Origin of the sequence: Vasconcelosia minhoensis LEGE 07310 (genome assembly GCF_015207255.1) — a bacterium.
Lineage (GTDB): Bacteria > Cyanobacteriota > Cyanobacteriia > Phormidesmidales > Phormidesmidaceae > Vasconcelosia > Vasconcelosia minhoensis.
Window position 1 is genome coordinate 1 of the sequence record NZ_JADEXG010000025.1, and the last position, 55,228, is coordinate 55,228.

The 55,228-nt window shown below is 57.0% G+C and carries 57 protein-coding genes and 2 tRNA genes (1 of these 59 cut by a window edge); 30 read left to right on the top strand and 29 right to left on the bottom strand.

Annotated features, from left to right (window positions below):
* Positions 1-384, bottom strand: a 384-nt coding sequence (locus IQ241_RS11960) for an arginase family protein (protein WP_193907389.1), incomplete at its 3' end; no start/stop codon positions are given.
* A 179-nt stretch (positions 385-563) separates the two neighbouring features.
* Between IQ241_RS11960 and IQ241_RS11965 the strand changes: the two genes are divergently transcribed.
* Complete coding sequence (locus IQ241_RS11965; protein WP_193907390.1) at positions 564-1,631, top strand: glucokinase; 1,068 nt, start codon at positions 564-566, stop codon at positions 1,629-1,631.
* 138 nt (positions 1,632-1,769) lie between these two features.
* On the opposite strand, the gene IQ241_RS11970 is transcribed toward IQ241_RS11965, so the two are convergent.
* The 5 genes from IQ241_RS11970 to IQ241_RS11990 form a co-directional block, all read right to left on the bottom strand.
* Positions 1,770-2,303 carry a carboxymuconolactone decarboxylase family protein gene (locus tag IQ241_RS11970; RefSeq protein ID WP_193907391.1) on the bottom strand — a complete coding sequence of 178 codons (534 nt, stop codon included), beginning with the start codon at positions 2,301-2,303 and terminating at the stop codon, positions 1,770-1,772.
* 39 nt (positions 2,304-2,342) lie between these two features.
* Positions 2,343-3,692 carry an NAD(P)/FAD-dependent oxidoreductase gene (locus tag IQ241_RS11975; protein WP_193907392.1) on the bottom strand — a complete coding sequence of 450 codons (1,350 nt, stop codon included), beginning with the start codon at positions 3,690-3,692 and terminating at the stop codon, positions 2,343-2,345.
* A gap of 27 nt (positions 3,693-3,719) precedes the next feature.
* Positions 3,720-4,232, bottom strand: a complete 513-nt coding sequence (locus tag IQ241_RS11980; protein WP_193907393.1) for a hypothetical protein — start codon at positions 4,230-4,232, stop codon at positions 3,720-3,722.
* A gap of 477 nt (positions 4,233-4,709) precedes the next feature.
* Positions 4,710-5,681 (bottom strand): glycosyltransferase, encoded by a 972-nt coding sequence (locus tag IQ241_RS11985; RefSeq protein WP_193907395.1) that lies wholly within the window; start codon positions 5,679-5,681, stop codon positions 4,710-4,712.
* 64 nt (positions 5,682-5,745) lie between these two features.
* The gene (locus IQ241_RS11990) at positions 5,746-6,648 is read right to left on the bottom strand and encodes a LysR family transcriptional regulator (RefSeq protein WP_228021626.1); all 903 of its coding nucleotides are present in this window, start codon (positions 6,646-6,648) and stop codon (positions 5,746-5,748) included.
* A gap of 193 nt (positions 6,649-6,841) precedes the next feature.
* On the opposite strand from IQ241_RS11990, the gene IQ241_RS11995 reads away from it, so the two are divergent.
* Both IQ241_RS11995 and tatA read left to right on the top strand, forming a co-directional pair.
* Positions 6,842-7,144 carry a hypothetical protein gene (locus tag IQ241_RS11995; RefSeq protein ID WP_193907399.1) on the top strand — a complete coding sequence of 101 codons (303 nt, stop codon included), beginning with the start codon at positions 6,842-6,844 and terminating at the stop codon, positions 7,142-7,144.
* A gap of 132 nt (positions 7,145-7,276) precedes the next feature.
* Entirely contained in the window at positions 7,277-7,459 is a 183-nt protein-coding gene (tatA, locus tag IQ241_RS12000) for a twin-arginine translocase TatA/TatE family subunit (protein ID WP_193907401.1), read from the top strand.
* Positions 7,460-7,567: 108 nt separating this feature from the next.
* Here the strand turns inward: tatA and IQ241_RS12005 are convergent, their stop codons facing one another.
* On the bottom strand, positions 7,568-7,825 hold the full coding sequence (locus IQ241_RS12005) for a Rossmann-fold NAD(P)-binding domain-containing protein (RefSeq protein ID WP_193907403.1): 258 nt from the start codon (positions 7,823-7,825) through the stop codon (positions 7,568-7,570).
* A gap of 286 nt (positions 7,826-8,111) precedes the next feature.
* Between IQ241_RS12005 and IQ241_RS12010 the strand changes: the two genes are divergently transcribed.
* Complete coding sequence (locus tag IQ241_RS12010) at positions 8,112-10,025, top strand: alpha-amylase family glycosyl hydrolase (RefSeq protein WP_193907405.1); 1,914 nt, start codon at positions 8,112-8,114, stop codon at positions 10,023-10,025.
* Between the two features lie 34 nt (positions 10,026-10,059).
* Here the strand turns inward: IQ241_RS12010 and IQ241_RS12015 are convergent, their stop codons facing one another.
* The gene (locus tag IQ241_RS12015) at positions 10,060-11,553 is read right to left on the bottom strand and encodes an MBOAT family O-acyltransferase (protein ID WP_193907407.1); all 1,494 of its coding nucleotides are present in this window, start codon (positions 11,551-11,553) and stop codon (positions 10,060-10,062) included.
* Between the two features lie 93 nt (positions 11,554-11,646).
* Positions 11,647-14,700, bottom strand: a complete 3,054-nt coding sequence (locus IQ241_RS12020) for an SGNH/GDSL hydrolase family protein (protein ID WP_193907409.1) — start codon at positions 14,698-14,700, stop codon at positions 11,647-11,649.
* A gap of 342 nt (positions 14,701-15,042) precedes the next feature.
* Here IQ241_RS12020 and IQ241_RS12025 point away from each other — a divergent pair, with 342 nt between their 5' ends.
* From IQ241_RS12025 to IQ241_RS12045, 5 genes are all read left to right on the top strand, one after another.
* Positions 15,043-15,291, top strand: a complete 249-nt coding sequence (locus IQ241_RS12025; RefSeq protein ID WP_228021627.1) for a hypothetical protein — start codon at positions 15,043-15,045, stop codon at positions 15,289-15,291.
* A gap of 126 nt (positions 15,292-15,417) precedes the next feature.
* On the top strand, positions 15,418-18,525 hold the full coding sequence (gene ppc / locus IQ241_RS12030; protein WP_193907410.1) for a phosphoenolpyruvate carboxylase: 3,108 nt from the start codon (positions 15,418-15,420) through the stop codon (positions 18,523-18,525).
* A 93-nt stretch (positions 18,526-18,618) separates the two neighbouring features.
* Positions 18,619-19,134: an outer membrane beta-barrel protein gene (locus IQ241_RS12035; protein ID WP_193907412.1), complete on the top strand. Its 516-nt coding sequence runs from the start codon at positions 18,619-18,621 to the stop codon at positions 19,132-19,134.
* Positions 19,135-19,246: 112 nt separating this feature from the next.
* Complete coding sequence (locus IQ241_RS12040) at positions 19,247-20,971, top strand: helicase HerA domain-containing protein (protein ID WP_193907414.1); 1,725 nt, start codon at positions 19,247-19,249, stop codon at positions 20,969-20,971.
* A 37-nt stretch (positions 20,972-21,008) separates the two neighbouring features.
* The gene (locus IQ241_RS12045) at positions 21,009-22,238 is read left to right on the top strand and encodes a tetratricopeptide repeat protein (protein ID WP_193907416.1); all 1,230 of its coding nucleotides are present in this window, start codon (positions 21,009-21,011) and stop codon (positions 22,236-22,238) included.
* 127 nt (positions 22,239-22,365) lie between these two features.
* Here the strand turns inward: IQ241_RS12045 and IQ241_RS12050 are convergent, their stop codons facing one another.
* The 7 genes from IQ241_RS12050 to IQ241_RS12080 all read right to left on the bottom strand — a co-directional run bounded on the left by IQ241_RS12050 (position 22,366) and on the right by IQ241_RS12080 (position 26,549).
* Positions 22,366-22,623, bottom strand: a complete 258-nt coding sequence (locus tag IQ241_RS12050) for a M20/M25/M40 family metallo-hydrolase (protein ID WP_193907418.1) — start codon at positions 22,621-22,623, stop codon at positions 22,366-22,368.
* 84 nt (positions 22,624-22,707) lie between these two features.
* Entirely contained in the window at positions 22,708-23,271 is a 564-nt protein-coding gene (locus IQ241_RS12055) for an OsmC family protein (RefSeq protein ID WP_193907420.1), read from the bottom strand.
* 50 nt (positions 23,272-23,321) lie between these two features.
* Positions 23,322-23,537, bottom strand: a complete 216-nt coding sequence (locus IQ241_RS12060; protein WP_193907422.1) for a hypothetical protein — start codon at positions 23,535-23,537, stop codon at positions 23,322-23,324.
* 67 nt (positions 23,538-23,604) lie between these two features.
* Positions 23,605-23,952 (bottom strand): hypothetical protein, encoded by a 348-nt coding sequence (locus IQ241_RS12065; RefSeq protein ID WP_193907424.1) that lies wholly within the window; start codon positions 23,950-23,952, stop codon positions 23,605-23,607.
* Positions 23,953-24,271: 319 nt separating this feature from the next.
* Positions 24,272-25,033 (bottom strand): DUF4058 family protein, encoded by a 762-nt coding sequence (locus tag IQ241_RS12070; protein WP_193907426.1) that lies wholly within the window; start codon positions 25,031-25,033, stop codon positions 24,272-24,274.
* A gap of 195 nt (positions 25,034-25,228) precedes the next feature.
* Positions 25,229-26,131 carry a M56 family metallopeptidase gene (locus IQ241_RS12075; protein ID WP_193907428.1) on the bottom strand — a complete coding sequence of 301 codons (903 nt, stop codon included), beginning with the start codon at positions 26,129-26,131 and terminating at the stop codon, positions 25,229-25,231.
* Position 26,132: 1 nt separating this feature from the next.
* Positions 26,133-26,549: a BlaI/MecI/CopY family transcriptional regulator gene (locus tag IQ241_RS12080; protein WP_193907430.1), complete on the bottom strand. Its 417-nt coding sequence runs from the start codon at positions 26,547-26,549 to the stop codon at positions 26,133-26,135.
* Positions 26,550-26,763: 214 nt separating this feature from the next.
* Between IQ241_RS12080 and hpsE the strand changes: the two genes are divergently transcribed.
* The 6 genes from hpsE (at position 26,764) to IQ241_RS12110 (ending at position 33,035) form a co-directional block, all read left to right on the top strand.
* Positions 26,764-27,801: a hormogonium polysaccharide biosynthesis glycosyltransferase HpsE gene (hpsE, locus tag IQ241_RS12085; protein ID WP_193907432.1), complete on the top strand. Its 1,038-nt coding sequence runs from the start codon at positions 26,764-26,766 to the stop codon at positions 27,799-27,801.
* 4 nt (positions 27,802-27,805) lie between these two features.
* Positions 27,806-28,861, top strand: coding sequence for a glycosyltransferase (locus IQ241_RS12090; RefSeq protein WP_193907434.1), 1,056 nt, complete (start codon positions 27,806-27,808; stop codon positions 28,859-28,861).
* A gap of 7 nt (positions 28,862-28,868) precedes the next feature.
* Complete coding sequence (locus IQ241_RS12095) at positions 28,869-29,786, top strand: polysaccharide pyruvyl transferase family protein (protein WP_193907436.1); 918 nt, start codon at positions 28,869-28,871, stop codon at positions 29,784-29,786.
* Positions 29,787-30,028: 242 nt separating this feature from the next.
* Positions 30,029-30,298, top strand: coding sequence for a hypothetical protein (locus IQ241_RS12100; protein ID WP_193907438.1), 270 nt, complete (start codon positions 30,029-30,031; stop codon positions 30,296-30,298).
* Between the two features lie 172 nt (positions 30,299-30,470).
* A complete protein-coding gene (locus IQ241_RS12105; protein WP_193907440.1) occupies positions 30,471-32,084 on the top strand; it encodes a B12-binding domain-containing radical SAM protein in 1,614 nt (537 codons plus the stop codon).
* Positions 32,085-32,552: 468 nt separating this feature from the next.
* Positions 32,553-33,035 (top strand): GNAT family N-acetyltransferase, encoded by a 483-nt coding sequence (locus IQ241_RS12110; RefSeq protein ID WP_193907442.1) that lies wholly within the window; start codon positions 32,553-32,555, stop codon positions 33,033-33,035.
* Positions 33,036-33,043: 8 nt separating this feature from the next.
* On the opposite strand, the gene IQ241_RS12115 is transcribed toward IQ241_RS12110, so the two are convergent.
* On the bottom strand, positions 33,044-34,444 hold the full coding sequence (locus IQ241_RS12115; protein WP_193907444.1) for a TldD/PmbA family protein: 1,401 nt from the start codon (positions 34,442-34,444) through the stop codon (positions 33,044-33,046).
* A gap of 95 nt (positions 34,445-34,539) precedes the next feature.
* Between IQ241_RS12115 and IQ241_RS12120 the strand changes: the two genes are divergently transcribed.
* Positions 34,540-35,124, top strand: a complete 585-nt coding sequence (locus IQ241_RS12120; RefSeq protein ID WP_193907446.1) for a DUF3611 family protein — start codon at positions 34,540-34,542, stop codon at positions 35,122-35,124.
* An 8-nt stretch (positions 35,125-35,132) separates the two neighbouring features.
* Here IQ241_RS12120 and IQ241_RS12125 read toward each other — a convergent pair whose 3' ends face one another.
* Entirely contained in the window at positions 35,133-35,711 is a 579-nt protein-coding gene (locus tag IQ241_RS12125; RefSeq protein ID WP_193907448.1) for a DUF924 family protein, read from the bottom strand.
* 92 nt (positions 35,712-35,803) lie between these two features.
* Between IQ241_RS12125 and IQ241_RS12130 the strand changes: the two genes are divergently transcribed.
* The 4 genes from IQ241_RS12130 to IQ241_RS12145 all read left to right on the top strand — a co-directional run bounded on the left by IQ241_RS12130 (position 35,804) and on the right by IQ241_RS12145 (position 39,298).
* Positions 35,804-36,094 (top strand): hypothetical protein, encoded by a 291-nt coding sequence (locus tag IQ241_RS12130; protein WP_193907450.1) that lies wholly within the window; start codon positions 35,804-35,806, stop codon positions 36,092-36,094.
* A gap of 295 nt (positions 36,095-36,389) precedes the next feature.
* On the top strand, positions 36,390-37,466 hold the full coding sequence (gmd, locus tag IQ241_RS12135; RefSeq protein ID WP_193907452.1) for a GDP-mannose 4,6-dehydratase: 1,077 nt from the start codon (positions 36,390-36,392) through the stop codon (positions 37,464-37,466).
* A gap of 182 nt (positions 37,467-37,648) precedes the next feature.
* Entirely contained in the window at positions 37,649-38,602 is a 954-nt protein-coding gene (locus IQ241_RS12140) for a GDP-L-fucose synthase family protein (RefSeq protein ID WP_193907454.1), read from the top strand.
* Positions 38,603-38,665: 63 nt separating this feature from the next.
* Positions 38,666-39,298, top strand: a complete 633-nt coding sequence (locus tag IQ241_RS12145; protein WP_228021628.1) for a DUF2996 domain-containing protein — start codon at positions 38,666-38,668, stop codon at positions 39,296-39,298.
* A 17-nt stretch (positions 39,299-39,315) separates the two neighbouring features.
* Here the strand turns inward: IQ241_RS12145 and purH are convergent, their stop codons facing one another.
* Positions 39,316-40,875 (bottom strand): bifunctional phosphoribosylaminoimidazolecarboxamide formyltransferase/IMP cyclohydrolase, encoded by a 1,560-nt coding sequence (gene purH / locus IQ241_RS12150; RefSeq protein ID WP_193907456.1) that lies wholly within the window; start codon positions 40,873-40,875, stop codon positions 39,316-39,318.
* Positions 40,876-40,973: 98 nt separating this feature from the next.
* On the opposite strand from purH, the gene IQ241_RS12155 reads away from it, so the two are divergent.
* The 3 genes from IQ241_RS12155 to coaBC all read left to right on the top strand — a co-directional run bounded on the left by IQ241_RS12155 (position 40,974) and on the right by coaBC (position 43,185).
* On the top strand, positions 40,974-41,609 hold the full coding sequence (locus IQ241_RS12155) for an alpha/beta hydrolase (protein WP_193907459.1): 636 nt from the start codon (positions 40,974-40,976) through the stop codon (positions 41,607-41,609).
* Between the two features lie 117 nt (positions 41,610-41,726).
* Positions 41,727-41,939 carry a protein IsiD gene (isiD, locus tag IQ241_RS12160; RefSeq protein WP_193907461.1) on the top strand — a complete coding sequence of 71 codons (213 nt, stop codon included), beginning with the start codon at positions 41,727-41,729 and terminating at the stop codon, positions 41,937-41,939.
* 37 nt (positions 41,940-41,976) lie between these two features.
* Positions 41,977-43,185 (top strand): bifunctional phosphopantothenoylcysteine decarboxylase/phosphopantothenate--cysteine ligase CoaBC, encoded by a 1,209-nt coding sequence (coaBC, locus tag IQ241_RS12165; RefSeq protein ID WP_193907463.1) that lies wholly within the window; start codon positions 41,977-41,979, stop codon positions 43,183-43,185.
* Positions 43,186-43,212: 27 nt separating this feature from the next.
* On the opposite strand, the gene IQ241_RS12170 is transcribed toward coaBC, so the two are convergent.
* The 3 genes from IQ241_RS12170 to IQ241_RS12180 form a co-directional block, all read right to left on the bottom strand.
* Entirely contained in the window at positions 43,213-43,977 is a 765-nt protein-coding gene (locus IQ241_RS12170; protein ID WP_193907465.1) for a Tic22 family protein, read from the bottom strand.
* A gap of 159 nt (positions 43,978-44,136) precedes the next feature.
* Positions 44,137-44,210 (bottom strand) — tRNA-Pro (locus IQ241_RS12175).
* A 105-nt stretch (positions 44,211-44,315) separates the two neighbouring features.
* Entirely contained in the window at positions 44,316-44,837 is a 522-nt protein-coding gene (locus IQ241_RS12180) for a GNAT family N-acetyltransferase (RefSeq protein WP_193907467.1), read from the bottom strand.
* Between the two features lie 248 nt (positions 44,838-45,085).
* Here IQ241_RS12180 and IQ241_RS12185 point away from each other — a divergent pair, with 248 nt between their 5' ends.
* Complete coding sequence (locus tag IQ241_RS12185) at positions 45,086-45,805, top strand: hypothetical protein (protein WP_193907469.1); 720 nt, start codon at positions 45,086-45,088, stop codon at positions 45,803-45,805.
* 94 nt (positions 45,806-45,899) lie between these two features.
* A complete protein-coding gene (locus IQ241_RS12190) occupies positions 45,900-46,823 on the top strand; it encodes an alpha/beta fold hydrolase (RefSeq protein WP_193907471.1) in 924 nt (307 codons plus the stop codon).
* Here the strand turns inward: IQ241_RS12190 and tsaD are convergent.
* A complete protein-coding gene (tsaD, locus tag IQ241_RS12195; protein ID WP_193907473.1) occupies positions 46,777-47,844 on the bottom strand; it encodes a tRNA (adenosine(37)-N6)-threonylcarbamoyltransferase complex transferase subunit TsaD in 1,068 nt (355 codons plus the stop codon). The genes IQ241_RS12190 and tsaD overlap by 47 nt on opposite strands.
* A gap of 193 nt (positions 47,845-48,037) precedes the next feature.
* Between tsaD and IQ241_RS12200 the strand changes: the two genes are divergently transcribed.
* The 3 genes from IQ241_RS12200 to IQ241_RS12210 all read left to right on the top strand — a co-directional run bounded on the left by IQ241_RS12200 (position 48,038) and on the right by IQ241_RS12210 (position 49,386).
* Positions 48,038-48,538: a Photosystem I reaction center subunit III gene (locus IQ241_RS12200; protein ID WP_193907475.1), complete on the top strand. Its 501-nt coding sequence runs from the start codon at positions 48,038-48,040 to the stop codon at positions 48,536-48,538.
* A gap of 87 nt (positions 48,539-48,625) precedes the next feature.
* Positions 48,626-48,751, top strand: coding sequence for a photosystem I reaction center subunit IX (psaJ, locus tag IQ241_RS12205; protein WP_193907477.1), 126 nt, complete (start codon positions 48,626-48,628; stop codon positions 48,749-48,751).
* Between the two features lie 140 nt (positions 48,752-48,891).
* Positions 48,892-49,386: a photosystem I reaction center subunit XI gene (locus IQ241_RS12210; protein WP_193907479.1), complete on the top strand. Its 495-nt coding sequence runs from the start codon at positions 48,892-48,894 to the stop codon at positions 49,384-49,386.
* 100 nt (positions 49,387-49,486) lie between these two features.
* Here IQ241_RS12210 and IQ241_RS12215 read toward each other — a convergent pair whose 3' ends face one another.
* The 4 genes from IQ241_RS12215 to IQ241_RS12230 form a co-directional block, all read right to left on the bottom strand.
* Positions 49,487-49,738, bottom strand: a complete 252-nt coding sequence (locus tag IQ241_RS12215) for a DUF5340 family protein (protein WP_193907481.1) — start codon at positions 49,736-49,738, stop codon at positions 49,487-49,489.
* An 81-nt stretch (positions 49,739-49,819) separates the two neighbouring features.
* Positions 49,820-50,701, bottom strand: coding sequence for an indole-3-glycerol phosphate synthase TrpC (gene trpC / locus IQ241_RS12220; protein WP_193907484.1), 882 nt, complete (start codon positions 50,699-50,701; stop codon positions 49,820-49,822).
* 49 nt (positions 50,702-50,750) lie between these two features.
* Positions 50,751-52,184 carry a dihydrolipoyl dehydrogenase gene (gene lpdA, locus IQ241_RS12225; protein WP_193907485.1) on the bottom strand — a complete coding sequence of 478 codons (1,434 nt, stop codon included), beginning with the start codon at positions 52,182-52,184 and terminating at the stop codon, positions 50,751-50,753.
* A 132-nt stretch (positions 52,185-52,316) separates the two neighbouring features.
* Complete coding sequence (locus IQ241_RS12230) at positions 52,317-53,504, bottom strand: RNA-guided endonuclease TnpB family protein (protein WP_193907487.1); 1,188 nt, start codon at positions 53,502-53,504, stop codon at positions 52,317-52,319.
* 55 nt (positions 53,505-53,559) lie between these two features.
* Here IQ241_RS12230 and tnpA point away from each other — a divergent pair, with 55 nt between their 5' ends.
* A complete protein-coding gene (gene tnpA, locus IQ241_RS12235) occupies positions 53,560-53,958 on the top strand; it encodes an IS200/IS605 family transposase (protein WP_193907489.1) in 399 nt (132 codons plus the stop codon).
* 160 nt (positions 53,959-54,118) lie between these two features.
* Positions 54,119-54,331 carry a hypothetical protein gene (locus IQ241_RS12240; protein WP_193907490.1) on the top strand — a complete coding sequence of 71 codons (213 nt, stop codon included), beginning with the start codon at positions 54,119-54,121 and terminating at the stop codon, positions 54,329-54,331.
* A 20-nt stretch (positions 54,332-54,351) separates the two neighbouring features.
* On the opposite strand, the gene IQ241_RS12245 is transcribed toward IQ241_RS12240, so the two are convergent.
* Entirely contained in the window at positions 54,352-55,188 is an 837-nt protein-coding gene (locus IQ241_RS12245; protein WP_228021630.1) for a TrmH family RNA methyltransferase, read from the bottom strand.
* Positions 55,189-55,224: 36 nt separating this feature from the next.
* Positions 55,225-55,228 (bottom strand) — tRNA-Leu (locus IQ241_RS12250); it runs 80 nt beyond the window's last position.

Consider the following 55,228-nt stretch of genomic DNA (forward strand, 5'->3'; position numbering starts at 1 on the left):
GTCGAATTGGGTGGGGCGGCTGACATGAGCGCGATCGCGAAATAAACTAACACTATCCAGCAGTTCGATAACGCCCAGAGCAGCAGTACTTTCAGGCTCAGCAGGCAAAAATTCCAACAGGCTAAAGCCTACTATATCAAAATTTTCGCTGAGGCCAGCCAGCAGATCTCTGAGCCTTTCTTTAGTGATTCCACCAGGGGTAGGACAAGCCACATGGGGAAATTCTTCAGGCTCGATCACGTCCAGGTCCAGATGGATGTAGAGCTGATTAAAACCAGCCCTTTTCAAAGCTGAAAATAGCTGTTCATGCTCTCGATTGTTGACTGCTTTGGCTGAGACTACGGACAGGCCGTTTTGTCGAATGAAGTGGGATGCAGCACTCATCCAGGATGATAGCAGAGGAGTACCGCGATCGCACTTTCATCAGAATTGTTAAAAAGCTGAGCACTGGCTAAGAAAGTTATGAAAAGCAAGGTGATAGTCTGGCTTGCCATTTAGACTAGGAAGAGAACCCGTAGAGCTAAAAAGCACAGTTATCAAAACGTTAATTCAAATTTAACCTTATGTCTCACTTACTCGTCGGTGATATCGGCGGCACTAAAACAATTTTGTGTTTGGTAGACGCGCCCCCTCAGCAAATCACTCGCAAAGACCAGTTTGAAGTTGTGTTTGAGCAGCGGTATGAAAGCCAAAAATTCTCAGACCTTGTGCCGATGGTGCGTCAGTTTTTAGACCAGGCTAAGCAGGCAATCGGAACATCTTTCAATCTCGACAAGGCCTGCTTCGCGATCGCGGGTCCCGTAGTCGATAACGCATCAGCGCTCACCAACCTAGACTGGCGGCTAGACGGTGACCGATTACAAAAAGCGCTTTCAATTTCGCAGGTGCAACTGGTCAATGACTTCATGGCCATTGGCTATGGGGCATTGGGGCTAGACTCAGCCGACCTGCATACCCTCCAGGCGGTCGAGCCGCAGCCCGGCGCGCCAATTGCGGCGATTGGCGCGGGTACAGGTCTAGGAGAGTGCTTTATCGTCCCTCGGGGTGATGGCTATGCGGCCTACGCTTCAGAGGGCGGCCATGCCAGTTTCTCGCCCCTTTCTGAGCTTGAGTTTCAGCTCCGTCAGTATTTACTCGAGCAGAAAGCCAGCGATCGCGTTTCTATCGAGCGGGTCGTCTCCGGCCAGGGGATCATTGCCATCTACCAGTTCCTGCGCGATTCTCATCAGCATTCGGAATCACCAGCAGTGGCTCAAGCGGTCCGCGAATGGGCGCAGTGCAGCTATCCCTGTGAAGGCGTCGATGACCCGGCTGCGGCGATCGCTGAAGCGGCTGCCGATGACAAGGATGAGCTTTCCCAGCGGACGATGCAGCTATTTGCCTCTGCCTATGGGGCCGAAGCCGGAGACCTAGCGCTAAAAATGCTGTCCTTCGGCGGCCTTTATATTGCCGGCGGGATTGCCGCCAAGAACGTCTCGCTACTGAGTTCAGGGGTCTTTATGCAGGCTTTTAGGCAAAAGGGCCGCGTCAGCGGGCTATTGGAGAAAGTGCCCGTGCATATCGTTTTAGAGCCCAAGGCGGGGCTGATTGGGGCAGTGATGCTGATGTCGTCACAGTATGGGGGCGACTAAATCCCTTTCTCAACGAAGGGTTGCAAAACCACCTAGAATCTGTTCTGACAGAGATACTAGGGCAGAGATCAAAGTCCTTCTCCCGAGGGAGAAGGACTTTGGATGAGGACCGAGGCGGAGCAGTATCAGTGAGTTCAACTACATCTCGATCTCAACCTCAAGCGAATCGAGAAACTTGTTAAAGCTGACAAAGGTCTCCATTACGCCGTAGGCTTCTACCAGCTCAGCATCAGAGACACCGGCCTGCTTCACCGCTTCAAATTCAGTATTGGGAATATGGTTGGGGTCGCGGTTGACCTGACGCATCAGCTCGACCAGCTGAATTTCTTTGTCACTGAAGCCAACTTTCTCAAGCTTCCCTTTGCGGATATCCTGAAGCTCAGTCTCCGATAGCCCCATATCGAGCAATATTTGGGAATGGGCCGCAATACAGTATTCCGTACTGTTGTCCTGAGAGACGAGGAGGGCGATGGTCTGCTTCAGCTTGCCAGACAGCTGTCCGGTCTCCATCGTCGCCTTCATCTTCTCCCAGTTGGCCCGCAGCAGCGGAGGGTAGTGGGCATAGGTCTTAAACAGGTTGGGCACCGCGCCAAACCCCTGCTCGATTTCAGCAAAAATATTCTGAACGTCCTGGGATACTTCGTCGCTGTTGAGCGCTTTTAGGTGTGGCATATGATGGTCTCCTTAGTATCTGTATATCTGTTGAAATTGCTAGACTGACTTCTCGTCGCTCCCCAATGCGTGAACTACTTTGCGAGCGACAGCTGCTGCAACAATGGCCCCGGCCACCCATTGGACGACTTTTCCAGGGTCCTGCGGTTCTAAATAGCGGTCTACAACCGCATCGTTAAACCACTTCATCTCCGCCTGCAGATTGTGGATAGGACTGGGCAGCCGACTCAGGTAGGTGGCCTGACGAATTAAATGGGCAATTTCTCCATCCACCTCGACTCTGTCATCGATGTTGGCGGCTGCCGCTTCTAGACCCAATTTCATTAGCGTGCCTCGGATGGCAGCATCAGCGGGCTGGAGCTGCCGGCCTTCGACCAGCGCTTGCAGGTTTTGAGCGATCGCAAGCCCCTGCTGATGCGCCACCTGAGCCGTAGGCGGCAGCGACTCGCCTTCGACAGTAGCACAGTCGCCGCCCGCAAACACCTCTGGAAATTCGGGCAGCTGCATTGTCGGTGTGACGATCAGTCTCCCTTTGCGATCGCGGTGCTGCTCAGCAATCGGCAGGTCTTTGACCAGCGGATGGGCTGCCGTCCCCGCTGTCCAAACGGCAGTTGCAGCGGGGATAGTGGCGGTCTGCCCTGCCTGCTGATAGTCCACCGCCTTGGGTCGGACTGCCGTTGCCGCTGCCTCCGTGATCACCTCGACCGCTCGCCGCTGTAGCTGCTGCTCTGCCGTCTCTCGCAGGGGATCGTTGATATCGCCCTTGAGAATCTGTGCCCCGCGGCTCAATAGCACAATTCGGACTTCTTGGGGGTCGCCACCCAGCTCTTCAAACCAGTTGGGGACCAGGTCGGCGAGAGTCGCTGCGAGTTCAACCCCGGTCGGACCGCCGCCAATTATCACAAAGGTCAGCAGCAGCCGCCGCCGATCGGGATTGGCCGATTGCCTCGCCTGATCCAAACAGGTGCGGATTTTCCGGTCGAGCGCGATCGCGTCGTCGCTGTCTCGAAACGCGATCGCGTATTCGCTAGCGCCTTCAACCCCGAAATAGCCGGTTACGCTTCCCAGGGCAATCACTAAGTGACTGTAGGGGCAGACCCTGCCTGAGTGAAGGCGAACCTGACGGTCGCTTAAGTCGATCGCCGCCACCGTATCCTGTACAAAGCGGACGCCGCTACTCCCGAGCAGCTCCTCAAAGCGAGGCATCACCTGCTGCTGGTCCATTTGCTCGCTGAAATAGTCGTACAGCAAAGGACGAAACCGAAAGCGGGCTTCTCGATCAACCAAAATCACTGAATGGGGGTGATGATTCCGCCGCAGCTTGAGGGCGGCGTATAGCCCCGTAAAGCCACCGCCGAGAATCACGGTTTGCTGAATTAAGCGATCCATAATGTCCTGAAAACGACTGATATCGTCTTAATGGCTGGCCAGATTCTCGCTCTGATCTGGATCGGCTCCCGACCTTTCCGTCCAGTCGATCCAGACCTGATCCATCCAGCCGACAATCAGGCCGTAAATGGCGTGCAGCACCAGCGTAATGAGCACATACATGCCTGCTGGCCCAATGTACAGCGGAGAAGTCGGCGGCAGTTGATGATTGAGGCCGCCTGCACCAAAGAAGCCCCAGCCAATAATCGGCGAGTAAATCACCATCAGAATCAGCCACAGCACCAATGCCAGGCCAATGCCCTTGAGAATATTGGTGCGGCGACCAAAAAGGGCGACTAGCAGGACAGAACCCAAAGCCGCATAGGCAAAGTGAAGCAGTCCTGCCAGAGGTGGAGACTGGATGCCGGTCGTGGCGGCTAAAAATGCCGCCGACGGAGGCACATTAATCGGAGCCATACCGGTTTTTGTGCCAACAGCCAATACAATAAACATCACTAAGCCAGCGACTAAACCCGCTACGATTGCTTTGACCCATTTCATGATTAAATTCCCTTCTTAATTGACAATAACAAAACGCGACTCCATAGTCTCAGATCGGCAACAGTCTCAGATCGGTAAGACACGAGGACCCTAAGCGCTGAATCTGAATGCACTCATACGCGCCCGAGCAAGCAGCAGCGTGGCATTCGCCACTTTCCAAACAGATTCTAATTTTTTTCTCGCTTTGATTGCCTTCATCTAAAACGCTATCAATCCATTCAATTTTCTTGTTCTTCTACTCACCTAACTGATTTAGCTGTTATCTTCGAGACTATCCTAAATGTTCTACAAAAGCCTGAATTTTTCATGAGAATTTTCAATAGAGCAGCGAACCAAGTCCATTTAGTTTCAATAGATTTACTCGCATCTATCTAAGGTCGAATGATCAACGCTCTATCTCCGTATTAAGGTTGATTTATCGCTGTGAACGATGCTTATTCAAATACCCATAACGGCCCTTTAGTAACAATAATTTACTTATCGCTTCAGTTTGTTGATTGCTCGCCTGAGGGTAAGATGCAGGATTCGCCCAGCGGTAAGGTCTGGAATATCAGAGACATAGTTAGGGCAATGGTCAAAAAAGTGGTTGAGTTCCGTCAAGATTATGCGCAGACGGGGAACAAGCTGGGCCGGGCGATAGGGTGCAAAGAGATCTTTGGGGAGACTGCTGGGCTGCCAGCTTTGAACCGCTTGGAGAATTCGCTCGACGTCGTAGCCGCTAGCATAGCCGGCAATCTTATGACAGTTGAAGCCGGGGTCGAGATAGTCCGCTAGGGCGTGGTTAACGCTAGAGAAGACCTGGCAGCCGCAGGCCATCGCTTCCATCGGCGGTAGGCCAAAGCCTTCAGTGAGGCCAAAGCGGCCCCAGTATTCTGCCGAATCATAGAGATAGACTTTGGCCCGGTTGAACAGGCCCGCGAGGTCATCAACGTAGCTATCGATTAGGGTCACCTGGCAGCGCGATCGCAGTTCCGGCACCAGCTGATTGAGCAAATACTCCGACGACTTGCGGGCCTGCACTACCACGTCGATATCTCGGGGCAGGTTGCGATCGCAAAACTCAGCTGAAATTTCATTGGGAAAATAATAGATCAGCGAGCCCAGCGCCTGCTGGCCCCAGTAGCCCATGGTATTGCGGCTGACCGTGATGATCGGCACGCTGGCCGGAACAGAGAAGCCATAGCCCGCGCTGTGGGCATGGTAGACCACATTGTGATGGCGCAGGCGGCGCAGCAGCTTGGGCAGGTCGAAGCCCCAGCTGACGATAAAAATTGCGCGCTCTGCCAGCACATCATCCAGAAACAGCGTGTCTTTTTCCCGCTGCCGGTAAGTCACCACCGCCGCCTCGCAGACCTGCTGCGCTAGCGCCAGCGTTCGCAGTTCGGCCCCAAGCCCACCGCCACGATACTTCTGGGTGGTGCCTGGCAGCAGAAAGAACAGTTTTCGCATGGCTCTACGGGAATTGCGTCATCCAGCCTGGATCATCGCAGATTGGGCCGCCCCTACGACAGTCCTACCCAACCAATTTTTGCTGCCGACCATAGACCGCTTTGAAGGTGTCTAAAAAGGCAAAGGCAGAGGGCGTCAGCAGCCCATCCCTGAGCCAGGATGCGCCTAGCCAGCGAGTTAGGACAAAGGGCAGATGCACCCAGCGCACCCCCGGCGGAATCGGCTGCGCCGCCAGCATTGGCAGGATACCAATGCCCAATCCCTGTTCTACCATGCTCATCGTGGTTGAGTCGTTACGAATTTGATAGGCCACCTCGACCGGCGGGACGGCTCGCTGTAGGGCTTGGTAAATGCTTTTGGAGCAGCTGCCGTGGGTCGAGGTGATAATTGGGTGCTTTTGCAGATCTTCCCAGGTTAGCCGTGAAGTCTTGAGTCCAAAGTTTGATGGCAGCAAGGCAACGTACTTGTCCTCCAGCATCGGCAAGGTTTCAAAAGATTCGCCTTCGAGCAGCTCGGCGATGCAGAAATCGGCCTTGCCATCGGCCAGGCACTGGTGAAATTCATCGACTTCGTCCAGCTCCAGAATCGACACCTGAATGCTGGGGTAGCGGCTGTGAAGCTTCGCGATCGCGCCCGGCAGCAGATGGCTGGCCGTACTCCGAAAGGCCGCAATCCTAACCACACCGCCGTCTACACCCCGAGCCTGGACGGCCTCTCGGCCCATCGACTCCAATAGCGCGAGCACCTGCTGTGCCTGGGAGACAATCCGCTCGCCCACCGGTGTCACCGTCGCGCCGTGACGGCCCCGGTTGAGCAATACCACGCCCAGCTCGGCTTCCAACGCGGCGATGCTGTGGCTGACGGTAGACTGGCTCAAATCTAGCGCTAGTGCTCCCTCGCTGAAGTTGCCCGCCGCCGCAACGGCAACCAACGCCCTGAGCTGAGCAATCTTGATCTTAGAAGGCATCATGCGATCGCGAAGGAAACTCCCATTTTCAGGCTATCGCAAACTTCTCAGCCGGGAGCATCGATTTTTCCCATAGACCCTATGCAGGGAATGCTTTGCCGGTCTCAGACCCGGTTTCTACAGTGGTAACTGTTCAGCAATTCGCTGACATTCCCACTTTTTTTACCCGCTATTTTCCTCAGGAGGAGGCGCTATGGAAAGCTATTCCCACCCTTCGAACTGTCAGATTGAACTACAGCGCCGTCAGCTAGAGCAGCTCTGGCAAACGCCCTCGGCAGCGCCTGCCCAACCTTGGCAGGTCCTACGCCGCTTGGGTGCCTGGCTGGTCAAAGCCTTGACAACTAGCAATGAGTTACGCATCTGGGTCAGTAAATCTAGCAGTGGCGTCCTCTGGCATGCCTACGATCCGGTTACCCGGCAAAGTCGCCAGTTTACTTCAGAACATGAGCTTCGCAGCTGGATCGACCAGCGCTACTACCAGCACTATACTCAGTAATCCAGCTCTCATGCTCAACCCCTGGAGCGCGGTCACCCTGCACTCCTTATTTATGGGATTTATGGGCTCTGATTCGGCCAGCCTAAATTGCCGGTATGATGAGGCTGGATAGCGGTGAGCGTGAGGACCCCTATGTTTGGTTTAGGATTGCCCGAAATTGCAATTATCGGCGTGATTGCCGTGCTGGTCTTTGGCCCTAAGAAAATTCCCGAGCTGGGCGGCGCGCTGGGGAAGACGCTGCGTGAGTTTAAGGCCGGGATGGAAGCGGGGGATGAGGATGAGACGGATTATTTGGAAGAGGGGGAGGATGAGTGATGGGGTGATCGGGTGATGGAGTCGCGTTGCCTTGGGTGTTGCGCGTTTGATTGCTAGGCGGGCTCCTGGCCATGCTCCTTCTATCCAGTTATTCAGAAAAGCTTGATTCTATCGGCTAAGCTGTTCAATTTGTTCGATTGCGGTTCGAGCTTTACTCATAGTAATCTCTGTCGAGTCAGTTACCTGAATAAAGGCAATCTCCGGACGCTTAGCCATCGCCTCTACCAGGGCCTGAGGGGGGCGACCTACGAGAGTCGCTTCCTTGAATCTTTCCACTAGCTCCTCCGTGCTGAGGTGATCGAAATGGTTGGCAACCGTCTGATAAGAAGTCTCCTTTCGCAGCTCTGAGAGCGTTCTAGCCTCCATTGATATCCTCTGCCAGCATGACCGATAAAGGTATGTATAGGAATCTACCTGGCAAAGAGGCTGATATGACAGCGTGAGGTAGCGGCTGAGCCAACTTGGAGCATCGTGCCGGATTGACATATACCCGTGATTCATATCATCAGCCCGCTACGCGCAAACGATTGACCTTCGTTTAGCAGTGCTACAATCGCATTTGCGTCTAACATATAGCGGCTACCACAGATCAGTCATACTGTCTTTTGAACATGGTAACGCTTCCAATTGATCAAGCGCTGGGGTAGCCGCTATGACCACTGGGCCGCTGAATAAGGTGTCATTACGCGAGGGTTTGACCGCTGAGCAGCCGGAGGGTCAGCCGCTGATTGAGGAGCTGGACCAGAGCCAGGAGATTGATCTGGAGTTTCTCTATACCCGCGATATCGAGTTCCGGCAAGAAACGATTTACTTCATTGTGGTCGATCGCTTCCATGACGGCGACCCGGAGAACAACGAAGGTCCAAATCCAGAGCTGTATGACGCTACTCGCACAGACTGGCATAAGTACTGGGGCGGCGACCTGCAGGGTGTGATTGACAAGCTCGACTATTTGCGCAACATGGGCGTTACGGCAATCTGGCTGACGCCTCTATTCGAGCAGATTGAGGCGCTGTTTATCGACAGTGCCGCGATTCACGGCTACTGGACGAAAGACTTTAAGCGCATTAACCCGCGCTTTATCGCAACAGATCAGAACCCTTCGCTGAACAAGACCCAAGACGACCGCAATACTACCTTCGACCGGCTGATTGACGAAATGCACCAGCGCGATATGAAGCTGATCCTTGACATCGTCTGCAATCACAGCAACCCCGATATCAGTGGTACTAAAGGAGAACTTTACGACGACGGGGTGAAGATTGCTGACTTCAACCACGACGATGATCACTGGTATCACCACTATGGCGAAGTCACCAATTGGGAAGACGAGTGGCAGGTGCAAAACTGCGAGCTATCCGGTCTGGCGACCTTTAATGAAAACAACACGGCCTACCGCAGCTATATTAAGGCGGCCATTAAACAGTGGCTCGATCGCGGCATCGATGCGCTCCGGGTCGATACGGTGAAGCACATGCCGATCTGGTTTTGGCAGGAGTTCAACGCCGATATTCAGGCTTACCGACCCGACGTATTTGTCTTTGGCGAATGGATCTATAGCCACCCAGCCGACGATCGCTCGGTTGAGTTTGCCAACCATTCCGGCATGACCATTCTGGACTTTGGCCTCTGCACCGCCATCCGGGCGGCTCTAGGCGAGGGAGCTGAGGGCGGCTTTCACCTCGTCGAAGAGATCTTTGCTCAAGATTACAAATACAAGGGTGCGACCGAGCTGGTCACCTTTATTGATAACCACGATATGCCGCGCTTTCAGTCGCTGAATCCTGACCCAGAAATGCTGCGGGTCGCGATCGCGCTGATTATGACCAGTCGTGGCATCCCCTGTATCTACTACGGCACTGAGCAGGGCCTGCACGACGACACCGACGGCGGCAACGATCCCTACAACCGACCGATGATGACCGACTGGGATACGAGCGCACCGCTGTACCGAACGATTCGGCTGCTGTCGGGGCTGCGGCGACTGAACCCCGCCGTTTTCCTGGGCGGCCAGTGGACTCACTATATTTCGCCCGATGTCTACTGCTACGCCCGCCGCTATGGCGAATGCACCTGCTTCGTGGCGATCAACCGGGGCGAGGCAACGACGCTGCCAGCGGTGATGACTGACATGCCCGACGGCGAACATACCTGCGTGCTCACGCGCTGCAAGCTGACCGTGCAAGACGGGCAGATCCACCATCTGGAACTGGCGGCCCGAAGCGCGATCGTGCTTAGCCACGTGGGCAGACGGGCTGAGGGCCAAACCCTGGTGCGGGTGCAGCTGAACGGGGTGAATACCCAGCCGGGGGAAACCATCGTGGTCTCGGGCGACTGTCCGGAACTGGGGGAATGGGACATTGCCAAAGCCTACCTGCTGGAATACATCAACTCGAATACCTGGTTTGCCGAAATTCCCTTTAACGAAAGCGCTGGCAAGCTGATTGTTTACAAATACGCCATGCTGCGGCAGGGAACTTCGCCGCTGCGAGAAAATTTGGTGGCGCGGCAGTGGTTTGTCGCTGCTGAGGGCACGGTTAAGTGGCGCGATACCTGGGCGAGTTAGGGAGAGGGAGGGGTAAGAGTAGAGAGATAGGGGGTTAGAAGTCGAAGTAGATGTAGGGGGCAGTTTCGGTGGGGGCGAGGAGCCAGGCGATGAAGAAACAGAGCGGAATCAGCAGGGTTTTGACAGGCCAGCTGAGCTGAAGCTGGAGGCCACGCTGGATGCTGTGGGCGACGCACATGCCAGCCATAATCAGCAGAATCAGCAGCAGGAGTTGCGGGCGGCTGAGGCCAAAGGCTTCCTGATAGACCTTTTGGGCAAACTGGGCGTCGGCTGCCTGGCCCCACAGCTTTTGCAGGGCTAAACCGGAATCGCTCAGGCTCGGCAGGCGAAAGAAAATCCAGCTGGAGAAGACCATCGTCTGGGTTAGCAGCCAGGCCAGCAGCATCCCTGGCAGGCTCAGCCAGAGCGCCTTGAGGCCCGGCCAGCGCTCGGCCAGCCGAGCGTTGAGCCGATGCGCAATCAGTGCCAGACCGTGCAGTCCGCCCCAGATCACAAAGCCCCAGCGATCGCCATGCCAGATCCCGGCCACGAGCATGATCAGCATCAGGTTTAGGCAGGTGCGGCCAATGCCCCGACGGGAGCCGCCCAGAGGAAAGTAGAGGTAGTTGCGCAACCAGTCTCCCAGCGTCATATGCCAGCGTCGCCAGAAGTCGGCGATGCTGGTCGAAAAGTAGGGAAAGTTAAAGTTTTGCGGCAGGTTGAAGCCCAGCAGCAGGGCGCTGCCTCGGGCAATATCGACATAGCCGCTGAAGTCGAAGTAGAGCTGCAATCCGTAGGCTAAGGTCGCCAGCCAAAGGTCGCCGCTGCCCGCCCGAGCTAGATTGTCAAAGCTCAGGTTCACCAGAAGCCCCAGGTGGTCGGCGATCAGCAGTTTCTTCACCGCGCCGATAGCAATCAGCCAGACGCCTTCAATGCCCTGACTCAGCCGGGGGAAATGGAGCGCCTTCAGCTGGCCGGTAAAGCCGTGGAAGCGAGTAATCGGACCGGAGATCAGCTTGGGGAAAAAAAGCTTGTAGGCGGCAAACTGGACAAAGCTACTGGCCGCTGGCGAACCCCGGTAGACATCGATCAGATAGGCAATGCATTCAAAGGTAAAAAAGCTCAGCCCTAGTGGCATCAGTATCCCGGTAGCCAGGTCGGCGGGGTCGGCAGCAGGGTTGGCGGGCAGGGTGAAGCCCAGCATATTTAGCGTCGGCGATAGGTACTTAAACCCCAGCAGCAGCAGCACGTTTAGAGCCACCCCCAGCTGCAAGAGCCGCAGTCGCTGCTGGTTCCAATCCTGGCGCGCATTCTGCCAGGCCGCGTTGGGAATGCGCCAGTCTAGCGGGGTCGCTAGCTGCTGCCCCAAATAGAAGTTGAGTGCGACCAGCACCCCCAGCAGCGGCACATATTGGGCCTGCAGCGATCCATAGAACATCAGACTGGCGATTACGATTAGCCAGAGCTTGAGCGGTCGCGTCGGCAGCAGCCAGTAAAGGCCGAAAACGCCGGTTAAAAATAGACTGTAGAGGACTGATGGCAGAGTCATGCGCGATCGCGCAGTCTGCACTGCGCAGGATGTTGAAGCTGAGCCCAGACAAGGCCCAGATAGGGCCCAGACAGGGCCCAGACAGGGCTCGGACTACTCAGACGAGGGCCAGGGAATGAGCGGATCTTGGGCTAGCTGATTGGAGACCTGGTAGGCCCCGTAGCGGTTTAGGTGGCTGGGGTCGGAGAAGTATTCGTAGCGCTGGGTCCAGACCTGGCCGAGGTCGCGGTAGAGAAATCCAGAAGTAGAGCCGGCCACGTTAAACATGTAGCGATTGAAGCTTTGCTCTGCCTCAGAGCGAATCGGGTCTAAATATTCGTCCGTCAGCGGCGTGTTGACGAACACGATTGGCAGCTGCTGGGTCTGGGCATAGTCCAGCAGCTGCTCCAGGGCCGCAGACTGCTTTCCCTCTAGCCTAAAGGCTTTGTAGTCGCTGTCGTAGGCCCCCGATACGCGGACGTATTCCTGATAGTAAGTGGCGGGGTTAAAGCGAATGGAGAGCGGCAGAAACCCGTCGAAGTCAATCATGCTGGTTTCGCTAGGCAGGCCCGTGAGGAGTTCGCCGGGAGCCTCTGGGTCGATCTCGGGAGTCGCTGACAGGCCCGCCGTTGAAACCGCATAGGCTTCGTTTAGCAAGGCCTTCGCCGCCTGCCGCTGGCCATAGGTGGCGGCCAACTGGCCCAGTGCCTGGCTGAGGGACTGATCCACCTGCTGATACCGCCGGGTTACCTGGCGGGCGATGCCAAGCAGCGGCTCGATTTTCGCTGAATCGGCAGCTGGCTTCGCTAGCAAACCGGCCTGAAGCTCCTGATAGCCCTCCGAAACCGCGATCGAATTAAAGGTAATGTCCTCCCGACCGCTGTTGAAGGCGCGGGCGCCGTCGGCCCAGATCACCAGCCGCGGCAGCTGCTCCGGCGGAATCAGCTGACGGATTACCAGGTCTACCACCTGGGCCGTCGCCCCGTTAACGCCAAAGTTAAACACGCTGATGTCGTCGTTGCCCACCCTGGCCAGGGCCTGTCGGAGCGCGGCCGGATCAACCCCCCGCAGTGCCCGAGAGCTGCCGATGACTAGCACATCTGGCGGACCTGACTCAGCCACCCGCTGGCTGTAGAGGGCTAGCTTCTCATTCAGCTGTTTGCTATTGAAGTTGGGAAAGGGGGACTCGGCCAGCAGCGCCGACGTTGAAATAAAGCCTTGCTGAGGACTGTAGATCAGCTCAGCATCGTCGATCGCCGAAGAAGTGACATTGCTCCCCGCCGGCTTGGCCAGAAAGCCGTCTGCAACCTCATCCGCAGCCGTCTTGCTGGTACCGGCCTTGGGGCGCTCGGCCAGCCGCGGTGCGGACTGGATCTTGACAGCGGCCGCTGTCGGGCGCAGCAGCCGGGCCAGGGTCCAGTCAATCTGTAGTGTCAGCAACAGCCCAATGGTCCCCCATGCGATCGCGGTGGCAGGCTTCATCCGCAGCGCCTTCGGCAGCGGTATCGAGACCCCGCTGGCCGTTTCGGCTGGGGTAAAGAGCTGCGTTTGCTGCAAAGCCTGCTGTATCTCCTCAGCAGCCTGGCGCAGTAGGCGCCAGAGCGCCGCCTGCAAGTCGCGTCCGGTCACCTCGGGTCGCAGCGGCTCGGCCTCAACCGGCGCAATCAGGTCGCCAAGATAGACATCCGAAGCGGCAAACTCAGGAGCGGCCTCGGGCACCAGGCGCTGCCGCTGCTTAAAGTCGCTGCCATAGCTCCAGATCGGCTGCGTTTGACCCGCCCGCCGACCGTAAATCCGCAGGCCCTCCAAATGCGGCCAGCGAAATTCTTCGACATACTCCGTCACCAGCGGTACGACCCCCTGCTTGGGCGGGCAGACCGGACCGTCGGTCATCACATGCAGCAGCCCCTGCTTGAGTAAAAGCTGCACTCGGATGCCGCCGGTGGCGAGCTGTTCGTCTAGGTCTGGGTTGAGGTGTCGGGTGAGACAGTAGGCAATCGCGCTCAGGTCGCCCCGGCGGGCTAGTTCCAGCGTATCTTTGGCCAGGGCCGGATGCTGTTCAGCTGGTAGCACCAGACATTTCAGCCAGTCTGGGTTGATCCGGTCTGAGGCCGGTCCGTAGAGCATGGCTCGATGCAGGCCCTGCGGCGCTAGCTGCTGGAGCAGGTCAGCTAGGGCTGCAACCGGTGGCGACTGCTCTGGGTCGCGCTCTGGAATCGGTTTGGGGCCAAAGTTCGACGACCGATGGCAGACCACATGGAGGGTGGTGTCTTTAAGCTCTAGCTCAGCGGTCTGCTTCCACTCGGCCAGCGTCTGATTGGTCAGCCGCTCTAGGGCGGCCAGGTCCCCCCAGCGGGCCCATTCCCGCAGCATTTCCGTCGGCGGCGTCAGGTCTACCCGCAGCCGCCAGTCCGATGCGGTTTCGCCCCGCACGTGAATGGTGATCACGGCATCTTGAAACTGGGTGAGCTGGAGGCCGCGCAGCCGCTCTGCCACCGGCTCGGCAATCATCAGCGGGTCGGGGCTATAGCTGGCCTCGCAGGAGATTTTTAACCGCGAGATCAGATCGGGGGACGGATCTAGACCCACCAGGTCGTCTTCATCGTCGCTGGCCGTGATGGTCTGGACTCGCTTGGCCCGGCTCGGAATCACCCGGGCACTGACCCGCACGCCCACATCTAAGGTGCTCAGGATTTCGCTCAGATAGCGCGCGATCGCGTCTGGGTTACCCTGCCGGGCCAGGCTCAGATTAGAGAGGACAATCGCCGAGAAAGAGTCATCCGCTTTGTCCGGGTCGCCGGGCCGATCTGCGTCGCCGACCAGCTGCTCTAGATGCCGCTCCAGCCGGTTGAGATAGAGCGGGGCTGTCCAGGTGGGCTGTGCCTGCTGCGGCTGCCGGTTGTATACATAGATCTGATAGATCTGGGGAAACTCTTTTGCCAGCTGCTCCCTGGTCTCATCCTCTAGCAGCGATCGCACCAGCGCCAGCAGCGTACGATTGCGCTCCAGTGGTACCGCAGACTGATAGAGCACGTGTAAAATATTGCCGCGCAGCCTGACCTGAAGCTCCGGCGGCGCTCCAGGCGACTGCACCGCCGCCTGGAGCGCCGGAATCAGCGGCGCGATCGCGGCGTCGGATGTTTGCTTGAGGGAGTGCCTACCGGACATAGAGCTTGTATCAGTACGAATCCCAATCACTTGGAGCCAATCGCTTGGGCTAGGATTTGGGGCAGGATTTGGGTGTCAGCTTTACGAATTTGCCCAATCATCCATAAAAACTGGAATTCTGTCTAGGGCTAATCCTCATTGGGTCTCCTGGGCTCCTGACTGGGCTCCTGGCTGAGTCCCTGACTGAGTCAAGGAGCGGTTGGGAAGACGCTGCCGTTAGCGCCGAAAAAATTGTCTCGCCAAAAGCATAGCTCGCTCTAATCAAAACGAACAGGTCAGATTTAGCGCCGGTTCTCGTCTCAAACCGAAGTTAGCGGTAAAATTTTGGAAAAGGCTTAAGTCATGACGAACTACCTGCGTTCCACCCCTGCCGAATTATCGCCCGGTTTGGCTATCGAATCGCCGCTAGAACCCGACTGGCTGCTCAGTCTGGCAACCGTTCCCTTAATCACTACCCTGCTCGCGGGCCGTTTATTGGCCGACTGGGCGCAGCAGGTTGGCTGGGCTAGTGAAGAAATCTTTCGCGGTGAGCGGCTGCCGGTGCTGCCCATTGCGCTGCTGTCTGAGCCGCTGCCCGAGGATGAAAGCTAGCCGCATGGCCCAGCGCTTGAATCATTATTTACAATTCAGCTTCTAAAAGACATGAGCAGCGGTCGAATCTGTCCCGGCTAGCGCTTACAATTTTGTCGAGTGTTCTTCCCTAACCCCCGAAGCCGCATGAGTTTTACCGTCTCCTCCCACAGTCCGGTAGCGTCCGGCTTAGACAGCCCGACCGGTCTGCCTGAAACTGCGACCTATGACTGGCTGCTGCGCCATCGACTCAGGTCGATTGAAGACACCTGGGCAAAGGTGATCGAAGACGAATGCGGGCTAGAGCTGGTCGAGCTGCTGACGCGGCTGCGGCAGATGTGCGCCCCCGACGGCCAGGCCAACCCCGACCGGGATGCGTCAGATGTGCTGCCGCTGATTGAGGATCTGTCGCTGGATGAGGCCATCCGCATGGCCCGGGCCTTTGCCCTCTACTTTCAGCTGATCAATATTGTCGAGCAGCATTACGAGCAGCGGGGGCAGCAGCAGCAGTACCGGGCCGCCTATGAAGATGCCGCGATTTCGAAAGCCTACGGTTCTCAACCGGACGACCGCCCCGAAGATGGCCATGGGTCTCCCGACGGCGGGGCCACCGACCGTCCCGACCAGGCCAATTTTCTAGCTGAGCTAGTCGAGAAAAGTACCTCCGGCCCCGAAGCACCTAAAGATGTTGGTACCTTCTACTGGCTATTCCCCACCCTGAAGCGGCTGAACGTGCCGCCGCAGATGATCCAGCGGCTGATCAACCAGCTCGACGTGCGGCTGGTGTTTACCGCCCACCCGACCGAGATTGTCCGCCACACGATTCGCGATAAGCAGCGGCGGATCTCCGACATTTTGCACCAGCTGGACCGATCGGAGGAGAGCGCCCGGTCAATCGGGCTGGTTTCCTCCTGGGAGGTAGAGGGGCTCCAGGCCCAGCTGAAAGAAGAAATTCGGCTTTGGTGGCGTACCGACGAGCTACACCAGTTCAAGCCATCGGTGCTGGACGAGGTCGATTTTACGCTGCACTATTTCGACGTGGTGCTGTTCGACACGATTCCCGAGCTGCACCACCGGATTACCCGCGCCCTGCAGGGCACCTTCCCCAACCTGACGCCGCCGCAGCATAGCTTCTGTCGGTTTGGTTCCTGGGTGGGCAGCGATCGCGACGGCAACCCCTCGGTAACGCCCCAGGTCACCTGGAAGACGGCCTGCTTCCAGCGCAACCTGGTGCTGGATAAGTACATGGGCTCAGTCCAGAAGCTGACCCACCTGCTTAGCCTGTCGCTGCACTGGAGCGAGGTGCTGCCCGACCTGCTGGAGTCGCTGGAGCAGGACCAGCTGCAAATGCCGGAGATCTATGACGAACTGGCAATTCGCTACCGGCAGGAGCCCTACCGGCTGAAGCTGGCCTACATTGAGCAGCGGCTGAAGAATACCCGCGATCGCAGCCAGAAACTCTACCACGGTGACTATCTGCAAGAAGAAGAGACAGTCGCCCAGGCCGGCACCCTCTATCGCTCCGGCGCAGAGTTTCTGCATGAGCTACAGCTGATCCAGCGCAACCTGAAGGAGACGGGACTGGTCTGTCAGGATTTGGAAAAGCTGATCTGCCAGGCCGAAATCTACAGCTTTACCCTGGCCCAGCTCGATGTCCGCCAGGAGAGTACGCGCCATGCCGACGCGCTCAATGAGATTACCGAGTACCTGGGCATCTTGCCCAAAGCCTATAACGACCTGACCGAAGCGGAAAAAATGGACTGGCTGGTGGCCGAGCTAAAAACCCGCCGACCGCTGATTCCCGGCGAGCTGCCCTTTTCCGACAAGGTACAGGAAACGGTGGCCACTTTCCGCATGGTGCGGCGGCTGCATCAGGAGTTTGGTCCCCAGATCTGCCAGAGCTACATCATCAGCATGTGTCACCACGCCAGCGACCTGCTAGAAGTGCTGTTGTTGGCCAAAGAAGCGGGCCTGTACGACCCGGCAACGGGGACGGGAGGGCTGATGATCGTGCCGCTGTTTGAGACGGTGGAAGACCTGAAGCGGGCGCCGGCGGTGATGCGTAGCCTGTTTGAGCTGCCGCTGTATCGGGCGCTCTTGCAGGGTGGCTATGCTGAGCTAGAAGTGCTGCAAGGCGGCGAGTCCCAGCCGATGGCCCTGCAGGAGATCATGCTGGGCTATTCCGACAGCAATAAGGACTCGGGATTTCTCAGTAGCAACTGGGAAATCCATAAGGCCCAGCAGTCGCTGCAAACCTTAGCCGACGGCTATACTGTGGCGCTGCGGATCTTCCACGGTCGGGGCGGCTCGGTGGGGCGCGGCGGCGGCCCGGCCTATGAGGCGATCCTGGCCCAGCCGGGCCGCAGCGTCAACGGGCGAATCAAGATTACCGAGCAGGGCGAAGTGCTGGCCTCCAAGTACAATCTGCCGGACCTGGCCCTGTACCACCTGGAGACGGTGACGACGGCGGTAATCCAGGGCAGCGTCCTGGGCAGCAGCTTTGACGAGATTGAGCCCTGGAATGAAATTATGGAGGAGCTGGCGGCGCGATCGCGGCAGCATTACCGCGCCCTAATTTACGAACAGCCGGAGCTGGTCGAATTTTTCCATCAGGTGACGCCGATTCAGGAGATCAGCCAGCTGCAAATTAGCTCTCGCCCGGCCCGGCGCGGTGGCAAGAAGGATCTCTCTGGCCTACGGGCAATTCCCTGGGTGTTTAGCTGGACCCAGACCCGGTTTCTGCTGCCGGCCTGGTACGGCGTCGGGACGGCGCTACAGGCCTACGTAGACGAAGCGCCGGAGGAGCGGCTGAAGCTGCTGCGCTATTTCTACACCAAGTGGCCGTTTTTCAAAATGGTCATTTCCAAGGTCGAGATGACCCTGGCCAAGGTGGATTTGCAGATTGCCCTGCACTACGTCAACCAGCTCAGCCATCCCGACAAGCGCGAGCAGTTCCAGGTCCTGTTCGACCAGATTGCCGAGGAGTTTCGCCTCACCCGCGAGATGGTGCTGGCGATTACCGGCCACCAGCGGCTGCTCGACGGCGACCTGGCCCTGCAGCGCTCGGTACAGCTGCGCAACGGCACGATTGTGCCTCTGGGCTTCCTGCAGGTGGCGCTGCTGAAGCGGCTGCGGGAGTATCGCGACAGTGCCGCCTCGGGGATGGTGCGATCGCGCTATAGCCGCAGTGAGCTGCTGCGGGGGGCGATGCTGACGATCAACGGCATCGCCGCCGGAATGCGGAATACGGGCTAGCGACGAATTTCTGCCCTGTGCCTGACTTTTGGGCTTGACTTTTGCGACCCCGGTAGGGTATTACCTGCTCATACCGGTGTGAGGAAGTCTGTGATGCTCCGTATTTCAAGCAATTTAAGCGGGCTCGCTGGGGTCGTGGCGGCGGGCGCGATCGCCCTCAGTCTCCAGTCCCCTGCCCAGGCCCAGGCCGCCTTTGGCAGCTATGTCGGGGCGGGTGCGGCGGTCGGTCTGAGCGACGACGACAACGGCGACGGCGATGGCGTCTCTTTCGTCATTTCGGGCCGCTACAACATTCTGGAGCTGCCGATTTCGATTCGCGGCCAGGCGTTTCTTTTGGGTGACGGTTCAGCCTTTGTGCCGACGGTGTCCTACGACTATCCGCTGAACTTTCAAACCAATGTCTATGTCGGCGCGGGTATTTCTCTCCCCAGCGGCGGCGAACCCTCGCCGGTGGGCGACCAGGTGTCGTTTGTGATTCAGCCGGGAGTCGATTATTTTCTGCCCGGCAGCAATCTGGTCGTCTTCGGCAACGCCGTTTTTGCCCTTAACGGCTTCTCAGACGGCGGCACGGCCACTTCCGTCCAGGGCGGCGTCGGCGTCCAGTTCTAAAACGCCCGAACTCAGAACACCTGTATTTAAGAACGCCTGTATTTAGGAACAGCTGTATTAATCGCCGGTCTCAAGCTACGATAGCCCCAGAGCGTGCATTTCGGGGTGATCGATGGAAATACGTCCGCTGGGTTCGGTGATTCAGGGTTCCCTCAGCCAGGGTTTGGCGGTGCGGCTGCATCCCGACGTGCTGGTTGAGGAGATGCGGGTAGGCAAGTTTCTGGTGGTGCAGGGGGTGCGATCGCGCTTTTTCTGTATGCTCACCGACGTGGCCCTGGGCACCACCAGCCAGCGGATTGTGGCTAACCCGCCGGAGCCCAGCAATCTGTTTTTGCAAGAGGTGCTGGCCGGGTCGGGCACCTACGGCACGATTGACCTAACGCCGATGCTGATGTTTACGCCGGGGGCGGAGACTGAAAGCCCAACAAAATCCCCGGCTAAAAAGCGCAAAGCCGATTCCAACGGCGGCCTGGCCTCCTATCAGGCGAACTCCAGCGCCGCGCTGGAGCTGCTGCCGGTGAAGACGATTCCCGGACACTTCAGCCAGGTCTACGACGCCAGCGAGCGAGATTTTCGAGCGGTGTTTGGCTGGGAAGACGACCCCCACCGGCGCAATTTTGCGATTGGCCAGCCGATTGATATGGCGGTGCCGATCTGCATTGACCTGGACCGGTTTGTGGAGCGCAGCAACGGCATCTTTGGCAAATCGGGGACGGGCAAATCCTTTCTGACCCGGCTGCTGCTGTCGGGGATTATTCGCAAGCAGGCGGCGGTGAACCTGATTTTCGACATGCACTCAGAATACGGCTGGGAGGCGGTCAGCGAAGGCAAGCAGTTCAGCACGGTGAAGGGGCTCAGGCAGCTGTTTCCCGGCCTGGTGCAGATCTTTACCCTGGACCCGGAAGCCACCCAGCGGCGGGGCGTGCGCGATGCCCAGGAGCTCTACGTCAGCTTTGACCAGATCGACGTGGAAGACCTGACCCTGATCAGCCGCGAGCTTAACCTGTCGGAGGCAAGTTTAGAAAACGCGATCATTCTGCGCAACGAGTTTGGCAAGCATTGGATTAACCGGCTGCTGGCGATGACAAATGAGGAGATCCAGGAGTTCTGCGAAGTTAAGATGGGCAGTAAGTCTTCGATTATGGCCCTACAGCGCAAGCTCACCCGGCTAGCGGAGCTGAAGTACATTCGCAACAGCTGCCCCCACAACTATGTGGCCCAGATTCTAGAGGCGATTGACGCCGGTAAGCATGTGGTAATCGAGTTTGGCTCGCAGTCGAATATGCTTTCCTACATGCTGGCAACGAATGTGATTGCCCGCCGCATTCACGCCAGCTATGTGCGCAAGGCCGATCGGTTTTTGCAGACGAAGAACCCCTGCGATCGCCCCCAGCCGCTGATGATTACCATCGAAGAAGCCCACCGTTTTTTAGATCCCGCCACCGCCCGCCAGACCATCTTTGGCACGATTGCCCGGGAGATGCGCAAATACTTTGTCACCCTGCTGGTGGTCGATCAGCGCCCTTCGGGCATCGATAACGAAGTCATGTCCCAGGTTGGCACCCGCATCACCGCCCTGCTCAACGACGAAAAAGACATCGACGCCATCTTCACCGGCGTCTCCGGCGGCCAAAACCTGCGCTCCGTGCTCTCCAAGCTGGATTCTAAACAGCAGGCCCTGCTGCTCGGCCACGCCGTCCCCATGCCGGTCGTCGTCCGCACCCGCCCCTACGACCAGACCTTCTACACCGAAATCGGCGATACCGCCTGGGAAGAGATGCCCAGCCCGGCCCTATTCAAAGCCGCCGAAGCCGCCAAGGCCGACCTGGGCTTTTGAGCCGCCAGGAGCCGCGCCCCCGGAGCAACTTCTCCCTATGGCTCTAACCAACCTCGACCCTGCCAATCTGCGCGAGTTTCGGAGGCTGATGATATCAGTCAAGGCCAGCACTCAGCGGCTCAATCTATTGCTGGCTATCTGTGACGATCGCAGTCTGCAAGACACCCTGGTCGCGGCCTACGAATCTGAGCTGATAGCCCAGGAGGTCATGCCTTTTCGAGCCTGGCTCAACCTGAAACAGCCCAGCCTACGGGCCACGCTAAAAAATCTGGTCGCCCAGGAACCAGTCCTCCAGACGGGAGAACCGGCTGTGGTGACGGTGCTCAACGCCAGCGAACTGCTGGGAGTGCGACTGACTGACGATAAGTCAGAACAGGAGCGCTTTTTCTTTTCCTTACAGTGGACCCGGGGAGCGTTGATCCAGTTTGAATTTCCGGTTGTGCTGTGGCTGTCCAACGCCCTCTCTGATCGGTTAGCACAGCAAGCGCCTGACTTTTGGAGCTGGCGCGGCGGTATGTTTGAATTTGCAACCCAGCCCCAGAACCGTTCTGAGCATCGACCGCGATCGCGGCCGATGCGCGAGGTTGAAACGCCTGACAGATTTCGCCATTTCTCGATTGAAGCGCAGCAGCGGCAAATCGCTCAGCTGGAACAGACGGCACCCGAGTCGCCGCTGCTAGTGACGCTGTATAACCATCTAGGTAAAGCCCATGAGCAAAAACACGCCTATGAGCAGGCAATGGAGTTTTATGAGAGAGCCTTAGCGCTAGCAAAGTTAAACCACAATTCAACTGGGCAGGCTAGATCCCTCAGCAATATGGGGGATTCGCTGCATCGCTGCGGGAAATCGGTGCAGGCCCTCGACTTTTACGAACAAGCACTGACCCTTTATCGCGAAGACAAAGACGGCTGGGGTGAAGAACTGGTTTTCGGAAAGTTGGGATTAGTCTACTATTCCCTAGAGCATTATCAGCAGGCTATTGATTTGCTTCAACAGCAGGTGGAGATTTCTCGTGAGATGGGCGATCGCGCAGACGAAGCAATTCTACTCGGTAACTTAGGGTTAGCCTATCATTCGCTAGGGCAATATCAGCAAGCCATTGAATTACTTCAGCAGTCGCTGGAGATTTCCCGCGAAATCGGCGATCGCAGCGGCGAAGCCTTTGCCCTGGGCAATTTGGGAAATGTGTACGCTGCTCTGGGACAAAGTCACCAAGCAGGCGAACTCCATCAACAGGAATTAAAGATTTCCCGCGAGATAGGATGATCGCTGAATTACGCTCTTGGGACGAACGATTTTAACGTGCGAGAAGGAAGCGTTTGACCCGAGACTTAAATCGTCGGTTCAGCTTAAACGCCTGGCTGAACGGTAAGCGAGTAGGCTGCGAATGCTGCTACATGGCAAGCTGTAGCAGCATTCGCAGCAGCACATTTGCCCCGTTTTCTAAGTCTTCAGGGGTCGTGTACTCGTCAACATTGTGGCTAATGCCGCTAACGCTGGGGACAAAAATCATTGTGGATGGTGCCATGGCAGCTATCAACCCGGCATCGTGGCCCGCGCCGCTGGGTATTCTCTTAACCGATAAGCCTAGCCCAAGGGCTGTCTGCTCCACCCTGTCAATCAGATTGGGAGCAACCGCTACTGATTGCATAACGCTGTTTGGCCGAGCCTTTGGACAGCTCGGCTAGCTGTCTGCGCTATTGGAAGCAGCATCCCCAATAGCGCAGACAGCGTTCTAGGATTCAACCTGGAGGCGAGGCGTTGCCGCTACCGGATTGCGCAGGTTCCAAACGTTGGGGGAAACCGCGATCGCAGTCTCATAGATTTTCTGGAACTGCGCTTCTGTTGCATCTCCTCGCACCGTCAGCGTCCAGTCCAGGGCCTGGAATCCGGGAGTCACATTGGCATCCAGACCAAAGAATCCGCGCAGGTCTAGCTGGCCACTGCTTTGGATATCTACCTTCTCCAGGCGAATCCCTTCCAGGGTGCAGAGGACCGTAAACGTCGTCATCAGGCAGGCATTGAGCGCTGCCAGGATGACCTCTTGGGGATTAGGACCAAGGTTCGTGCCACCGGCTTCTTCTGGTTCGTCAATGACCAGGTGGAAGTCTCGCTCAATCGTTTCATTGCCTAAGTCAAAAGACTTCACCCGAGCAATTGAGCGGCCACCCTCGACCCAGGTCGTCGATACGCGAAAGGCCATTTTTCCCTGACTGGCATCGGCAGCGACGGTGTCAGCCAGTTCCTTTAGCACGTCAGGGTCGAGCCCATTGAGCGTAGATGTCAGCTGAGTTGTCATGATTAAGCTCCTAATGAATCATAATTAAAGGGATGTTGGATGGCTGGGGCTTAGCTTAAAGTCTGGGCAACCTTGGCAATCCGGTCGTAACCTCTAGGGCTAAGCGCCTGTAGCGTTTCTAAAAATTTGGGATGGCTCATCCCAGAGACTAGAAAAACCTGCTGATAGGACGCCGCCTGAACCTGTTGGATCACTGCTTTATCAGCCCAGAATAACCGGCAGGTAGCCCGTTCCAGGCTGCCAATGTCGAGCTGTACTTGGCTCATCAGCCCGGTGCGGAGGTACTGGATGATGGCCAGATAGTCATCAATCCCAGCCGCGATCGCGCCTTGCCTACTTGCTGCTGCGACTGTCCCGGTTATGCCAAATCAGGTCAACCAGGGTCGCATCCTTGGAAACCTCTTCAGGCGTAGAGACCTGCTCCTTGGCAATGGACTTGCTTTGGCTATCCAGGTGCTCCAGGCGAGTGGATTGGATACTTTCAATGCCTTTGCTCTGGTTATCTAGGTGTTCTAGCCGGGCCGACTGGATGTTCTCGACAGCTTTCGACCCGCCCCGGTCTAGCACCTCATAGCGCCGCTGCTGGAGGTTGATAGTTCCGTAGTCGGCGGCCTGGGCAGCTGGCATACTGGCAGCGGCGGCAATGGTCATAGCAACGGCGGTAAAGAAATAGCGTTTCATGATGGGTCTCCTCAATGGGTAGGGGGTATTTGCTTCGATAACCCCTACCCTAAGGACCAATCGGGAAGTTCTAGAGAGGGAAAAAGACTTTTGATTCGTGCCATCGATCGAGCTGATTCTGCAGCCAGCGCCGTCGTAGACAAGCGGGTGTCGTGAGTCATTCACGAGCTCTGGCTAGACCGTGCTGCGCTCCTAGCGGGAAATCTGGCTCAGATCTTGCAGGGCTTGCAAAGGGGGCTAGTGATTCCTGAGCATCTTTGTCGCTCAGCTCTGACCGGATAAACTGATGAAATGACTTGAGCAGCTGTACCAAGTCTATCTATGTAGTATCTTGCTGCTTTAACCATGAGCTAAGCCAGGCTGGAACGGGCGCTTGAGCGTAGTCAATCACAACCTCATATCCGGCTCGGTCATAAACCTGATCCAGCAGAACATGTAGGTCAACGACCGGCTCGCTATCTTCGGCCTTCAGCGGCAGCGGAAATTGAGGAATTTCATCGGGTAGGTTAAAGGCGTACAAGTCTGCCTGGGGACGCAGTTCACTTCGACTGACCAAAATTCGGTAGTGGCTTTTAAGCTGCCCTGCTGCTAGCGCCATCGGTTCACCGCTGCGGAGCAGGTCAATTTCAATCAGATGGGTACGGCTGCTCAGTATTTCTCGCCGTTTCTCTTCATATGCATTGCGTCCCGTTCCGGAGCGTTTGTTGGTAGGTGACAGCAGCTCAACTGCTGCCACGACTTCCCCTGTGTCAATTTCCTGGATTTGCAAATAGCTTTCGCGGAGCTCAAGCGGCATTGGGACTCTAACCTTCATCGGGCTGGCAGGTTTCATCGTTGCCACAGTATTTTGGGCGGCGATTTCTGAGGCCAATCGCTGCTCTAAAGTGACGTCTGGGATGCCGATTAGCACAGCTTCGTCCCCCTGAAGATCATAGACCCGTCGCTCAATCGCCGCTCGGTATTTCGGCATCAGCTGAGGATTTAGTCCATCGGCGATGGCCACAATCAGCCGACTATGAACCTCTGGCCAGAGCGTCGGATTCTCCAGATAAGGATTCATTCCCGGAAACGGTGACGGCATGCCTACCCCTCTATCAGAAGCTTCCCTAAATCTGCCATAACATCCGCTGGAATGCTCATGCATAGAATCTAGAATTAAGTAATCGGGCAGCCGGAGGCGACGCTGCTCGACAGGTAGGTAGAAGTGGCCTTATCCCCGAACTACGACCTGGGCAATCGCGTTTTCCAGCATTATGAAGCCTTGACTTCCTATAGTTTAGCCAGCCGTATGTAACAGCATTGTCAGCAGCGGCAGGCAGAGAATCAGTGAGCCCAAACCCAGCCACAGCCAGCTGTAGCCCGAATTTTGCACCAGTGACGGACTATCAAGTAAAACGTTAATCCGTTCTTCCAGGCGGCTGACCTGGCGTTGACTGGCGAATAGGACCCAGCCGTTGGGTTCGGGGACGGCAAACTGGGTCATTTTGAGCAGCGACTCAGCCAGTATAAGCGGCTCAACCCGGCGGGCGGCCCAGCGGTCGGCGCGGAGTTCCCGTAGCAGCAGCAGCTCCTGCCAGAGCTGCTGGGTGGCGGGCAGCCAGGCAGAAATGCGGCCCAGCCAGCCCAGCCAGAAGAACCAAAACGGGTCGCGGTAGCGGCGATGCGCCTGCTCGTGCAGCAGCACAGCTTCGACCTCCGACGGCGTTAGCACAGCGGTCAGGCCGCGGCTGACGATTAGCTCTGGCTGCCAGAAGCCGACCCGGGCCGCGAAGGGAACGGCGCTGTCGAGCTGGCGGCCCGGCTGATTTTGAATGATGACCGGCGGGAGAGCGCAGATTTGCTGGCGCGATCGCATCCCCAGCCCAGCCAACCAAGCTAGGACCCCCAGCGCCATCCCAATCAGCCCCAGAGCAACCGAGTAGCCCAGCCAGCCCACCGGCAGCCCCAGCATGTAGCCGCGCAGCCCCATCGCCAGGACGGCCAGGGCGGTCGCTAAAATTAGCAGCGGCGGCAGGGCAAAGCTGGCTAGCGTCCGCCGCCAGCGGGTTTCCCAAGCTAGATCAGAAGACGGCCGCCGAGGGAATAGCCGCCCGGGACCGGCTTTTGTTAAGTCGGCCCGCATCGTTAGCCGCAGGCCGACCGCGATCGCGGTGCTGAGCAGTAGCAAAAAACCGTGCACTTTACGACTCCTTCCTGGCTTGGCGGATGGCGTTGAGTCGCTGCGCGATCGCGTCCAACCGCTCAATACTATCGCTGTCCAGCTCATCGGCAAAGGCGGCGACAATGTCGGGATTGCCGATGGCGAGCAGTTGCTTCAGCTGGCGGTAAGCCTGCAAAACCTGGGCATCTCGCTGCGAAACCAGCGGCTCCCAAACAAAGGCCCGCTGCCGCTTGTGTCGCTTGAGCCAGCCCTTTTGGGTGAGCCGATTCAGCACCGTCGTCACCGAAGCATAGGCCAGCTCGCGGTCGGGGTCAGCCAGAATTTGGTCGTGGATTTGCCGGGCCGTAGCGCTGCCCAGCTGCCAGAGAATGCCTAAAATTTCGGCTTCCAGGGAGCCTAACGACAGCTTTTTAGGCGAGTTGGGCAGAGGAGCCATGAGAGTATGCAAGCCAACCTTATTAAGGGTATGGACTTGCCGGGCTGCTGTCAAAAGACAGACTGTCGCTGTTAAGTCGCTATTAATTCGCCTTTAATCAGCAGTGGCTATATGTGGCTATATAAAGATGTAGGCTGATTCTCAGCTCACCGATCGTTTTATGTCAGATTTGACATAATTTTAGAAGGCGATGTTGCAACCCGGCCTGCCAATAATGGTTGACTTTTCAGTCGTCATCTGTACTTACAATGGCGCCTCGCGGCTGCCCCAGGTGCTGGAACGGCTGCGATCGCAGCTGTATACCCAAACATTTTCCTGGGAGGTGCTGATTGTCGATAATAATAGTCAGGACGATACGGCTCGCCTGGTCCAACAGTATCAGGCCGACTGGCTGCCAGCGGTACCGCTGCGCTACGTCTTTGAGCCCAGGCAGGGGCTGGCCTATGCCCGCAGGCTCGCAGTACAAACCGTGGTCAGCCCGCTGATCGGCTTTTTAGACGACGATACCTGGCCCGAAGACACCTGGGTCAGCGCAGCCTACCAGTTCGCCCAGCAGCATCCCCAGGTAGGCGCTTTTGGTAGCGCCATTCGCGGCAGCTACGAGGTGCTGCCGCCGCCCAATTTTCAGCGGATTGCCTGCTGTCTGGCGGTGATTCAGAGAGGGGCTGAGCCCTTTCAATATTCGGCTGAGCGCGGCGTGCTGCCAGCCGGGGCCGGGATGGTGATTCGGCGGCGGGCCTGGGTGGACTGTGTGCCAGAGCAGCCCAGCTTGACCGGCGTCTGCGGTAGCAGCCTCGACGCCAAGGGAGAAGATGTGGAAACGCTGTCCTATCTGCGCAGCGGCGGCTGGCCAATCTGGCACAATCCCCACATGCAGCTTTTTCATCGCATTCCCAAGGCGCGGCTAGAGCGGGGCTATCTGCTAACCCTCTTTCAGCGCATCGGCTACAGCCGCTACCCGCTGCGGATGGTGCGCTATGCCGCCTGGCAGCGTCCGCTAATGGTTGGACTGCACGGAGCAAACGACCTGCGAAAGGTGATTCTGCATATTCTCCACACTCGCCAGCTCACCGATCTAGAGACGACCGAAGCCTGTGAACGGATGCTGCTCTACAGCAGTCTGCTGAGTCCGCTCTATCACTGGCAGAGTCAGATTGGTCAGGGCCTGAGCTGGGTGCCTTTGCAAGCTAGGTTGAGAGCCAAATTGAGGTCTCGGCTCGGGTCTGGTCTGCTTCAGCGGCTGTGTTCCTAACGCCGTGCCGCCGATTGCGTTCTACATTCCGCCAACTTTCTGGCCACCTGAGCTGCCGACCAGCGCGGAGCAGAACTGGGCCGGGTTTGGCTTGGGTATCTATGCCTGGACGCTGCAAACCTACCTGCGGCTGCGGGCGGTGGGTTTTCCCTGTGAGCTGGTGGACCGGCTGCCCGCCGAAGGGATTGTGCTTTTTCACAGCAATGCGGCGCGGGCGACGCAGCCCCGACCGTCGGCAAAGCGACTGCTGATATGCCTGAAGGCGGAATCCTATCCCTACCCCTATGCCCAGCTTCAGGTGGTACAAAATCCAGTGGAGGCGTCTGCCCGATACCATCGCTACTTCACTCCCCACTGGCCGCAGCCGGGGCTAATGGCGCGATCTCAGTTCCCAAATCAGTCCCCAGGCCGCCCAGACCGCTTTGAAACGGTCGCCTTCTTTGGCCATGCCAACAGCCTCGCCCCCGAGCTGCAAACCTCGGCTTGGGAGGAGGCGCTGGCCGAGCTGGGGCTGCGCTGGCAGCCGGTAATCAACACCAATCACTGGAATGATTTTGCCACCCTGAGCACCGACTGGAATGACTATCGCGCCATCGATGCCATCGTGGCCGTGCGCAGCTTCAGCGCCTGGCAGCAGTGGCTCCAGGGCGGCTACCGGCACAAGCCCGCGACTAAGCTCTATAATGCTTGGCTGGCAGGAGTCCCGGCTATTCTAGGTCCAGAGGTGGCTTATCGAGCGGAACGCCGCAGTCCGCTGGACTACCTAGAGGTGACTTCGATGCCAGATCTAATCGCTCAGCTGCGACAGCTCAAGTCTGATTCAGGATTGCGTCAGGCCATGGTGGTGAATGGCCGCGATCGCGCCTCTGCCTACTCTCCTGCCGCTATCACCCAGCGGTGGCAGCAGTTTCTCGAAGCCGTCGCTATCCCGGCCTATGATCGATGGTGTAAGCAGCCGGCCTGGCGGCGGACTTATCAGCTGCTGCCGTCTGTTTATGACAGCTACCGCAGCCGCACAGTGAATAAAGCCAGCCGCCTGCTAATAAAATTCTCTCGCTGACCGGCCTATGCAGATTTACTACTACCAGCGCCGCGATCGCCAGCCTAATTTTGGCGATGAGCTCAATACCTGGCTGTGGCCCCAGCTCTTACCGGGCTATTTCGATGACGATCCGAACAGTATCTTTATCGGCACCGGAACATTGTTGAACAATCTTTTTCCAGAGCGGGTTTCAGCTGCTGAAAAAGTTGTCATTTTCAGCACCGGTGCCGGGTATGAACAGCCGCTGCAGGTGATTCCACCCCATTGGCAAATCTGTTGCGTTCGCGGCCCGCTCTCGGCTCAGCAATTGGGGTTGCCATCCAGTAAGGCAATCGCCGACGGCGGTATTTTAGTCCGCTTGCTGGTTCAGCCAACCACAGAAAAACAATATCCCTATAGCTTTATGCCCCATATTCACCACGCTGACTTTGCCCAGTCGGCCTGGCAGCGCATTTGTCAGGCGGCGGGAATTTGCTATGTCGATCCGCGATCGCCGGTAGAAGAGATTTTGCAAACGATCAATCAAACTGAGGTACTGCTGGCAGAGGCAATGCACGGCGCGATCGCGGCAGATGCCCTAAGAGTGCCCTGGATTCCAATTGTGACCAGCCCGCGGATTCTGCCTTTCAAGTGGCAGGACTGGTGCGCTTCGATGGGGCTGACCTATCGACCTCAAACGCTGCCGCCGCTGGTTGACTATCCCCGCTGGGGGCGCGGGCTGCGGTCAGGGGGGCAGTCGGCCCGGCACTGGCAGCGGAGTTTGGTACAGTCTCCAGTCGCGATCGCGCAGTACGGCCTCAGTCCTAATGAAGCGCAGTTTGCCAAAATAATATCTCAGATTGCTGAAACTGCTGCCCCCTGTCTCAGCTCAGACGCCATCATCACAGAGCGGACGGAGCAGCTCAAAGCCCGATTATCAGCGATACCCAACCCCAATGGCTAAGGGCACGGCGCTGACTGATGCGCAGGAGATACACCGCGGCCTTCGCATTCAAGACAGCGCTGTTACCTGTCGCCTTACCGGATCTGCAATCTAAATACTCAGGGATGAGTCGTCGCTTCACTCCAAAAATGCTATCCGGCTCATCAAAGGTCACAAATGCTAGGCTGAAGGGGCTCTGGCCCTCCTCTCCGTACCCGTTTAGGATAAAATATAGGGGAAAAATTTGAAACCAGGCTAAGCCTATGACCGTTCGAGAACCCCGCTATAGCAAAGAGGAATTTTCTCGGCGAGGCAAAGAGCTCTACGAGACTCAGGTACGCGCTCAAGTTGAAGATGGAAATCATGGCAAAATAGTGGCGATTGACATTGAAACTGGAGCTTTTGAGGTAGCTAAAGATAGCCTGACCGCTGCTAAGCAATTGCTTAGGCGTCATCCTCATGCCCAGATCTTTGGCATTCGGATTGGGCATCCTGCTGTGCATCGCTTCGGTTTTCGTCCTACTGCATCATGATTATTGGCAGCGTAAATGCCAAGCGAGAAGCAGTGGTGCAATTAGCGGTGTTGGGTGAAAGTCAGCGTCGGGGCATTAAAGCAATCATCGACGTTTTTAGGCAAAATGCTATTCGGCTCATCAAAGGTCACAAATGCTAGGCTGAAGGAGATCTGGCCCTTCCCTCCACTTTGTGACTGATTCCGTTTTTTCGGCTGAAAAGCGCTTATTTACCCCGGCGATGACAATCGCTGAGGCCATCCCGCTGATCTTTGCCTTCCCCAATGAATACAGCGTGGGCATTACCAGCCTGGGCTATCAGGTGGTGTGGGCAATGCTGGCCCAGCGGCCCGATCTGGAGGTCAGCCGCCTATTTACCGATGTGCAGGAATCGCTGCCTGCCCGGCCCGAGCTGATCGGCTTTTCCCTCTCGTGGGAGTTGGACTATGTGCACGTGCTTGATTTGCTGGAGTCACAAAAGGTACCGACAAGAGCGATTGCGCGTACCTACGACCATCCCCTCGTCTTTGGCGGCGGCCCCGTCCTAACTGCCAATCCCGAACCCTTTGCTGCCTTCTTCGACGTCATTTTGCTCGGCGATGGCGAGACCCTGCTAGACGAATTTCTGGACGCCTACCAAACCGTCCGCCAGGCCGACCGGCAGACCCAGCTCAGAGCCCTGGCTCAGGTGCCGGGCGTCTACGTGCCCAGCCTTTACAAGGTAACCTACAGCGCTTTAGACGGTCCGGTAGAATCAATTCAGCCGATGGATAGTGACATCCCGGCGCAGGTACAAAAGCAGACCTACCGCGGCAATGTGCTGTCGGCCTCTACCGTCGTCACCGAGAAGGCCGCCTGGGAAAATATTTTCATGGTGGAGGTGGTGCGCAGCTGTCCGGAGATGTGCCGCTTTTGCCTAGCCAGCTACCTGACGCTGCCGTTCCGTAGCGCTAGCCTGGACGACGGCCTGCTGCCCGCGATTGAGCGCGGCCTGAAGGTGACTCCGCGGCTGGGCCTGCTCGGCGCGTCGGTGACCCAGCATCCCCAGTTTGAGACGCTGCTCGACGTGCTGAATCAGCCCCAGTACGACGATGTTCGCCTCAGCATTGCCTCGGTACGAACCAATACGGTCGATTCTAAACTGGCGCAAACGCTGGTCAAGCACGGCACCCAGTCGATTACGATCGCGGTTGAAAGCGGCTCCGAGCGGGTACGCCAGATTGTCAACAAAAAGCTGACGACCGACGAGATTGAGGCCGCTGCGGTTAATGCTAAAGCAGGCGGCCTGAAGGCCATGAAGCTCTATGGCATGACCGGCATCCCTGGCGAAACCGCAGAAGACGTGGAGCAAACCGCGGCGCTGATGCTGCGGCTCAAAAAGGCAGTACCTGGGCTGCGGCTGACCTTGGGCTGTAGTACCTTCGTGCCTAAGGCCCATACGCCTTTCCAGACCTATGGCGTCAGCCGTCAGTCCGAGCAGCGGCTAAAGTATTTGCAGAAGACATTGCGATCGCGGGGTATCGACTTCCGACCTGAAAGCTATAGCTGGTCGGTCGTTCAGGCGCTAATTTCAAGGGGCGATCGCCGCCTCGCCGACCTGCTAGAGCTCACCCGCCACTACGGCGACTCGTTGGGCAGCTACCGCCGCGCCTTCAAACAGCTCAAAGGCAAGCTCCCTCCTCTAGAATTCTATGTTCACCAGGATTGGCCAATCGACCAGCCGCTGCCCTGGGACCATCTGCAAGGCCCGCTACCAAAGACGACGCTGTTGAAACACTTAGCCGAGTCGCAAGAAGCTGAGGTTTAGGCCAATTAAGAATGCCTATTGTTCCAGTTGAGCGAAGGTATGCTGAGATTTAGGACAGACTTCAAACATGAGCTGCGAGCGATACAAGCAAACGTAGAATTCTAGGGAAAAATTCATCCGCCCGTAAGTATATCTCCTCAGTTAAACGTCGTCCTGAACCGCTGGAAGCATTGATATTCGGTTTAGTACAGTCCCCCAAGCTTCGAACCTAATAATCTACCCGCGTCCTAAACTCATTCAACTTACTACCCGTCATAACCTAGCAAAGTCTCAAATACTTTGGAAGTCAAACTAAAGTTGATTGGATGATCGCACTCTATGGGCAAAATCTGCCTGAAAAGGAGTTTGCAAATATCTACCTTTGAACTTCTATACCTTGTGTCTATCATGATGCAATAGTTGGGAGCATGTCACCTTTGAGCCCTCACCCTTATATGTCAGGGCTATACAGAGTATGGCAAACCTGACATGCTCACCAATAGTTCGATGATTGACGTTCAAGGTCCAGTTCTCGGCCAAGCTGCTCTCTGCGAACCAATTCTACGGTTACTCCCTGAATGGTTTGGCATTGAAGTCGCTCTTAAGGAGTATGTCGATGAAATAGATAAGCTACCCACTTTCCTTGCAGTTGCCAAAAATCAGGTAGTTGGTTTCCTGACAGTCAAGCAGCATAGTGAATATGCCGCAGAAATATATGTCATGGCAGTTCATCCCAGCTCGCACCGCTCAGGCGTCGGCCGGCAGCTAGTAAAAATCGTAGAGCAAACATTAGATAGCAGCGGGGTTGAGTACCTTCAGGTTAAGACTCTAGGGCTGTCACATCCTGACAAGCACTACGCACAAACGAGGGCATTTTACCAGTCGGTAGGATTCCGACCGTTAGAAGAGTTTACAAACCTTTGGCCAGAGAATCCATGCTTGCAAATGGTCAAGCGGTTATCAACTTCCTGATTACCCCGTCACTCATCCGCTCCCTCACCCCCAACCGTGACCTGCTGAATTCGCAAACTGGGACCGCCGCAGCCCACCGGCAGTCCGCTCTGCCCACCCTTACCACAGCCGCCGGACTCATCCCAGAGAAAATCATCGCCGATGCCTTCGATCTGATTCAGGGTGCTGAAGACATTGCCGGAGAGGGTAACATCTCGGACCGGCTCGGTCAGCTTGCCCTGGCGGATCATCCAAGCTTCTCCGGCGCTAAAGGTAAACATTTCGCCGTTGGTCTGGCCGCCCAGCCAGTTGCGGGCATAGACGCCTTCAGTGATACCCGCGAACAGATCCTGAACCGGCGTCTGGCCGCGCTCGATCCAGGTGTTGGTCATCCGGACAATGGGCGGATAGTGGTAGTTCAGACAGCGGGCGTTGCCGGTAGGGGTTTCGTCTAGATGTCCAGCTGTTTCGCGGGAATGGAGCCGCCCCACCAGGATGCCGTCCTGGATCAGCTGAGTCGTCGTCGCAGGGGTGCCCTCATCGTCGTAAAAATAACTGCCGCGATGGCCACCGGGCGCGGCCCCGTCGAAAATTTGTAGGTTGTCTGGTCCAAACCGGCGACCCAGGGACATCACCTCCATCAGGTCTGGGTTTTCGTAGGCCATGTCGGCTTCAGACAGATGGCCGAAGGCTTCATGAACAAAAAGGCCGGTGAGGATAGGATCGATCACTACAGGATAGGTGCCCCCTTTAACCGGCGGCAGGGAAAGGGCGCTGACGGCTCGTTTAGCGGCGTCCAGCACGGCGGCATCGAGCTGCTTTAGGTCTTCGTAGCCGCTGCGCGAGCCGGTTGTTTCTCGTCCGGTCTGCACCCGCTCACCTTGCCGGGCCGTCGCCGCAAAGCGCATTTCCAGGTCTGTCCAGGCCTGTTCAATCAGCGTGCCTTCAGAAGTGGCGAGCAGCACCTGTTGATAGCTATCCTCATAGCGGACAAATCGGGTGATTACTTGCGGGTCGGCGCTGCGTAAGATCTCGTCGTAGTGCAAACAGAGGGCTTTTTTATCAGCGACAGAAATGTGGCGGGGGTCGGTGCCGGTGAGGGGCAGCTCGCAGCGGGTTTTCAGAATCTCGATCGGCGCCAGCCGGGTTTCTTCTGTGCCAATTAGGCGGGCTGCTGCGATCGCGTCTTCCACCCGGGCCGCCAAATCCTTTAGCCGGTTAAAGCTGGCAAAGCCCCAGCCACCCCGATAGCAGGCCCGCACCTGGCCGCCGACAGCAGTGCCGGTACTGAGGGTTTCGACCAGGCCGCTGCGCAGCCAGATATCGGTGCCTTCTGAGGTCTCCAGGCGAATGGCCAGATAGTCCGCTCGTGGGCGATATCTAGCGATCAGGTCAGCTATCTGGTCTTGAGCAAGCGAGAGGACAGGCATGGGAATTGGGTTGCTGAGTAAAGGATTGTATCGGAGTGAGCTGAGCAGGTAGAGTGGGCGAGTTGAATCAGCCTCCTACGGTTTATCCTAAAGCTATGACTGGTGAACTGGGTTACTCTTTACCACCGGCGATTCGCCGAATTGCTGGCGCTTTCCGGATAGTCGGCTGGATCAGCTTTTGGATCCAGGCCGTGCTGGGCGTGATATCAAGCCTGGTTCTGCTGTTTTCAGTGGCGACGCTGAGCGGTCGAGCGACCCAGGGCGAGACCAACCCGGGGACAAGTGCGGGGCTGCTGTTTGCCGTGCTTGGGGTGCTGGCGGTCTTTGCCGGCGCTTTCTGGTCGTTTCGCTATACCCGCCTCAGTCGCAAGCTGCGCACCAGCAATCCCGACCTGCGACCTAAACCCAAGGATGCGATTCGGGCAATTCAGATTGGCCTGATGATTAGCCTGGCAGGGATGCTAGTCACCCTGCTTGGTGCGGAAGCGATTGTCGGCTCACTGCTGGCCAAATCGCTGGCCCAGCCCCAGGGTAGCGCCCTATTTAACCCGGGCAACGTCACCCAGTTTATTCAGCCTTTAGATATTTTCATCGTCCAGGCCAATACCCATACGCTGGTGGCCCATTTCGCCGCGATCGCGTCTGCGCTTTGGCTCTACCGCAGCGTCAACCGCCAGTAGCCTGGGGCTTAGAATCCCCCATGCTGCTGTAAATACGCGTCTTCCTCGGCCGTCGTTTGACGACTCAAGATGGCATTGCGGTGCGGAAACCGACCAAACTTGGCAATCACGTCGCGGTGTTTTAGCGCATAGTCGAGGCTGTGCTGCAATTCTGGCGCAATGTTTGCCAGGACGGTAAACAGGGCTACGCTCTGCTGCTGATGTGCTAAGCGCTCGCTGTGCTCAAAGGGCAGATAGAGAAAGTTGCGCTCGATCGGGATCAGTGCGCGATCGAAATTATGCGCGATCGCGGATTTCGCCGCCGCCAGCGCCTGGTCATCCGTAGCAAAGCTACGCGGCCTGCCGCGAAATAGGTTGCGGGGAAACTGGTCGAGCAGCAGAATCAGCGCTAGACAGGAACGGGGTTGCTCCTGCCAGCTGGCGAACTGGCCTGCCGCTGCCTGCTCGTAATCGTTGAGAAAACGCTGGCGGATCTGCGCGTCAAAGTTCGGATCTTTCTTGAACCAGACCTGGCGAAATTCTCCGTAGTGATGTTGCGGATCCGGGTCGTTAAACCAAAAGGCTAGAATTTTATTGGGGCGGCTCATGGGCTAGCGCTGGATTGGCGACTTGGGGATGACAAGTCTGGTTTAGGCAATAGTCTGTATTAGCTAGTATCGCTTTTTCTACGGTCGAAGCTATGTCATTATTTCCCATTATTCTGGCAGTCGTCATCGTTGTCGCCGTGTTTTGCTGGCTCACAGGCTATCGGCTGCCCATTCAGCGGCGTCCGTTGGGCCAATCGTCGAGTCATCAACTTGGTCGCGGGGTCAACCGTTCTACCCGACAGCAGCTGATGCGACGGGTCGGCGGCAATGCTGCGGTCGCCCAGCGGCTGGTCGAGCGGGTTAAAATGCAGAACCCCGGCCGCAGTGAGCAATGGTGCTGGGAAAAGGCAATTTACGATATTGAGCGCGATCGGCGAGCCTAGCCGTCGCAACATTCTTACGTAAAGCGTCCGGCTACATTACTAAAGCTTTTGTAATGCTGCCCGACCTTCCCCAAAAATCATCTAGCCTTTGATATATCTTGTGTATAGATTTGTCAGAATTTACATTGGAGCTATCGGCTTCATGTCTGACTTGTCTGACTCAACTTTTGTATGGGGCCGCTATTTTAACGTGACGGCTTTCCGTATTCTTGGGCAGTCTATGGGTAGAAACACCACAGGGCGCTGAGTCAGCGCTATTCAGTTATCATCAGGAAATTTATAGGAAATCACAGCCATGACGCAATCGAAGCGGGCGCTAATCACTGGAATCACCGGTCAAGATGGCTCCTATCTAGCCGAATTTCTTTTAGAAAAAGGCTATGAAGTACATGGGGTCATTCGCAGAACCTCTACCTTCAATACGGACCGGATCGACCATATCTACGTAGACCCGCATAGCCCTGACGCCAAGCTCTTCCTCCACTACGGCGACCTGAATGACGGCACCATGCTGCGACGTATTCTAGAACAGGTCAAACCCGACGAGGTCTATAACCTGGGAGCCCAGTCCCACGTCAAGGTCAGTTTCGATTCGCCAGAATATACGGTGGACACGGTGGCAATGGGGACACTGCGGCTGCTCGAAGCGATTCGCGATTACCAGCACCGTACTGGGCTAGAGGTGCGATTTTATCAGGCGGGCTCCTCTGAGATGTTTGGCAAGGTCCAGGAAGTCCCCCAGAAAGAAACAACGCCCTTCTACCCGCGCAGCCCCTACTCCTGCGCCAAGGTCTACGCACACTGGCAAACGTTGAACTACCGCGAGTCCTATGACCTGTTTGCCTGCAACGGAATTCTGTTTAACCATGAATCTCCTCGCCGGGGTGAGACCTTCGTTACCCGCAAGATTACTCGGGCGCTAGCGCGGATTGTGGCGGGTCAGCAGCAGCAGCTCTTCCTTGGCAACCTCGATGCCAAGCGGGACTGGGGCTATGCTAAGGACTACGTCAGAGCGATGTGGCTGATGTTACAGCAGGCCAAAGCGGACGACTATGTGATTGCCACCGGAGAAACCCACTCGATTAAAGAGTTTTTAGAAATCGCCTTTAACTACGTCAACCTGGACTGGAATCAGTACGTCACCTTTGACCCGCGCTATCTGCGGCCAGCCGAGGTTGACCTGCTGATTGGCGACCCGTCCAAGGCCCAGCAAAAGCTAGGCTGGCAGACGACGGTGAGCTTTGAAGGACTGGTCAAGCTGATGGTCGATGCCGATCTAGAAGCAGTTGGCCTGCCACCGATCAATGCCCAGAACGGGAATGGCCTCGATATAGCAACCATTCGGAAGCAGATGTCAGGCAGCCTGTCCTAATGTTCATTCGCTGGGCTAACCCGTCTGGGTTAGCCCGAAGTTAAAGTTGAGACGATGTCCTGCCAGTATCTTGCCAAATGCAGCCCAAATGCACACCTTTGGCTGACGCTGATAGTAGGCTGGGCTAGTGGGCTGGGACCCATTTGAACAGTCGCTTCTATAAAATAACCCAAATAATTCTTATGGAAATGGAACTTACGGGTCGGCAAATTCTGGTTACAGGAGGCGCTGGTTTTTTAGGGAAACAGGTCATTCGCCAACTCCAGCAGGCTGGCGCTAGCCCAGACGCGATCGCGGTTACGCGTTCCCGAGAAACCGATTTGCGTCGCCTGTCTGCTTGTCAACAAGCCGTCCAGGGTCAGGATATTGTCATTCATTTAGCCGCTCACGTCGGCGGCATCGGCCTGAATCGAGAAAAGCCCGCTGAGCTCTTCTACGACAACCTGATGATGGGCACCCAGCTGATCCATGCGGCCTACGAAGCCGGGGTCAAGAAATTCGTCTGCGTTGGCACCATCTGCGCCTATCCCAAATTTACGCCCGTGCCGTTTAAGGAAGACGACCTATGGAACGGCTATCCAGAAGAGACCAACGCCCCCTACGGGATTGCCAAAAAGGCGCTGCTGGTTCAGCTCCAGGCCTACCGTCAGCAGTATGGGTTTGACGGCATCTACCTGCTGCCGGTTAACCTATACGGGCCAGAGGATAATTTTGACCCCCGGAGCTCCCACGTGATTCCGGCTCTGATTCGCAAGGTGCATGAGGCTCAGATGCGAGGCGATAAAAGCCTGCCGGTCTGGGGAGATGGCAGCCCGACTCGGGAGTTTCTGTATTCCGAAGATGCGGCGCGCGGCATCGTCATGGCAACCCAGTCCTACAGTGAGCCCGATCCGGTCAATCTGGGCACCGGCTATGAAATTTCAATCCGCGACCTAGTTAGTCTGATCTGCGACCTAATGGGCTTCGATGGCGAAATTGTCTGGCAAACTGATCAGCCCAACGGTCAGCCCCGTCGCTGTCTAGATACCCAGCGGGCCAAGCGAGCCTTCGACTTTACTGCCGAGACTGACTTCCGGCAGGGACTTAAAAATACGATTGAGTGGTACCGTCGTAACGCAGTGCCGCAGCTAGCTTAGACAATTTGTTTTACTATAGGCATGAACCGCGCGGCCGCCCGTCGTCCCTGCCAATCAGCCAGAATGGAGACCTTGAACTCAATGGCCGAAGAAAATACGTCCAAAAACGCTGAAAATTCTGAAGAGAAGTCCACCGCAGATAAAGAATCGGCAGCCAAGGAGTCGTCTGCTGAGCAGAAGTCCGAGAAAGCTCAGTCGGATGATCAGAAAGCCGCTAAGTCTGGGGGCAAATCTGCCGCTAAGTCTGCCGCTAAGTCTGGCAGTAAGTCTGATAGTAAATCTGGAGGCAAGTCTGCGGCCAAGAAAAAGGAGAAGCCGCCAAAGTTGGAAGACAAGCCTTTCACTGAATTTATGCAGCAGCACTATCTGCCCAGCCTGGAGGAGGCACTCAAGGCTCAGGGCGCTGACGACCTACAGCTAGAATTTGCCAAACGCCAGCTAGCGGTGCTGGGCTTTAGCGACCCGGATGAGTACTGGCAGGTGATGGGGCAGTGGAAAGACGGCCGGAAGCAGTTCAACATTGCCTTTATGGATGAAGATATTTCCGGTACCAAGGTCTTTTCCTACGCGACGGCCGGCGACAAACCCAGCACCATCGAACAGTTTATGGGCGACGAGCGGCGGATTACGCTGGACCTGATGGTGCTCTATACGCTCCAGCGGCTGAATGCCCAGAAGTGGCTCACGCGGAATTAAGCCTAGAATTGGCCTGCCTAGTGTAAAAAATGGCGGGTGCCGGTCAGGGCCATGATCAGGCCCAGTTCGTTAGCCGCCTTAACTGAAGCTTCGTCTCGGATACTACCGCCCGGTTGGACAACGGCCCGAATCCCCGCGGCTGCTGCGGCTCGGACCGAGTCGTCAAACGGGAAAAACCCGTCGCTAGCCAGCACTGCACCGCTGGCGGCGGCACCGGCCTGGTCTAGCGCAATTTTAACCGCGCCGACTCGGTTCATCTGGCCCGCCCCAATTCCCAGGGTGGCGCGATCGCGCGTAATCAGAATCGCATTTGACTTCACATGCTTGACCACCCGCCAGGCAAACAGCATTTCCTCTAGCTCGTTAATCTCCGGCTTTTGAGCAGAGACAATTTTCCAGTTGCTGGGATCTTCCAAAAAGTCATCTGTCGTTTGGGCCAGGAAGCCACCCGCGATCGCCTTCACCGTCTGCGCCGGGCCGTCGCTAAATTCTGGCAGAATCAGCACCCGTAGATTTTGCTTCTGAGCCAGGATGGGCGCTGCTTCAGGCTCGCAAGCTGGGGCCACTACACATTCTAAGAAGGTCTGGGTTAACGCCTGGGCCGTCGCGGTATCGATGGGCTGATTTAGCGCCACGATCCCACCAAAGGCTGAAATCGAGTCAGCTGCAAAGGCTTTTTCATAGGCCCTAGCCAAGGTTTCTCCCAGGGCTACCCCGCAGGGGTTGGTATGCTTCAAGATGGCAGCGGCCGGGCGACCATGGGTCGGAAACTCGGCCATCAGCCGACGGGCCGCTTCGAGATCGATTAGATTGTTATAGCTCAGCTCTTTGCCCTGGAGCTTTTCGGCAGCGGCCCAGCCGCTGGCCGGGGTCCCATTCTGATACCAAACAGCGGGCTGATGCGGGTTTTCGCCATAGCGCAGGGCCTGTCGCTGCTGGCCGCTAAGCGCGTAGTGGGTCGGAAAGGCTCTGCCGCCTTCGGCTTCGCTGGTTTGCTCGGTGAGGTACTGAGCAATCGCCTGATCGTAGGCAGCTGTCTGCCAAAACGCCTGGCGGGCGCAGCTCTCTCGAAAGAACTGGGAGGTTTCTCCCTGATTTTTCCGCAGCTCGGTGAGATAGGGGGCGTACTGGCTGGGGTCACATAGCACCGTGAGATGGGCAAAGTTCTTGGCCGCCGCTCGGATTAGGGCGACGCCGCCGATATCGATTTGCTCAACCGCTTCGGGCAGCGTCGTGTCGGGTTTAGCAATGGTCTGCTCAAAGGGGTAGAGACTGACGATGACCAGCGTAAAGGGGCGAATATCGTGACCCTCTAAATCTTGGACATCTTCAGGAAGATTGGGTCGGGCCAAGATGCCGCCATGAATTCGCGGGTGCAGGGTCTTGACCCGGCCACCCAGGATTTCCGGCGAACCGGTGTAGTCGGCTACGGCAGTTACCGGAATACCGGCTTCCGCTAAAACCTCCGCCGTGCCACCGCTGCTGATGATCTCAAACTCAAAATCGTTCACCAGCGTCTGGGCCAGATCAGCTAGGCCGGTTTTGTCAGAAACACTCAGCAAGGCCAATCGCGCCATGGTGTATAAAATCCTCAAATCCGCCTTTTTAAGATACAGGGGAATGGGAAAGTGAGCGATTATGATCGGTTCAGCGTTTTGACGACGGGAGACGGCTTTTGACCCTACGCGCGATTTCACCACCCCCACCCCCCCATGCCTCCCGGCTGCTCGTGTTACTCCACGGCTGGGGGGCCAATGCCCAGGACGTCGCCGGTTTAGCCACCTACCTCAGCCTGCCTAGCCACCAGCTGATCTTTCCAGAAGGGCCATTTGTCCACCCGATGGCTCCCCAAGGCAGGATGTGGTACAGCTTTCCAAACGGCTATGACTTTCGCCAAACCCACGCTTTTGAACAGCAGGTAGACCTGCAGCAGAGCCGCCGCGAGCTCAAAGCTTGGATGCTTTCCCTCGCTGATAGCACCGGTATCGGGTTAGAACAGACGGTGATGGGCGGCTTCTCTCAGGGCGGTGCGATGACGCTAGATGTTGGGCTACAGCTACCGCTGGCCGGGCTGCTGGTGCTGAGCGGCTACGCCCATGCGACGCTGAACCCACCGGTCAGCCCGCGTCCGGTCTTACTGATGCACGGACGCCAGGACCCGGTCGTGCCGATTGAGCGTGCCCGCTCGGCGAAAACCCAGCTGGAGCAGCAGGGGCTGACGGTGGACTATCGCGAGTTCGACGCGGGCCACGAGATTACGCCGGCGGCGCTGGCCGTGGCCGAGCAATTCTGTCAGACCTTTATAATCTAAATTTTTGTCATCCTGCTCACTTGGCAGATAGACTAATCTTTGGACTGATATTAAACTGATAAAGATAAGTTCTATCGATCCAGCTAATTTTCTGAACAGAGCGGGAGGAAAAGCGCTATGCAGTCTACCCAGGTCCCGGACCAAACCCTGTCTCAAATGACGCCAGAAGCGGTGGCGCAGCTCGCAAAGCGGCTGGAGCAGGATGCTTATAGCACCCCCTTTGAGGGCCTACAGGATTGGCATCTGCTGCGGGCGATCGCGTTTCAGCGCTCTGAGCTGGTCGAGCCCTACATGCATTTGCTCGACCTGGAATCGTTTGACGAAGCTTAGTGCTGGTGCAGCAACCGATAGCTTGGGATAAGCGCAGTTGGGCAGCCAGCGAATTTTAGTCGGGGTCAGCGGCGGTATTGCGGCCTACAAGGTCTGTGAGGTCGTCTCGGCTATGGCCCAGGCCGAGGCAGAGGTGCGGGTCATACTCACCCAGTCCGCCCAAGCCTTTGTCTCAGAGCTAACCTTTTCAACCTTGGCCCGGCAGCCCGCCTATACCGATGCCGACTTTTGGACTGCTCGTCCCCGACCGCTGCACATTGAGCTGGGCGAATGGGCCGATGTTTGCCTGCTGGCCCCGCTAACGGCGAATACCCTAGGCAAGCTGGCGGTGGGCCAAGCCGACAATTTGCTGACAAATACCATTTTAGCCTCGACCTGTCCGGTGCTGCTGGCTCCGGCAATGAATACCGACATGTGGCAGCAGGCGGCGGTGCAGCGCAGCTGGCAACAGCTACAGCTCGATTCGCGCTATCACGCGATCGGCCCCGGCGCGGGACGGCTGGCCTGCGATCGCGTCGGCCCCGGGCGGATGGCTGAGCCGTCCGAGATGCTGACTTTTCTCACCTCACTTAGCTATACCGGCGGCCAGCGAGACCTGGCCGGTAAGCAGCTACTGATCAGCACCGGTGGTACCCGCGAACCGATTGATCCGGTGCGGTTTATCGGCAATCCGGCGACCGGGCGGATGGGCATAGCCCTGGCCCAGGCGGCCCGCCATCGCGGTGCTCAGGTGACGCTAGTACACGGGCCGCTGGAGGCTGAGCTGCTGCAGCAGCTGGGAGGAATATGCGCGATCGCGGCGCCAACGGCAGCGGCAATGGCCCAGGCTATGCTCGGCCACCAGCCCCAGGCCGACTGGGTAATCATGGCCGCTGCCGTCGCCGACGTGCGCCCTGCCCGCGTTGCCGCCACTAAGCTACCAAAATCAGAACTCCCGTCTGACCTACCGCTAGAACCTGTCCCCGACATCGTTGCCGCCCTGGCCACCGCTAGGCAGCCCCAGCAGCTGATTGTCGGATTTGCCGCCCAGACCGGTGAAATTGTGCCGCCGGCTAAGGCCAAACTGATCCGTAAAGGGCTCGACGCCATCGTCGCCAATCCGGTCGATCGGCCCAGCAGCGGCTTTGGCAGTAACCAGACCCAGGCAGTGCTGATTGACCGAGCCGGGCGTCAGCGCATCAGCCCCCCGGGCAGCAAACTTGAGCTGGCCCACCGGCTCTATGACTTTCTCCGAGACCTGGCTTAAGCCCCATGGGCGACACTGAGTTTAGCGTTAGTTGGTTGGAGGTTGTTCCGATGTCGGCTGCTGCCCCGTCCGGGAACGAATATACTCAATCGCCTCTGAATCGGGGACAAGCCTGATTTTACTAAATTCCTCGGTGTCATTGTTTTCCATCTGCGCCAGCAGCGATTCTAGCGGCAGCACGTCTACCTGCAAATCTGCTACCGTTTCAGGGTTGACCTCGCCAATCTCTGCCAGTAGCGCCTCTAGGTCGCTGCGAGAAAAGAAAACTGGCAGCACTAGCTCTTCGTTTTCAGGCACCAGTAGATAGGAGCCATCGGTATCGACTGCGGTATAGACAGGGACACCGCCGGGGTAGTCGCTATTTAAAGTTTGGGCTGCAGCTAGGTCGTCATCCTGCACCATGTAAGCCAGCTCCAGAGGCTGCTCCCGCTCCACCTGAGCTTCCTGATAGAGTGCACCTAGTTCTACCCAGCTGACCTGGGCACCTGAACCAAACTGCTCAGGATTGTCCTGTCGGGCGTCCTGCAAAAAGGTCTCTGCATCCTGACCGTCGAGAAAGACATACAGTACCGGCAGCTCAATTCGCTGTCCCTGCTCGGCCTCAGCCACCAGATTTGCGACGATGAGAGAGCCCTGGGGGTCGAGAAGGACGAAGGCCGGAACGCTGTCGAGCTTCTGAGCGACCTCGGCTTCGGTCAGGGCAATGGCTGGGATTGCTCCAGCCCCCAAAGCTAAGCTTCCTCCTACGACCCAGGGGGTGCACAGGGACAGCAAACGATGAATAGCGTTCATAGGTCCTCCTATTGACAAATTGACAAAGCTAGCACGCCCTATGATGGGCGAGGGGGTTGAACTCGTCCTGATGGGATGGACGATTGCTCAACTGACCGTGGCAGAGCAGCCACTTCCCATGCTAAGTCCTTTTATCAAAAGTGATACCTAAAAATGATATCGGGATGACAGGATTTGAACCTGCGGCATCCTGCTCCCAAAGCAGGCGCGCTACCAAGCTGCGCTACATCCCGTAATGAAATTGAGCCCGGGCGGGCTCAATTTCAGACAGCTTTTATTGTAGCGCGATTGGCCAAGCGTGAAAACCGTCTATTCCTCGATTGTTTCCTTCAATCAGCTCAATCGGGATACCAAAACATGCCCTTGATCCCCTCCGGGTCGGAGACGAAGCCGAGCTGCCGATAAAAATCGACCACGTGGGGATCGGCAAACAGCGTGACATTGCTGATATCTTCGCTTCTCAACTTTTTAATCAGCTGCTTCATCAGCGCTTTCCCCAGCCCTTGCCCCTGAAAATCCGGATGTACGACCACATCCCAGATGGTGGCGTTAAAGGCATGGTCCGAGGTGGCTCGTGAAAACCCGATCAGGCGTCTACGGCTGCCCTGCTGTTCCCACATAGTGACCACCAAAAAGCTGTGCTGGATAGCCTTGCGCACCTTACGGACGGGGCGACGCGACCAGCCTACCGCGTCACATAGCTCTTCTAACTCATAGAGGTCGATAGTTCGATCGGTACTGAAAAAGACGCGGGCACTGTCATCTGCTCGGGAGGCCTCAGCAATGTAGCCATCAGATGCTGCCTGCTTAGGCTCAGAAGTGGCCTCAGAAGTCGTGAACAAGCTTTTCCAAAAACCCATGCAGGCAAAAATGAGTGGCGTAGGCGGGCAGACAGTACAGACAATATCAGCAGTATATCTCTGTGTCCTAAGGGGACGGTAGGACTGCTTCAGCTAAATCTATCAAAATTATCGAAAATCCCACATAATCGCGGGCAAACTAGGTCATTACCCCTGGGCAAGATTTAGAATAGGCCGACCTAAAGGCCTGAGATCATTCTACCTGCCCTACTCCCTGCCCAAAGGCCAAAGAGGTTTTAGCGTCGTCCATGGCAGCCGGCTTAAAGACATCTACCCTCGAATTTCTCAAACGCTTCAATCGGGCGTTTCCTCAGTTCTATGAACAGTTCGTCAGCAGCGAAATCCAGCTCCAAAATCTGAAGCTGGCCTACCAGCTGTATAAAACCAAGAAAGCGGTGATTGAGCTAAAGCCAGAGGGCCATCGCAGCGCCCTCCACTTTGCCTATCGCAATCAGTCTTTTCTGCTCAGCGATATTTTTGGCGTGCTGGCGGCCTACGGCCTCACCATCCACACCCTGAGTTTATACGGGCAGATTTATCCGCCGATGCTGGTATTTGTCAAGCTGTTCGTTTCGCGCGGGGGTAAAGCGCTGACTGGGAAAACAGCGGACAATGTCTGCCGGGCCATCCGCGAGGCCCTCGCTGGCCGGTTTGAAGTTGAAGAAATGCTGAATGTCGAATTTAACTTAGACGCTGGACTAGAACAGGTCGAGACGGAATTTTACGTCGATCCGGTCTTTCACCTGCCGGCCCTGCTGATCGAGGCTGACAACCAGCCTGGCCTGTTCTACAAAGTCATGTATGCAATCTGGCAGGAGGACCTGCTGGTCGTCAATGCTAATCTGCTGGTGTGGCGAGGTCGAACAAGACTGATTCTCTATCTGCTAGGGCCGAACGAAAGCGTAATCCCTGAGTACCTTGGCCAGAAAATTGCCGAAGGGGTCCGCTATCGACTGCTGGGCGAATAGCGCCAGAGCATAGTCCTAAACCCTAGCTCTAAAGTCTGACCCTGATAGCCCCAAATCATTTGGCCTTGTAGTGGCTTCAGGCTACTATAGAGCCATGGCCGTTGTGAATATTTTGGAGGTGCCTCACGTCTATGAGCTCACGCCTCCTACTCAGCAATCTGAAGCGCTGGTCTTTGTGCACGGTTGGCTACTTAGCCGCGTTTACTGGCAGCCGTTAGTGCAGCAGCTGTCGCCTCAGTATCAGTGCTTGACCTACGACCTCCGGGGCTTTGGCCAGTCGAATCAGTACGCTGAAAAGCGCCTGCATCAAAGCTCTCAGTGGTCGAGCTCGCTGCTGCTCCCGTCTCCTTCGCGCTATTGCCTGGCAGCCTATGCAGAAGACCTGCTGGTGCTATTGGAAAAGCTTCGGCTAGATCGGGTCTGGCTGCTGGGGCACTCTTTGGGCGGCAGCATTGCGCTGTGGGCAGCTCACCTGATGCCCCATCGGGTCAAGGGCGTCATCTGCCTGAATGCGGGCGGCGGCCTATATATTGCCAAGGAGTTTGAGCGCTTTCGGGCGGCTGGGCAGCAGATGGTGCGGTATCGGCCGGCTTGGTTGCTTAATCTGCCCCTACTGCCCTATTTTTTTGCCCGGATGATGGTGGCTCGGCCGCTGTCTCCCCACTGGGGTCGGCAGCGGCTTAAGGATTTTCTTCAGGCCAACTCGGAGGCGGCCCTGGGAGCGTTGCTAGAATCGACCACCCGAGCTGAGGTCAATCGCCTACCCCAGGTGCTTGCGCAGCTCCAGCAGCCCGTACACTTCATTACCGCGAGCCAGGACTCGGTGATGTCACCCCGCTACGTGCGGCATCTCGCTAGCTTTCATCCGGCGTTTCGGCACCATGAGAATACGGTGGTTGAGCTGGCCGACTGTGGCCATATGGCGATGGTAGAACAGCCGCAACGGGTGGCCCAGATTGTCGAAGCGATCGTCAATGCTCATTTGCCCTATCGGCCTTATCTAGATAGAAGCTCATAGCTGCTGTAACGGGTAGGCGAGACTGGCCGGCCAGGGTTAGGGGCGAGCGGTGCCCCTGCCGCCAATGGTCGGCTGCGGCGCAGGCGATCATCGCCGCGTTATCGGTACAGTAGGCCAGCGGCGGAAAGATCACGCGCAGCCCACAGTCGGCTGCCTCAGTCTGGAGCTGCTGCCTCAGCCCGCTGTTGGCCGCAACGCCACCGCCCAATACCAGGGTGTTGAGCTGGTGGTCGCGAGCACAGGCGATCGCGCGTTTACTCAGCACGCCCACGACCGTGGCTTGAAAGCTGGCGGCAATATCAGCAGTGGGCAGCGTTCGGCCCTCGGCCCGGAGCTTTTCCGTCAGCCGCAGAACAGCCGTTTTAATGCCGCTAAAGCTAAAGTCGTAGGGATGGAAGCCGCCCCCGGGCAGAGAGATTTTGCCCTCAGGTAGGTCGAACGCCCGGGGATTGCCCTGCTGGGCCAGACGGTCAATGGCAGGCCCGCCCGGGTAGCCCAGATCGAGCTGCCGAGCCACTTTGTCAAAGGCTTCTCCAGCGGCATCGTCGCGGGTGCCGCCTAGAATGGTATAGTCGCCGCAGCCGCGCACCTGCACTAGGCTGGTATGGCCGCCTGAGACCAGCAGACAGAGAAACGGCGGGGCCAGGTCGGGCTGGCTGAGGTAGGCGGCATAGAGATGACCTTCCAGGTGATGTACCCCGATAAACGGCTTATCCCTTACCATTGCCAAGGTCTTGGCGGCGCTGACGCCGACCAGCAGCGCTCCGACTAAGCCGGGGGCACAGGTGGCGGCAACGGCGTCGATGTCAGCCCAGTCTAGGTTGGCCTGGGTGAAGACGGCCGCGATCGCGTTCCCCATCGCCGTCACATGGGCGCGAGCGGCCACTTCTGGCACCACCCCGCCGTAGGGCTGATGAATCTCCAGCTGGGACGCGACGATGCTGCCCAGCACCTGCCGGTCTCGGACAATAGCCGCCGCAGTTTCATCGCAGCTGGTCTCTAGGGCTAAGATGGTTGGCATAAAATTAAGCTGAAGCGCGGCGACGCAGGATACTGCGGCCAGAATATTTCGGCATGTAAAGTCCTGTAATGGTTTGGCTTTACCCCGTTCCGTCAGGGAGTATGATGGCCTGAAAGTTGGGATGTGGCTGCTCAAATAACTTAACCATTTTGGCAGAAACGCCCAGTGCTCACTTAATAAAGGGAAACAATTCATGCGACAGTTGTTTGCTCTGGCTTTAGTCCTGTGTCTCTGGCTTGGCATCGCTTCTCCAGCGGTAGCTGGGTTAGCTGGTGATGATGTAGCTGGCCTAGTGCCCTGCAATGAATCACCCGCGTTTCAACAGCGCGCTGCGAATGCAACGACGGATTCGGCCAAGGCTCGATTCGAACTCTATGGCAGCTCCAATCTGCTCTGTGGCCCCGAAGGGCTGCCCCATTTGGTGACCAGCGGCGACCTCTCCCACGCGGGCGAGTTCCTGATACCCAGCGTTCTGTTCCTGTATATTGCCGGCTGGATTGGCTGGGCCGGTCGTCAGTATGTGATCGCGGTGCGCGACGACAAAAATCCGGAAGAGAAGGAAATCATCATCGATGTGCCCTTAGCGGTTAAGTGCTCGCTGTCGAGCGCTGTCTGGCCTTTGGCTGCGCTCAAGGAGATGACGACGGGCGAAATGTTTGCCAAGAACAATGAGATCCCGATATCCCCGCGTTAACTCATTTTTATCGCCTGTCTATTTTGGCAAGCCTTGAATCCTTCCTTTCCACACTGTCTAACTTGTTATTTCTAAGTCGAGATGCCCATGGATAATCTGTTGAAATATCTCTCAACCGCACCGGTAATCGCTACCGTCTGGATGCTAATTACCGCCGGGATCATTATTGAGTTCAATCGCTTCTTCCCCGACCTGCTGCTGTTTCCTCAGTAGTGACCCAGAAGTGACCCAGAAGTGGCCCAGAAGTGGCCCAGAAGTGGCCCAGAAGTGGCCTAGAAGTCCCTAAAAATCTAGGCGAGCCTGCGGGCGGGCGCTGACCATTCAACGTTGAGTTTGGAGAACCTATTTTAGATATGCCATCATCAGCAGAGTATATAAAGCCGTATAACGGCGATCCTCAGATTGGAAACTTGGAAACCCCGATGAATTCATCCGGGTTTACCAAAGCATTCATCGGCAATTTGCCAGCCTATCGTCAGGGACTCTCTCCCCAACGGCGAGGGTTAGAAGTGGGTATGGCCCACGGCTACTTACTCTATGGCCCCTTCGCCCTCCTAGGACCGTTACGCGACTCTGACGTGCCGAGCATAGCGGGGTTGCTGGCAGCAGGCAGCTTGGTCGTCATTCTAACCGTCTGTCTCTCGCTTTACAGCGGCGCTAACGTCAAGAAAGAAATTTCTGATGCAACCACGCCGTTTAATCCGCCCGAGGGGCTGAGTACGGACGAAGGCTGGAGCGAGTTTGCCGGCAGCTTCCTGATCGGCGGCATCGGCGGAGCCACCTTTGCTTACCTGCTCGCCTCGAACATACCACTGCTGCAGAGTGTGGTCACCGGCGGCCATAGCTAGGCCGATCTGGCTATCCAATATCGTTTCAATAGCATTAAAAGCCGCTTTGGGAGTCCTGGGGCGGCTTTGCTTTAGAGCCTTGAGGTGATCTGGAGGAAGACTAAATGTCTGACCTGAGCGGCGGCGGTATTTCATTCAAAGACCAGTAGTACTCTACCGGAGTCTGCTCATGACGGCAGGTTTCTTCTAGCCGCTTCTGCTGGGATAGGGCTTTGCGCAGGCTGACGATGAGCGATTGAACCTGCTGCTGCTGCTGAGAATACTGGGGCACAGCAGGTAAGGTACGGCGCTCTAGCAGCTGTAGCAGGAGCTCGTAATGGACGTGGGACGGTAGCGGCACGGGAGAGGTCATGGCTTAAAAAGGGTAAATTGGGGCCAGAAGCAGCTGCCTTAAGGCTAGCTGGGGACGAGAACGTGGCTTGATCGCCTTCGGCTAGCGGCCTAGCAGGGTCGAGATCGCGCGGCCGGGGTCGGGCTGCGCCATCAAAGACTCCCCGACTAGAACGGCTTGCGCACCGGCCGCGGCGACTTGCGCCACGTCCTGCGGCTGCCGCAGCCCCGACTCGCTAATCACAACCCGCTCTCGGTCGGCAATCGAGTTGCGATAGGTCTCTAGCAGCCCGCAGGTGGTCTGGAGATCGACGCTGAAGTCTTCTAAATTACGATTGTTGATGCCGATCAGCTCGACTTCTGGTAGCGCCAGCACTCGCTCAAACTCAACTGCCGTATGCACCTCAACCAGTGCGTTCATGCCGAGTGCTTTGGCAATCCGGACAAAATAACCCAGGTCCTGATCGGATAGGATCGCCGCAATCAGCAAAATCGCGTCGGCGCCCCGCACTCGAGCTAGGTAAATTTGGTAGGGATAGAGAATGAATTCTTTACAGAGCAGCGGCAGCGTCACCGCCTGACGGATCTCGCTGAGATAGTCAAAACTCCCCTGAAAGAACTCGCTGTCGGTCAGGACAGAGAGCGCTGTCGCTCCCCCAGCCGCATAGCTCTGGGCGATGGCAACCGGGTCGAAGTCAGGGCGGATGACACCACGACTGGGGGAAGCCTTCTTCACCTCGGCAATCACAGCGGGAGCGGGAGCCTGACGCAGGGCCGCGATCAGGCTCTGGGGCGGTGGTACCGTCAGTACCTGCCGCTGTAGGTCAGCCAGCGGCAGCTGAGCCCGCAGGCGCTCAACTTCAGCTTCTTTATGCCAGACAATTTTTTCTAGAATGTTTTGCGGCTGGGCGTCAGGGCGGTTCACCTGATAGCGCAAATGCTTCACCCGAATGACGGGATTGGGCTGACGACGACGAATTTCCATAGCGATGAATCCAATCTTCTGGCAATGTTTTACGGGCAGTGAGCCGGCGCTAGTGATGCACCACTGCCCGCTTGTAGGCCTCATCCAGCACTTCGGAAAGCGTGGGATGGGTGTGGACAAACTGCGCAAGCTGCTCGACTGACTGCTTCTGCGCGATCGCGTTGGCGGCTTCCTGAATCAAATCCGCCGCGTGCAGGCCAATAATGTGGGCTCCCAGAACCTCGCCGGTGTCTTCACGATAGATTAGCTTGGCCAAGCCCTCTGATTCAGCCTCAGCCAGCGCTTTGGAATTGGCCTTGAAATAGCTGCGCACGGTGCCGACCTTGAATCCCTGGCTGGCGGCCAGCTCCTGAGCAGCGGGTTCGGTCAGGCCGACAAAGCTGACTTCGGGGTGGGTGAAGGCCGCCGCTGGGATACTGCTGTAGCTGACGCTGCGATGGTGCTGACAGATGTTGTCCACCGCCACAACCCCCTGGGCTGAGGCCGCATGGGCCAGCATCATCTTGCCGGTTGCATCGCCGATCGCCCAGAGGTGGGGCACCGGCTCGCCCTCTAGCAGCACGGCCATCTGGTCGTTTACGGGTAAGAAGCCCCGCCGGTCTGCTTCAACAGCAACCGTCTCCAATCCTAGGTTGCGAGTTGCCGGCAGCCGTCCGGTCGCGACTAGGCAGGCATCTACCTCTAGCACATCGACCGTTTCCTTGGTTTTCGGATCCGCCAGCTCAATCACCACTGGAGAACCCGGTGTTACCGACTTGGCGATAACGCCAACCCGGGTTTCGATGTCGCGCGGCTGGATCAGGACCCGCTCAGCCTGTTTGGCAATGTCGGGATCAAACGTCGGCATCAGCCGATCCAGCGCCTCGATCATCGTCACCTCGGTTCCCAAGGCCGTGTAAACGTCCGAAAACTCTAGGCCGATGTAGCCGCTGCCGATAATCGCAATCCAATCGGGTAGCCAGTCCAGCCGGATCGCTTCGTCGCTGGTGAAGACCGTTTTGCCGTCGGTCTCAATGCCGGGCGGCACAAAAGGAATTGAACCCGGCGCCAAAATAATGTCTCGGGCAGTCAAAGTACGCTCGCCCTCGGCGGTAGCGACAGTTAGCTTTTGGCTTCCGGCTAGCTTGCCCCAACCGCGGATGGTCTCTACCCCTAGCCGCTTCAGGCTGTTCGTCAGGTCGGCCTGAAGCTTATCGACCAGGTTTTTGGCGTGGTTTGCGATCTCGTTTCGTTCGAACGTCACGCCAGCAACCTGAATCCCCATGGCTCTGAGGTGCTGAGCATCGCGCATCTCACGCACTCGACCAGAAGCAGCCAGTAAGGCCTTGGAGGGAATACAGCCGCGATTGACGCAGGTCCCCCCCATATCACCCGCCTCCACAATCGCCGTCTTGAGGCCACACTTGACTGCGTGCAGCGCTGCGCCATGGCCCCCAACCCCGGCGCCGATAATCACCAAATCGTAATCAAATGCCTGACTCACGGTTTTCTCCTTCGTCCAAACAGCGCCCAGAGCGATCGCGGCTGAGCCATTTCTCATTATTCAACCAGATAGCGAGATTAGACAACTATCCCTTTGACACTCCCATGGATAAATCCAATGGGATTCTCCCGTCTAGGCCGACCAAGGGAACAAGCTTAACTGTTCGTCTTGAGTCGGATTCATGGAGTTCAGGGGACTGTCAAAGACCCCATCCGCTGAAGCCACGACGCCCATTACAGACGCCGCTTCTTTTAGAATCAGCGGACATGAAAAGCCATCCCATTGAGCGATATTCACAGCAGCATTCCAATCCGCATTGCACTGGTAGCCATCTGCCCCAGTGAATAGATGCCGGTTGCGCTTGCCATCTAATCGCCCGGTACGATGGTCGGTTTTCGATGTGTAGGCCGCAGGCCGCTTATGTACCTGCCTGCCCTTCAGGGCCATCTTGTAGCCCAGCTTCTGCTCCAGGTCGTAGTAGGCCCAGGTATGGCGAGACGTTCCGGCGTCAGAGCGGTTTTTCTGGCGCTGCTTGGAGGTTTGCCGAATCTTTGATAAGTCCTCCAGATACACATCAGCGCCCACACCGTCAGCAAACCGTACAATCCGCCTGCTGATAGTATGATTGACTGCTCGCATCCACCGCGACTCTTTGCGCTCAAGCCGCTTCACGGCCCGATACTTGCGTGCCTTCTGGAGCTGCTGGCGCAGCTGCTGGAACTGACGACGGCGATGTGCCACCTCAGCGCCTGAGAAAAACAGGCATGGCCCGTCAATCGTCGCAGCTACTGCCAAATTGTTTTGCCCCCGGTCAACGCCAATGCGCGCAGCACTCTCCACCTCAGGAACGTCCCAGGTGATTGAAAGCACGGCGTACCAGCTACCCCGTAGCCGCATCAGCTTCAGCGTTCCTTTCAGAGCGACCCCATCAATGATGGCATCAAGCTGTTCAGCAAAGTGGCCCTGGACGCTAATCGGAACCCGCTTAACGCCTTGGACAGTTGGGAAGCTAACCGAGTAGGTCTGGCCAACTTTGACCACTTTCCAGTTCTGCTTGTTCACTTCAGGCCAGAACACCCTGAACGTCTTGACACGCTTGCCTGCCTTTCCTTTCAAGATACGAATCACTTGATTGGACAAGGCCGACTTTAGCGGCGTGACAACCTGGGCAGTCGTCAACTTTTTCCGTTCAGCAAAAGGCATCTTCAACAGCTCATTCGCCAACTGAGTAGACGCGGCTACCGTATCAGCAAACATATCGGCCTTGGCCTGATTGAGGTCAAGGAACTTGAGCTTAAGGGTTGTAGTTACCTTTTTCATCGGTCTATTGTAGTACATCTATAGACCAGATTAGATAAAGAGGTTAAATAAAAATATGGCTCAGGATTACCGTCACAGCAACACCTCTGTCTCACTGCTGAACTATCATTTTGTTTGGATTGTGAGACGGCGGCGAAAGCTTCTAGAAGGGACTGTAGACGACCGACTAAAGGCATTGATATATCAGGCAGTCAAAGAAATTGACTGCGAAGTTATCGCGCTTGAAACGCACTATGACCACGTTCACTTATTTGTCAACACTCATCCTCGACTAGCGCCTTATCAGGTGATGCACAAGGTGAAAGGGTTTACGGCCCATGCGCTGAGGGCTGAGTATCCTTGGCTGAAGACAAAGCTGCCTAGCCTATGGACGCGAAGCTACTTCGTCTCAACTGCTGGCAATGTCTCAGGAGATACGATTAAACGTTATGTAGAAGAGCAAAAATCCAGGTAGATTGTGAGCAAAGCTCACCGCCTTATATCCCACCCTTGAAAGTGGTGGGCTTTACGGCGATTTCTGTAAACCCGATCGGGCCATCCGGGCAGATCGGGTTTTGAGCTGCTGTTTTGGGTAAGTTAAGTCATTAGGGGAGCAAGTCATTCATACTAATCCTATGAGCGAACAAAAGCGTCAGCGCCTTCAGGCGGCAGAGGATTTCATGAAATCTATGGAGCAGCTTCAGTCGCTGCTTCAGGGCGACGAGGCTGAATCAGCCCGAGTATCGCGTTTAGAACCGCTGCCAGAACCGGACTCCGATTGGGATACGGCCTCTGTAGAACATGAAGGCCCAGCCAACCGCAGCCTACGGCCTGGGGACGAGAACTGAGCCCGCAATGTTGAGTCGGCTCAGCGGGAACTAGCCTGAAATCGCTGCCGGCGAGCTTCGTAGAGCAGCAGGGCAGCGGCGATCGCGGCATTTAACGACTCGACACCTAGCGCTAGCGGAATCCGAGTGCTGACCGTGGCCAGCTGGATCAGCTCCGCTGTCAACCCGTTCCCCTCATTGCCGATTAGAAAAACCGTGGGCCGGCTCAGGTCGAGTTCCCAGTAATGGGTCTCTGCTTCGGGGCTGGTTGCGACCAGCTGGAGCCCCTGCGCCCGCAGCAGCCGGCCTTGTGATCGCGGCTCAACGATAGCCATTGGCAGCCGAAACCACTGCCCAGCCGAGGCCCGCAGCACCTTCGGATGCTCCAGTTCAACGCTGTCGGGGCTGAGCCATAGGCCGTCACTCCCGGCGGCGGCAGCGGTGCGAATAATTGTTCCCAGATTTCCGGGATCTTGCAGGGTTTCGAGCAGGATGGCCAAACTGGGCTGGGCTGGCGGCGGGTGGTAGTCGGCGCGGCGCGGCGCGATCGCGACGACGCCATCGGGGCTCGCAGTACTGGCAATCGACTTTAGCACCTCGGCGGCTACTGGCTGCATCGTCGCTCGCTGGGCGGCCTGCTGCCAGAGATGGGGATAGCGATCTCGCCAGGCCTGGGTGTAGCAAACCAGGCTAAGCGGATAGTCAGCAGCGACGGCTTCCTCGATGAGATGCGTGCCTTCCAGCAAAATCAAACCCTGACGCCGTCGCTGCCGCCCCTGCTGAAGCTGGCGCAGCTGCTTAACGGTTGGATTTTGCAGGCTGGTCAAGAGCGGCATAGACAGCGCTTCAGCTGCTAAATCAGACCCATCATCGGCCATCAGAATGCGTCTTAAGACATCATGCCTAAATCAAGATGCG

What these genes read in the sequence shown, in the direction of transcription:
- IQ241_RS12125 (WP_193907448.1), bottom strand. Translation starts at nt 35,711, where the DNA reads ATGAGCCGCCCCAATAAAATTCTAGCCTTTTGGTTTAACGACCCGGAT.
- IQ241_RS12190 (WP_193907471.1), top strand. Translation starts at nt 45,900, where the DNA reads ATGGCCGTTGTGAATATTTTGGAGGTGCCTCACGTCTATGAGCTCACG.
- IQ241_RS11975 (WP_193907392.1), bottom strand. Translation starts at nt 3,692, where the DNA reads ATGGATCGCTTAATTCAGCAAACCGTGATTCTCGGCGGTGGCTTTACG.
- IQ241_RS12240 (WP_193907490.1), top strand. Translation starts at nt 54,119, where the DNA reads ATGAGCGAACAAAAGCGTCAGCGCCTTCAGGCGGCAGAGGATTTCATG.
- IQ241_RS12140 (WP_193907454.1), top strand. Translation starts at nt 37,649, where the DNA reads ATGGAAATGGAACTTACGGGTCGGCAAATTCTGGTTACAGGAGGCGCT.
- IQ241_RS11985 (WP_193907395.1), bottom strand. Translation starts at nt 5,681, where the DNA reads ATGCGAAAACTGTTCTTTCTGCTGCCAGGCACCACCCAGAAGTATCGT.
- IQ241_RS12245 (WP_228021630.1), bottom strand. Translation starts at nt 55,188, where the DNA reads ATGGCCGATGATGGGTCTGATTTAGCAGCTGAAGCGCTGTCTATGCCG.
- IQ241_RS11980 (WP_193907393.1), bottom strand. Translation starts at nt 4,232, where the DNA reads ATGAAATGGGTCAAAGCAATCGTAGCGGGTTTAGTCGCTGGCTTAGTG.
- IQ241_RS12180 (WP_193907467.1), bottom strand. Translation starts at nt 44,837, where the DNA reads ATGGGTTTTTGGAAAAGCTTGTTCACGACTTCTGAGGCCACTTCTGAG.
- IQ241_RS12210 (WP_193907479.1), top strand. Translation starts at nt 48,892, where the DNA reads ATGCCATCATCAGCAGAGTATATAAAGCCGTATAACGGCGATCCTCAG.
- IQ241_RS12015 (WP_193907407.1), bottom strand. Translation starts at nt 11,553, where the DNA reads ATGACTCTGCCATCAGTCCTCTACAGTCTATTTTTAACCGGCGTTTTC.
- IQ241_RS11990 (WP_228021626.1), bottom strand. Translation starts at nt 6,648, where the DNA reads ATGCCTTCTAAGATCAAGATTGCTCAGCTCAGGGCGTTGGTTGCCGTT.
- psaJ (WP_193907477.1), top strand. Translation starts at nt 48,626, where the DNA reads ATGGATAATCTGTTGAAATATCTCTCAACCGCACCGGTAATCGCTACC.
- IQ241_RS12185 (WP_193907469.1), top strand. Translation starts at nt 45,086, where the DNA reads ATGGCAGCCGGCTTAAAGACATCTACCCTCGAATTTCTCAAACGCTTC.
- tsaD (WP_193907473.1), bottom strand. Translation starts at nt 47,844, where the DNA reads ATGCCAACCATCTTAGCCCTAGAGACCAGCTGCGATGAAACTGCGGCG.
- ppc (WP_193907410.1), top strand. Translation starts at nt 15,418, where the DNA reads ATGAGTTTTACCGTCTCCTCCCACAGTCCGGTAGCGTCCGGCTTAGAC.
- IQ241_RS12045 (WP_193907416.1), top strand. Translation starts at nt 21,009, where the DNA reads ATGGCTCTAACCAACCTCGACCCTGCCAATCTGCGCGAGTTTCGGAGG.
- IQ241_RS12060 (WP_193907422.1), bottom strand. Translation starts at nt 23,537, where the DNA reads ATGAGCCAAGTACAGCTCGACATTGGCAGCCTGGAACGGGCTACCTGC.
- IQ241_RS12100 (WP_193907438.1), top strand. Translation starts at nt 30,029, where the DNA reads ATGACCGTTCGAGAACCCCGCTATAGCAAAGAGGAATTTTCTCGGCGA.
- IQ241_RS12115 (WP_193907444.1), bottom strand. Translation starts at nt 34,444, where the DNA reads ATGCCTGTCCTCTCGCTTGCTCAAGACCAGATAGCTGACCTGATCGCT.
- IQ241_RS12080 (WP_193907430.1), bottom strand. Translation starts at nt 26,549, where the DNA reads ATGGCTCCTCTGCCCAACTCGCCTAAAAAGCTGTCGTTAGGCTCCCTG.
- IQ241_RS12215 (WP_193907481.1), bottom strand. Translation starts at nt 49,738, where the DNA reads ATGACCTCTCCCGTGCCGCTACCGTCCCACGTCCATTACGAGCTCCTG.
- IQ241_RS12130 (WP_193907450.1), top strand. Translation starts at nt 35,804, where the DNA reads ATGTCATTATTTCCCATTATTCTGGCAGTCGTCATCGTTGTCGCCGTG.
- IQ241_RS12170 (WP_193907465.1), bottom strand. Translation starts at nt 43,977, where the DNA reads ATGAACGCTATTCATCGTTTGCTGTCCCTGTGCACCCCCTGGGTCGTA.
- IQ241_RS12035 (WP_193907412.1), top strand. Translation starts at nt 18,619, where the DNA reads ATGCTCCGTATTTCAAGCAATTTAAGCGGGCTCGCTGGGGTCGTGGCG.
- trpC (WP_193907484.1), bottom strand. Translation starts at nt 50,701, where the DNA reads ATGGAAATTCGTCGTCGTCAGCCCAATCCCGTCATTCGGGTGAAGCAT.
- tatA (WP_193907401.1), top strand. Translation starts at nt 7,277, where the DNA reads ATGTTTGGTTTAGGATTGCCCGAAATTGCAATTATCGGCGTGATTGCC.
- IQ241_RS11965 (WP_193907390.1), top strand. Translation starts at nt 564, where the DNA reads ATGTCTCACTTACTCGTCGGTGATATCGGCGGCACTAAAACAATTTTG.
- IQ241_RS12025 (WP_228021627.1), top strand. Translation starts at nt 15,043, where the DNA reads ATGACGAACTACCTGCGTTCCACCCCTGCCGAATTATCGCCCGGTTTG.
- IQ241_RS12005 (WP_193907403.1), bottom strand. Translation starts at nt 7,825, where the DNA reads ATGGAGGCTAGAACGCTCTCAGAGCTGCGAAAGGAGACTTCTTATCAG.
- IQ241_RS12065 (WP_193907424.1), bottom strand. Translation starts at nt 23,952, where the DNA reads ATGAAACGCTATTTCTTTACCGCCGTTGCTATGACCATTGCCGCCGCT.
- IQ241_RS12095 (WP_193907436.1), top strand. Translation starts at nt 28,869, where the DNA reads ATGCAGATTTACTACTACCAGCGCCGCGATCGCCAGCCTAATTTTGGC.
- tnpA (WP_193907489.1), top strand. Translation starts at nt 53,560, where the DNA reads ATGGCTCAGGATTACCGTCACAGCAACACCTCTGTCTCACTGCTGAAC.
- IQ241_RS12040 (WP_193907414.1), top strand. Translation starts at nt 19,247, where the DNA reads ATGGAAATACGTCCGCTGGGTTCGGTGATTCAGGGTTCCCTCAGCCAG.
- IQ241_RS12020 (WP_193907409.1), bottom strand. Translation starts at nt 14,700, where the DNA reads ATGTCCGGTAGGCACTCCCTCAAGCAAACATCCGACGCCGCGATCGCG.
- IQ241_RS12230 (WP_193907487.1), bottom strand. Translation starts at nt 53,504, where the DNA reads ATGAAAAAGGTAACTACAACCCTTAAGCTCAAGTTCCTTGACCTCAAT.
- IQ241_RS12050 (WP_193907418.1), bottom strand. Translation starts at nt 22,623, where the DNA reads ATGCAATCAGTAGCGGTTGCTCCCAATCTGATTGACAGGGTGGAGCAG.
- gmd (WP_193907452.1), top strand. Translation starts at nt 36,390, where the DNA reads ATGACGCAATCGAAGCGGGCGCTAATCACTGGAATCACCGGTCAAGAT.
- IQ241_RS12055 (WP_193907420.1), bottom strand. Translation starts at nt 23,271, where the DNA reads ATGACAACTCAGCTGACATCTACGCTCAATGGGCTCGACCCTGACGTG.
- IQ241_RS11970 (WP_193907391.1), bottom strand. Translation starts at nt 2,303, where the DNA reads ATGCCACACCTAAAAGCGCTCAACAGCGACGAAGTATCCCAGGACGTT.
- IQ241_RS12120 (WP_193907446.1), top strand. Translation starts at nt 34,540, where the DNA reads ATGACTGGTGAACTGGGTTACTCTTTACCACCGGCGATTCGCCGAATT.
- IQ241_RS12110 (WP_193907442.1), top strand. Translation starts at nt 32,553, where the DNA reads ATGCTCACCAATAGTTCGATGATTGACGTTCAAGGTCCAGTTCTCGGC.
- IQ241_RS11995 (WP_193907399.1), top strand. Translation starts at nt 6,842, where the DNA reads ATGGAAAGCTATTCCCACCCTTCGAACTGTCAGATTGAACTACAGCGC.
- IQ241_RS12010 (WP_193907405.1), top strand. Translation starts at nt 8,112, where the DNA reads ATGACCACTGGGCCGCTGAATAAGGTGTCATTACGCGAGGGTTTGACC.
- hpsE (WP_193907432.1), top strand. Translation starts at nt 26,764, where the DNA reads ATGGTTGACTTTTCAGTCGTCATCTGTACTTACAATGGCGCCTCGCGG.
- IQ241_RS12145 (WP_228021628.1), top strand. Translation starts at nt 38,666, where the DNA reads ATGGAGACCTTGAACTCAATGGCCGAAGAAAATACGTCCAAAAACGCT.
- IQ241_RS12200 (WP_193907475.1), top strand. Translation starts at nt 48,038, where the DNA reads ATGCGACAGTTGTTTGCTCTGGCTTTAGTCCTGTGTCTCTGGCTTGGC.
- isiD (WP_193907461.1), top strand. Translation starts at nt 41,727, where the DNA reads ATGCAGTCTACCCAGGTCCCGGACCAAACCCTGTCTCAAATGACGCCA.
- purH (WP_193907456.1), bottom strand. Translation starts at nt 40,875, where the DNA reads ATGGCGCGATTGGCCTTGCTGAGTGTTTCTGACAAAACCGGCCTAGCT.
- IQ241_RS12070 (WP_193907426.1), bottom strand. Translation starts at nt 25,033, where the DNA reads ATGCCGTCACCGTTTCCGGGAATGAATCCTTATCTGGAGAATCCGACG.